This is a genomic window from Pseudarthrobacter sp. DSP2-3-2b1 (assembly GCF_049895945.1).
In the GTDB taxonomy this organism is placed as follows: domain Bacteria; phylum Actinomycetota; class Actinomycetes; order Actinomycetales; family Micrococcaceae; genus Arthrobacter.
In genome coordinates this window covers 54817-111300 of record NZ_JAFCTI010000006.1, presented here as the reverse complement: position 1 = coordinate 111300, position 56484 = coordinate 54817, and the positions used below count along the sequence as shown (strand labels likewise).

At 66.0% G+C, this 56484-nt stretch carries 51 protein-coding genes (2 of these 51 cut by a window edge); 15 read left to right on the top strand and 36 right to left on the bottom strand.

Translation table 11 applies throughout. From position 1 onward, the window contains the following. Together ACP7AX_RS09450 and ACP7AX_RS09445 are read left to right on the top strand one after the other, a co-directional pair. Positions 1-147: the end of a Fur family transcriptional regulator gene (locus ACP7AX_RS09450; RefSeq protein WP_426226243.1), read on the top strand. It extends 339 nt beyond the left edge of the window; only the last 147 of its 486 coding nucleotides appear in the window; the start codon falls outside the window, past its left edge; its stop codon occupies positions 145-147. Positions 148-155: 8 nt separating this feature from the next. Further along, complete coding sequence (locus ACP7AX_RS09445) at positions 156-1643, top strand: catalase (protein ID WP_131683631.1); 1488 nt, start codon at positions 156-158, stop codon at positions 1641-1643. A gap of 76 nt (positions 1644-1719) precedes the next feature. Here the strand turns inward: ACP7AX_RS09445 and ACP7AX_RS09440 are convergent, their stop codons facing one another. The 4 genes from ACP7AX_RS09440 to ACP7AX_RS09425 are packed head-to-tail and all read right to left on the bottom strand — an operon-like array spanning position 1720 to position 5213. After that, on the bottom strand, positions 1720-2625 hold the full coding sequence (locus tag ACP7AX_RS09440; RefSeq protein ID WP_426226242.1) for an ABC transporter ATP-binding protein: 906 nt from the start codon (positions 2623-2625) through the stop codon (positions 1720-1722). Continuing rightward, the gene (locus ACP7AX_RS09435) at positions 2615-3388 is read right to left on the bottom strand and encodes an ABC transporter permease subunit (protein WP_131683632.1); all 774 of its coding nucleotides are present in this window, start codon (positions 3386-3388) and stop codon (positions 2615-2617) included. Before ACP7AX_RS09435 ends, ACP7AX_RS09440 begins: the two co-directional genes overlap by 11 nt. After that, positions 3385-4185, bottom strand: coding sequence for an ABC transporter permease (locus ACP7AX_RS09430; RefSeq protein WP_426226336.1), 801 nt, complete (start codon positions 4183-4185; stop codon positions 3385-3387). Before ACP7AX_RS09430 ends, ACP7AX_RS09435 begins: the two co-directional genes overlap by 4 nt. A 38-nt stretch (positions 4186-4223) precedes the next feature. Further along, on the bottom strand, positions 4224-5213 hold the full coding sequence (locus tag ACP7AX_RS09425) for an ABC transporter substrate-binding protein (protein WP_426226241.1): 990 nt from the start codon (positions 5211-5213) through the stop codon (positions 4224-4226). Between the two features lie 264 nt (positions 5214-5477). On the opposite strand from ACP7AX_RS09425, the gene ACP7AX_RS09420 reads away from it, so the two are divergent. Beyond that, positions 5478-6113, top strand: a complete 636-nt coding sequence (locus tag ACP7AX_RS09420) for a DUF2461 domain-containing protein (protein WP_426226240.1) — start codon at positions 5478-5480, stop codon at positions 6111-6113. A gap of 125 nt (positions 6114-6238) precedes the next feature. Here the strand turns inward: ACP7AX_RS09420 and ACP7AX_RS09415 are convergent, their stop codons facing one another. From ACP7AX_RS09415 to ACP7AX_RS09395, 5 genes are all read right to left on the bottom strand, one after another. Further along, on the bottom strand, positions 6239-7786 hold the full coding sequence (locus ACP7AX_RS09415) for an APC family permease (protein WP_426226335.1): 1548 nt from the start codon (positions 7784-7786) through the stop codon (positions 6239-6241). A 175-nt stretch (positions 7787-7961) separates the two neighbouring features. Then, the gene (locus tag ACP7AX_RS09410) at positions 7962-8369 is read right to left on the bottom strand and encodes a DUF779 domain-containing protein (RefSeq protein WP_131683636.1); all 408 of its coding nucleotides are present in this window, start codon (positions 8367-8369) and stop codon (positions 7962-7964) included. After that, positions 8369-9391: an alcohol dehydrogenase AdhP gene (adhP, locus tag ACP7AX_RS09405; protein WP_426226239.1), complete on the bottom strand. Its 1023-nt coding sequence runs from the start codon at positions 9389-9391 to the stop codon at positions 8369-8371. The genes ACP7AX_RS09410 and adhP overlap by 1 nt, the downstream gene beginning before the upstream one ends. Before the next feature lie 75 nt (positions 9392-9466). After that, positions 9467-10993, bottom strand: a complete 1527-nt coding sequence (gene exaC / locus ACP7AX_RS09400; protein ID WP_426226238.1) for an acetaldehyde dehydrogenase ExaC — start codon at positions 10991-10993, stop codon at positions 9467-9469. Positions 10994-11158: 165 nt separating this feature from the next. Next, positions 11159-12574, bottom strand: a complete 1416-nt coding sequence (locus ACP7AX_RS09395) for a GAF domain-containing protein (RefSeq protein WP_426226237.1) — start codon at positions 12572-12574, stop codon at positions 11159-11161. A 121-nt stretch (positions 12575-12695) separates the two neighbouring features. Here ACP7AX_RS09395 and galE point away from each other — a divergent pair, with 121 nt between their 5' ends. Further along, positions 12696-13709 carry a UDP-glucose 4-epimerase GalE gene (galE, locus tag ACP7AX_RS09390; RefSeq protein WP_426226236.1) on the top strand — a complete coding sequence of 338 codons (1014 nt, stop codon included), beginning with the start codon at positions 12696-12698 and terminating at the stop codon, positions 13707-13709. Between the two features lie 37 nt (positions 13710-13746). Here galE and ACP7AX_RS09385 read toward each other — a convergent pair whose 3' ends face one another. Beyond that, positions 13747-15180 (bottom strand): FAD-dependent oxidoreductase, encoded by a 1434-nt coding sequence (locus ACP7AX_RS09385; protein WP_131683640.1) that lies wholly within the window; start codon positions 15178-15180, stop codon positions 13747-13749. Between the two features lie 113 nt (positions 15181-15293). After that, the gene (locus ACP7AX_RS09380) at positions 15294-16292 is read right to left on the bottom strand and encodes a DNA topoisomerase IB (RefSeq protein WP_131683641.1); all 999 of its coding nucleotides are present in this window, start codon (positions 16290-16292) and stop codon (positions 15294-15296) included. Positions 16293-16370: 78 nt separating this feature from the next. On the opposite strand from ACP7AX_RS09380, the gene rarD reads away from it, so the two are divergent. Next, positions 16371-17432, top strand: a complete 1062-nt coding sequence (rarD, locus tag ACP7AX_RS09375) for an EamA family transporter RarD (RefSeq protein ID WP_131683642.1) — start codon at positions 16371-16373, stop codon at positions 17430-17432. Positions 17433-17438: 6 nt separating this feature from the next. Here rarD and ACP7AX_RS09370 read toward each other — a convergent pair whose 3' ends face one another. The 8 genes from ACP7AX_RS09370 to ACP7AX_RS09335 all read right to left on the bottom strand — a co-directional run bounded on the left by ACP7AX_RS09370 (position 17439) and on the right by ACP7AX_RS09335 (position 26888). Then, complete coding sequence (locus tag ACP7AX_RS09370; protein WP_426226235.1) at positions 17439-18212, bottom strand: spherulation-specific family 4 protein; 774 nt, start codon at positions 18210-18212, stop codon at positions 17439-17441. 23 nt (positions 18213-18235) lie between these two features. Continuing rightward, positions 18236-19078 carry a hypothetical protein gene (locus ACP7AX_RS09365; RefSeq protein ID WP_426226234.1) on the bottom strand — a complete coding sequence of 281 codons (843 nt, stop codon included), beginning with the start codon at positions 19076-19078 and terminating at the stop codon, positions 18236-18238. Continuing rightward, entirely contained in the window at positions 19075-20085 is a 1011-nt protein-coding gene (locus ACP7AX_RS09360; protein ID WP_426226233.1) for a hypothetical protein, read from the bottom strand. Before ACP7AX_RS09360 ends, ACP7AX_RS09365 begins: the two co-directional genes overlap by 4 nt. A gap of 5 nt (positions 20086-20090) precedes the next feature. Continuing rightward, positions 20091-21749 carry a hypothetical protein gene (locus tag ACP7AX_RS09355; RefSeq protein ID WP_131683646.1) on the bottom strand — a complete coding sequence of 553 codons (1659 nt, stop codon included), beginning with the start codon at positions 21747-21749 and terminating at the stop codon, positions 20091-20093. Continuing rightward, a complete protein-coding gene (pelF, locus tag ACP7AX_RS09350; protein ID WP_426226232.1) occupies positions 21733-23184 on the bottom strand; it encodes a GT4 family glycosyltransferase PelF in 1452 nt (483 codons plus the stop codon). The genes ACP7AX_RS09355 and pelF overlap by 17 nt, the downstream gene beginning before the upstream one ends. After that, positions 23181-23741, bottom strand: a complete 561-nt coding sequence (locus ACP7AX_RS09345) for a hypothetical protein (protein ID WP_426226231.1) — start codon at positions 23739-23741, stop codon at positions 23181-23183. The genes pelF and ACP7AX_RS09345 overlap by 4 nt, the downstream gene beginning before the upstream one ends. A gap of 295 nt (positions 23742-24036) precedes the next feature. Next, entirely contained in the window at positions 24037-25419 is a 1383-nt protein-coding gene (gene gabT, locus ACP7AX_RS09340; RefSeq protein WP_426226230.1) for a 4-aminobutyrate--2-oxoglutarate transaminase, read from the bottom strand. Between the two features lie 38 nt (positions 25420-25457). Further along, complete coding sequence (locus ACP7AX_RS09335; protein WP_426226229.1) at positions 25458-26888, bottom strand: gamma-aminobutyraldehyde dehydrogenase; 1431 nt, start codon at positions 26886-26888, stop codon at positions 25458-25460. Positions 26889-27043: 155 nt separating this feature from the next. Here ACP7AX_RS09335 and ACP7AX_RS09330 point away from each other — a divergent pair, with 155 nt between their 5' ends. Further along, the gene (locus ACP7AX_RS09330; protein ID WP_426226228.1) at positions 27044-28477 is read left to right on the top strand and encodes a PucR family transcriptional regulator; all 1434 of its coding nucleotides are present in this window, start codon (positions 27044-27046) and stop codon (positions 28475-28477) included. Between the two features lie 9 nt (positions 28478-28486). On the opposite strand, the gene ACP7AX_RS09325 is transcribed toward ACP7AX_RS09330, so the two are convergent. After that, complete coding sequence (locus ACP7AX_RS09325; protein ID WP_426226227.1) at positions 28487-30094, bottom strand: CHAD domain-containing protein; 1608 nt, start codon at positions 30092-30094, stop codon at positions 28487-28489. A 189-nt stretch (positions 30095-30283) separates the two neighbouring features. Between ACP7AX_RS09325 and ACP7AX_RS09320 the strand changes: the two genes are divergently transcribed. The 3 genes from ACP7AX_RS09320 to ACP7AX_RS09310 all read left to right on the top strand — a co-directional run bounded on the left by ACP7AX_RS09320 (position 30284) and on the right by ACP7AX_RS09310 (position 33583). Further along, positions 30284-31651: an MFS transporter gene (locus tag ACP7AX_RS09320; RefSeq protein WP_131683651.1), complete on the top strand. Its 1368-nt coding sequence runs from the start codon at positions 30284-30286 to the stop codon at positions 31649-31651. A 6-nt stretch (positions 31652-31657) separates the two neighbouring features. Then, positions 31658-32338, top strand: coding sequence for an FCD domain-containing protein (locus ACP7AX_RS09315; RefSeq protein ID WP_131683652.1), 681 nt, complete (start codon positions 31658-31660; stop codon positions 32336-32338). Between the two features lie 105 nt (positions 32339-32443). After that, on the top strand, positions 32444-33583 hold the full coding sequence (locus tag ACP7AX_RS09310; protein WP_131683653.1) for an AI-2E family transporter: 1140 nt from the start codon (positions 32444-32446) through the stop codon (positions 33581-33583). A gap of 75 nt (positions 33584-33658) precedes the next feature. Here ACP7AX_RS09310 and ACP7AX_RS09305 read toward each other — a convergent pair whose 3' ends face one another. Next, the gene (locus ACP7AX_RS09305; RefSeq protein WP_131683654.1) at positions 33659-34195 is read right to left on the bottom strand and encodes a hypothetical protein; all 537 of its coding nucleotides are present in this window, start codon (positions 34193-34195) and stop codon (positions 33659-33661) included. A gap of 153 nt (positions 34196-34348) precedes the next feature. On the opposite strand from ACP7AX_RS09305, the gene ACP7AX_RS09300 reads away from it, so the two are divergent. Genes ACP7AX_RS09300 through ACP7AX_RS09290 form a run of 3 tightly spaced genes read left to right on the top strand, consistent with a single transcriptional unit; the run spans position 34349 to position 36721 of the window. Next, on the top strand, positions 34349-34639 hold the full coding sequence (locus tag ACP7AX_RS09300) for a hypothetical protein (RefSeq protein WP_131683655.1): 291 nt from the start codon (positions 34349-34351) through the stop codon (positions 34637-34639). A gap of 2 nt (positions 34640-34641) precedes the next feature. Next, positions 34642-35469 carry a DUF1206 domain-containing protein gene (locus tag ACP7AX_RS09295; protein WP_131683656.1) on the top strand — a complete coding sequence of 276 codons (828 nt, stop codon included), beginning with the start codon at positions 34642-34644 and terminating at the stop codon, positions 35467-35469. A gap of 28 nt (positions 35470-35497) precedes the next feature. Then, positions 35498-36721, top strand: a complete 1224-nt coding sequence (locus tag ACP7AX_RS09290; RefSeq protein WP_426226226.1) for an SRPBCC family protein — start codon at positions 35498-35500, stop codon at positions 36719-36721. Between the two features lie 54 nt (positions 36722-36775). On the opposite strand, the gene ACP7AX_RS09285 is transcribed toward ACP7AX_RS09290, so the two are convergent. The 11 genes from ACP7AX_RS09285 to ACP7AX_RS09235 all read right to left on the bottom strand — a co-directional run bounded on the left by ACP7AX_RS09285 (position 36776) and on the right by ACP7AX_RS09235 (position 49815). After that, positions 36776-38242, bottom strand: a complete 1467-nt coding sequence (locus tag ACP7AX_RS09285) for an FAD-dependent oxidoreductase (RefSeq protein WP_426226225.1) — start codon at positions 38240-38242, stop codon at positions 36776-36778. 23 nt (positions 38243-38265) lie between these two features. Beyond that, entirely contained in the window at positions 38266-39522 is a 1257-nt protein-coding gene (cobA, locus tag ACP7AX_RS09280; protein WP_426226224.1) for a uroporphyrinogen-III C-methyltransferase, read from the bottom strand. Positions 39523-39723: 201 nt separating this feature from the next. Next, entirely contained in the window at positions 39724-40674 is a 951-nt protein-coding gene (locus ACP7AX_RS09275; protein WP_426226223.1) for an ABC transporter permease, read from the bottom strand. Next, entirely contained in the window at positions 40664-41389 is a 726-nt protein-coding gene (locus tag ACP7AX_RS09270) for an ATP-binding cassette domain-containing protein (RefSeq protein ID WP_131683660.1), read from the bottom strand. Before ACP7AX_RS09270 ends, ACP7AX_RS09275 begins: the two co-directional genes overlap by 11 nt. Before the next feature lie 57 nt (positions 41390-41446). Then, a complete protein-coding gene (locus ACP7AX_RS09265) occupies positions 41447-42589 on the bottom strand; it encodes an ABC transporter substrate-binding protein (RefSeq protein WP_426226334.1) in 1143 nt (380 codons plus the stop codon). A gap of 130 nt (positions 42590-42719) precedes the next feature. Further along, complete coding sequence (locus tag ACP7AX_RS09260) at positions 42720-43886, bottom strand: RtcB family protein (RefSeq protein ID WP_426226222.1); 1167 nt, start codon at positions 43884-43886, stop codon at positions 42720-42722. Between the two features lie 134 nt (positions 43887-44020). Beyond that, positions 44021-45445, bottom strand: coding sequence for a sulfate adenylyltransferase subunit 1 (locus ACP7AX_RS09255; protein WP_426226221.1), 1425 nt, complete (start codon positions 45443-45445; stop codon positions 44021-44023). Continuing rightward, entirely contained in the window at positions 45446-46393 is a 948-nt protein-coding gene (cysD, locus tag ACP7AX_RS09250) for a sulfate adenylyltransferase subunit CysD (RefSeq protein ID WP_426226220.1), read from the bottom strand. Continuing rightward, entirely contained in the window at positions 46390-47181 is a 792-nt protein-coding gene (locus tag ACP7AX_RS09245; protein ID WP_426226219.1) for a phosphoadenylyl-sulfate reductase, read from the bottom strand. The genes cysD and ACP7AX_RS09245 overlap by 4 nt, the downstream gene beginning before the upstream one ends. Continuing rightward, entirely contained in the window at positions 47178-48923 is a 1746-nt protein-coding gene (locus ACP7AX_RS09240) for a nitrite/sulfite reductase (RefSeq protein ID WP_426226218.1), read from the bottom strand. Before ACP7AX_RS09240 ends, ACP7AX_RS09245 begins: the two co-directional genes overlap by 4 nt. 157 nt (positions 48924-49080) lie before the next feature. Then, on the bottom strand, positions 49081-49815 hold the full coding sequence (locus tag ACP7AX_RS09235; RefSeq protein WP_426226217.1) for a sirohydrochlorin chelatase: 735 nt from the start codon (positions 49813-49815) through the stop codon (positions 49081-49083). Positions 49816-49876: 61 nt separating this feature from the next. Between ACP7AX_RS09235 and ACP7AX_RS09230 the strand changes: the two genes are divergently transcribed. Then, on the top strand, positions 49877-50533 hold the full coding sequence (locus ACP7AX_RS09230; RefSeq protein ID WP_426226216.1) for a trimeric intracellular cation channel family protein: 657 nt from the start codon (positions 49877-49879) through the stop codon (positions 50531-50533). 136 nt (positions 50534-50669) lie between these two features. Further along, the gene (locus tag ACP7AX_RS09225; protein ID WP_426226215.1) at positions 50670-51095 is read left to right on the top strand and encodes a hypothetical protein; all 426 of its coding nucleotides are present in this window, start codon (positions 50670-50672) and stop codon (positions 51093-51095) included. 99 nt (positions 51096-51194) lie between these two features. Here the strand turns inward: ACP7AX_RS09225 and ACP7AX_RS09220 are convergent, their stop codons facing one another. The 4 genes from ACP7AX_RS09220 to ACP7AX_RS09205 all read right to left on the bottom strand — a co-directional run bounded on the left by ACP7AX_RS09220 (position 51195) and on the right by ACP7AX_RS09205 (position 55635). Further along, on the bottom strand, positions 51195-52034 hold the full coding sequence (locus tag ACP7AX_RS09220; RefSeq protein WP_426226214.1) for a type IV toxin-antitoxin system AbiEi family antitoxin domain-containing protein: 840 nt from the start codon (positions 52032-52034) through the stop codon (positions 51195-51197). 406 nt (positions 52035-52440) lie between these two features. After that, the gene (locus ACP7AX_RS09215; RefSeq protein WP_426226213.1) at positions 52441-53541 is read right to left on the bottom strand and encodes a polyprenyl synthetase family protein; all 1101 of its coding nucleotides are present in this window, start codon (positions 53539-53541) and stop codon (positions 52441-52443) included. Further along, positions 53538-54854 carry a geranylgeranyl reductase family protein gene (locus ACP7AX_RS09210; RefSeq protein WP_131683669.1) on the bottom strand — a complete coding sequence of 439 codons (1317 nt, stop codon included), beginning with the start codon at positions 54852-54854 and terminating at the stop codon, positions 53538-53540. The genes ACP7AX_RS09215 and ACP7AX_RS09210 overlap by 4 nt, the downstream gene beginning before the upstream one ends. 4 nt (positions 54855-54858) lie before the next feature. Continuing rightward, positions 54859-55635, bottom strand: coding sequence for a demethylmenaquinone methyltransferase (locus ACP7AX_RS09205; RefSeq protein ID WP_426226212.1), 777 nt, complete (start codon positions 55633-55635; stop codon positions 54859-54861). Positions 55636-55739: 104 nt separating this feature from the next. On the opposite strand from ACP7AX_RS09205, the gene ACP7AX_RS09200 reads away from it, so the two are divergent. Beyond that, positions 55740-56484, top strand: partial view of an isochorismate synthase gene (locus ACP7AX_RS09200; protein WP_426226211.1) — the 5' portion only. It continues 659 nt past the right edge of the window; 745 of the gene's 1404 nt are visible here — the first part of the coding sequence; its start codon is at positions 55740-55742; its stop codon lies beyond the right edge, outside the window.

Genomic DNA, 56484 nt, shown 5'->3' with positions numbered 1-56484 from the left:
GCCCCCTGCCTCACCCCGCACTGGGATGAGAACGCCAAGCCGATGACCATCCAGATCGCAGATGTCATGTACCAGGGCATCTGCCAGGACTGCCAGCAGTCCCAACAACTTCCTTCTGAACGTCCTTCCCAAGTAACCGAGAAATAGGAGAACAATTGACTGCCATTTCAACCACCCAGTCAGGTGCGCCCGTCACGTCCGACGCACATTCCCAGGCCGTCGGTGCCGACGGCGCCATCATCCTCACTGACCACTACCTGATCGAGAAGCTGGCCCAGTTCAACCGCGAGCGTGTGCCGGAGCGTGTAGTGCACGCCAAGGGCGGCGGCGCTTTCGGCACGTTCAAGACCACCACGGACGTCTCCAAGTACACCAAGGCCGCGTTCCTGCAGCCGGGTGTTGAGACCGAGATGCTGATCCGCTTCTCCTCCGTCGCCGGCGAGGCCGGTTCCCCAGACACCTGGCGCGATCCCCGCGGTTTCGCCGTCAAGTTCTACACCTCCGAGGGCAACTACGACCTCGTGGGCAACAACACCCCCGTCTTCTTCATCCGCGACGGCATCAAGTTCCCGGACTTCATCCACTCCCAGAAGCGGCTCCCGGGCACGCACCTGCGCGACGCCGACATGCAGTGGGACTTCTGGACCCTGTCCCCCGAGTCCGCGCACCAGGTCACCTGGCTCATGGGCGACCGCGGCCTGCCGGCTTCCTGGCGTGAAATGCAGGGCTACGGCTCGCACACCTACCAGTGGATCAACGCCGAGGGCGAGCGTTTCTGGGTCAAGTACCACTTCAAGTCCAACCAGGGCGTCAAGTCCATCACCGGCGACCAGGCTGAAGAGCTCGCCGGCTCGGACGCTGACTTCTACATCCGCGACCTCTCCGAAAACATCGCGGCCGGCAACTTCCCGTCCTGGGAGCTGCACGTCCAGGTCATGCCCTACGAGGATGCCAAGACGTACCGCTTCAACCCGTTCGATCTGACCAAGGTCTGGCCGCACGCTGATTACCCGCTGATCCACGTGGGCACCATGGAGCTGACCAAGAACCCGGAAAACTACTTCGCGCAGATCGAGCAGGCCACCTTCGCGCCCTCGAACTTCGTGCCGGGCATCGCTGCTTCGCCGGACAAGATGCTGCAGGCCCGCATCTTCTCCTACGCCGACGCACACCGTTACCGCGTGGGCACCAACCACGCCCAGATCCCCGTGAACCTGCCCAAGAACCAGGTCAACAACTACAGCCAGGACGGCGCCGGGCGCTACCACTTCAACGCCCCGTCCGTTCCGGTCTACGCCCCCAACTCCGTGGGTGGCCCCGCCGCCCTGGAGCCGGCCTCCCCCGCCGGCGGCTGGGAGAACGACGGCGAGCTCACGCTCTCCGCGCACTCGCTGCACGCTGAGGACGGCGACTTCGGCCAGGCCGGCACGCTGTACCGCGAGGTGTTCGACGACGGCGCCAAGGCCCGTCTGCTGGACACCATCACCGGTGCGGTGGGCGGCGTGAAGACCGCCGAGATCAAGGAACGCGCCATCCAGTACTGGACCAACGTTGACGCCGAGCTCGGCGCCAAGCTGCGCGCCAACCTGGGCACCGCTGCTGCTGCCGATTCCGACGCCGAGGCAGCCAACAAGATCGGCTGACTCGCTCTTCCGGATAAAACCGAAACACCCCGCCACGGATTCTTCGTGGCGGGGTGTTTCGCTGAGTGCCGGATTCCTATGCGGTTGCCGAACCCGCCGACGCCGGGCGGTGGCCCTTCTTGGCGATCTGGATCTGTTCGTAGACGTGGTGCCGGAGTTCGGTGAAGCGCGGCAGGGCCCGGGTGTTGAGCTGGTCGCGTTCTTCCGGAAGGTCAATGACGATGTCTTCCTGAATCACTGTGGGTGAGGACGAGAGAATGATGACGCGTTCCCCGAGGTAGACGGATTCGTCGATGTCGTGCGTCACGAAAAGAACCGTGATCCCAAGCTTCTTCCACACGGCGCGAATCAGGTCCTCGAGGTCCGCACGGGTCTGGGCGTCCACGGCGGCAAACGGCTCGTCCATCAGGAGCACTTCAGGCTGGTAGGCGATGGCACGGGCGATTGCCACGCGCTGCTGCATGCCGCCGGAAAGCTGCCAGGGGTAGGAGCGCGGGACGTGGGACAGTCCCACGGCTTCGAGGGCCTCGTCCACCAGCCGGTCACGTTCGGCTTTCGGCACACCTTGGTTCTTGAGCGGCAGCTCCACATTTTCCCTGACACGCATCCAGGGAAACAGGGACCTGCCGTACTCCTGAAAGACCACGGCCATCTTCTTTGGCGGCCCGGATACGCGTTTTCCGTCCAACAGCACCTCGCCGTCGGTAGGGGTCATCAGTCCTGAGATGCACTTCAGCAGCGTTGTCTTGCCGGAACCGGACGGGCCCACCAGGCAGGCCATTTCGCCGGCGCGCAGATCGAAGGTCAGGTTGCGCACTGCCTCAACGTCGCCGCCGTCGGTCTGGTACACCTTCTTCAGGCCGCGGACGGAGAGCATGGCCTCCGGCAGGGTCTTCCCGGACGGCGGTGTCTTCCCGGCTGGCGGTGTCTTCCCGGCTGGCGGTGTCTTCCCGGCTGGCGCCGGGGTTGCGTCAGGCTGCATTTTCTACCTCTTTCTGGCCGTGGTACCAGCGCAGGATATTCCGCTCGGCCCACTGGAAGATGAACGACATCGCCACGCCCAGCAGGCCAAGCACCACAATGCCGGACCACATTTCCGGGATGGCGAATGACCGCTGGAACTGGACAATGGTGAAGCCAAGCCCCGAGGACGAGGCGAACATTTCGGAGATGACCATCAGGATCAGCCCCAGGGATAAGGACTGACGCACGCCTGCCATGATCTGCGGACTGGCCGAAGGCAACACGAGATACCGGATCCGGGCCCAGCCGTCGATGCCGTAGGTGTGGGCTGAATCCGAAAGCACACCGTCCACGGCGCGGACCCCTTCGATGGTGTTCAGCAGGACCGGCCAGACGCAGCCGGAGATGATGACCGCGATCTTCATGCCGTCGGTGATGCCCATCAGCAGGATCAGGACCGGGACCAGGACGGGCGGCGGGATGGCGCGGAAGAATTCAAGTGTCGGTTCCAGCAGGGCACGGAGCCACTTCACTGATCCGATGAGGACGCCGCCGACAACGCCGATGATGATGGCCGCGACAACGCCGATCAGGAGCCTGCCGATGCTGGGCAGCACATCAGAGAAGAAGCGGGGACCGAACCAGACCTCCCCGAACTTACCGGCCAGCGTGGCCGGAGTGGGGACGAAGAAGTTGACCGCCCCGAGGGTTGAGGCCCACCAGAGCAGGACCAGCAGGACGGGCAGGGCAAGGACGTAGCCGAAGGTTTTCAGGGTTTTCACACGATCACCTCGGAACGGACGGAGGCGTGCCAGGACAGCGTCTTCTTCTCGATGAGGCGCATCAGGGCATTAATCAGCACGCCGATCAGGCCGGTGGCAAGCACCAGGGCATACATGCCCGAGATGGCGCCGCCCGACTGGGCGAGGGCGATTTCGCGGCCGAGGCCGGGTGACCCGATCACCAGTTCGGCCGTGATGGCCAGCACCAGCGCCACCGTGGCAGCCAGCCGGACACCGGTCATCAGGAAGGGAAGCGCGGTGGGAAATACAACGTAGCGGATCCTCGCCATCCGGCCCAGGCCGTAGGATTTGGCGGTGTTGTTGGCCACCATGTCAACATCGGCCACCCCGTAGAGGACCTGGATCAGGACCTGCCAGAAGGCTGCATAGGTGATGAGCATGAGGGACGATTCAATCTTCACACCAAAGAGCAGCACCGCGAGCGGAATCAGCGCCACCGAAGGGATGGGCCGCAGGAACTCCACGGTGGAGTTGGTGGCCTTGCGCAGGAAGCCGCTGGAGCCGATGACGAATCCCAGGAGCACGGCAAGTACGACAGCAATGATCAGGCCAAGGAACCAGGCCATCATGGTTTCGCCGACCGCGACCCAGAACAACGTCAGGCCGAAGTCCTGAACCAGCGCCACAATGACCTCGCTGGCCGGCGGGAGGAAGCGTTCATTGATGATTCCCAGCCGCGGAATGAGTTCCCAGGTGCCCAGGAATCCCACGATCCCGGCGAGGCCGAGCAGTTGTTTTACCGGTAGCCCGCGGACGGACCGGCGGTCCCGCCCCACACTGGGGACCGGACCGCCGGAGGTTGGAGCGTCTGCACTCACGGAAGGAGGTCGCCTGCGCTCGGTGCCTTAGTCAGCGTGCCGTACTTGGCGGCAGCGTCGCCGAGGGTTTTGAAGGCGTTCTGGTCGAACTCCACGCGGTAGCGCGGCAGGAGCATCTTGGCGCGGGTGGCTTCGTCGATCTTGGTGTAGGTGCCCACGATGTCGCGGACCTCCTGCGGGTGCTCCTGGGCGTACTCAAGGGACTTGTTCATGGCGCGGGTGAACTTCGCGGTCAGCTCGGCCTTGCTCTTGATGGTGTCTGCCTTGGTGAAGTATCCAGCGATATCCAGTTCCGGGCTCATTTCGACAAAGTTCGAAGAAACGATCGTGCCGCCTTCGGACACAGCTTTGGAAAGGAAGGGTTCCAGGATCCACGCAGCATCCACCTGCTTGTTGGCCAGGGCCGCCGGTGCATCCGGGAAGGCCACCTCAACAAATTTCACGCTGCCGGGATCGCCTCCGTCCTTTTCGATGACCGACTTGATGGTGGTGTCACCGATGTTGGAGAGGTTGTTCACCGATACGGTCTTGCCTGCTAGGTCCTTTGCGGACTTGATACTCGACCCTGCCGGGGCGACAACACCCCCAATATCCTTGCCCTTTTCACCCGTGGTGGATGCACCGTTGGCGACAAACTTCAGGTCCAGGCCCTTGTCCTTTGCAACCATGATCGAAATCAGGTTGGAAAACGCAAAGTCGAAGCTGCCACTGACAACGCCCGGGACGATTGCGGCGCCGCCGGTGGCCGTCTGGATGTCCAGCTGCAGGCCCTCATCCTTGAAGAATCCCTGCTTGTCGCCCAGGTAGATCGGTGCGCAGTCCACGATCGGGATCACACCCACGCTGACTTTGGTCAGTTCAGTGCTGCCGGTGGCCCCTGCGGTGGACGTGCCGCCTCCGGGGGAACTCGGTGAACCGGATCCACAGGCGGACAGGCCCAGGACGGATGCTGCAGCGAGCGCAGCGATAACAGTACGACGATTCATGTCACTCCTTTGTGCACTGGCTGGGAGCAACGGTGCCCCCAAGCCGACTTCTGTTCGCAGTCCGAACAGACGTTCACATAAAAGCTTCTGTCACTGGACGTTGAAGCGTCAACGAGATCCGCCCATTGTTACCCTCATGATACGTAAGCGATCACATGGTGGACAGGGGTCCAATTTGTACGGGTCCGGGGATTGAAAACTGCGCTATCCACATACGCGCCATGGGCACTGGCTGGAGCTCCCGGCGGTCCCTAGGATCACACCATGACTACTTTCCAAGGCATTCCCCCAGGGGCTTTCACGTTCTACGCGGAGCTTGAGGACAACAACAACCGCGAATGGTGGCTGGAGCACAAGGACAGCTACGTCAGCCTGGTCCGGGACCCGCTGACCGCGCTCCTGGCGGATCTGGAACCGCGGTTCGGACCGGCGAAGATCTTCCGGCCCAACCGGGACGTCAGGTTCTCGCAGGACAAATCGCCCTACAAGACGGCCCAGGGTGCCTTTGCTTCGTCGCAGGAGGGGGTGGGGTACTACCTTCAGGTCAGTGCGGACGGGCTGTTGGTGGGCGGCGGATACCATTCCCACACTCCTGCGCAGCTGGCCCGGTTCCGGAACTCTGTTGATGCGTCCGGGACCGGCGAAACCCTTCGGCAGATTGTGGACGGCGTAGCGGCTGCCGGCTTCACGGTGGAGGGCGAGAAGCTCAAGACCGTGCCGCGCGGTTATGAGCGGGACCATCCGCGGGCGGAACTGCTCAAGCACAAATCGCTGTCCGCGGGCGTCGAGCTGGGGCTGCCGGAGTGGGCATCCTCGCCGGCCGCGGTTGGGGAGGTTGCGGCGCTTTGGGACAAACTGCGGCCGCTCGTGGACTGGGTGGGCCGGCACGCGGCACCGTGAAAGCAAAAGGCAACGCGGGGTCATTCCCGGCCCAATTCCGGGGATGGAATGAGCGCGGAATGACCCCGCGTTGCCTTATGGCATGCGGATGTCCGGGTACCAGACCCTGGTGTCACACACGGATGTTAGACGCGGGTGAGCTCGTCGTCGGCGGAGTCCGGCGTGGTTTGAACGCCGGAGCGGTTTACTGCATCATTCGCCTCGGCGAACTTCTCGTTCAGGCGGGAATGCCGCTGGCCGTAAGCAAAGTAGATTGCGATTCCGATCACCAGCCAGCCGGAGAAGAAGATCCAGGTCTCCACGGCGAGGTTCGTCATCAGGTACAGGCACAGCAGTGCCGAAACCACGGGGAGGACCTTGCCGAAAGGAACCCGGAAGGAGGGCTTCAGGTCCGGACGCTTCTTGCGGAGCACCAGGATGCCCAGGCTCACCACCACAAACGCGGAGAGTGTGCCGATGTTGATCATTTCCTCCAGCAGGTCCACGTTGGTCAGGCCGGCCACCAGGGCCACCAGCGCACAGCAGATGATCTGGAGGCGGACCGGCGTCGAACGCTTTTCGCTGGTCTTGGACAGGGCCCGCGGCAGGAGTCCGTCGCGGCTCATGGCGAGCACCACACGGGAGAGTCCCATCAGGAGCACCATGATCACGGTGGTGAGGCCAATGAGTGAGCCGAAGGCGATCACCTTGGCGGCGGTGGTGTTGCCCACGGCTTCGAAGGCTGTGGTGAGGGTGGGGTTCTCTGCTGCGGCGAGGTCGGTGTAGGACACCATGCCGGTCAGCGCGAGGGAGACCAGGATGTAGAGCACTGTCACCACTGCGAGGCCGCCGAAGATGCCGCGGGGCAGGGTCTTCTGCGGGTTCTTAACTTCCTCGGCGGACGTGGCCACGACGTCGAAGCCGATGAACGCGAAGAAGACAAGGGCCGCACCGGCGAAGATGCCAAGGGTGCCGTACTGGGCGGGGGCTGCGCCGGTGAGGAAGCCGAAGAACGACTGCTTGAGGACATCAGCGGTGCCGCCGGCGGTCGGTTCAGCCGTCGGGATGAAGGGGCTGTAGTTCTCGAACTTCACGTAGGTGAAGCCCACCACGATCACGAACAGCACAACGCCGATCTTGACCAGCGTGAAGATGTTTCCCACCCGGGCGGAGAGCTTGGTGCCGAGCACCAGGAGCACGGTGAAGATGGCAACGATCAGGAACGCGCCCCAGTACAGGTCCACGCCGCCGATGGACAGTGCCGGCGGGACGTCCGCCCCCATCAGTGCGAACACCTTGCTGAGGTAGATTCCCCAGTATTTGGCGATCACGGCCGCGGCGGTGAACAGCTCCAGGATGAGGTTCCAGCCGATGATCCAGGCGAGGAGCTCGCCCATGGTGGCGTACGTGAAGACGTAGGCGGACCCGGCCACCGGGATGGCGGTAGCGAATTCGGCGTAGCACATGATGGCCAGCGCACACGTGACGGCGGCGATCGCGAAGGAGAGGGTCACCGCCGGGCCGGAGAAGTTGGCAGCGGCCTTGGCGCCGACCGAGAAGATTCCGGCGCCAACAGCAACGGCGACGCCCATGATCATCAGGTCCCAGGTGCTGAGGGAGCGCTTGAGCTTGCGTCCGGGTTCGTCGGCGTCGGCGATGGACTGCTCGATGGATTTTGTCCGGAGAAGGTTCATAAGAAGTTCCACAATCCTGATTGTGTTGGAAACAGACTTATCAACTTTACGGTCCATCCACTGGACGGTCCCAATTGTCCCGCATGGTGAGACAGCCCTTATGCCGAAGATAATTGTGGGAAACGCCTTGGGGCCCTCCATATCGGAGGGCCCCAAGGTCAATGCACCGAACCGGCTAGACGGGCCAGTCCATCAGTGTGGACCGGATGAGGAAGCGTTTGCCTTCCGGCGCCTCGACCGAAAACCCGCTCCCCCGCCCCGGAACCACGTCAACTGCAAGGTGGGTGTGGCTCCAGTAGTTGAACTGCTCCCGCGACATCCAGAACTCGAGCGGTTGCGGCTCGATACCCTCCGAAATATCGAACAGTCCCAGCAGTACGTCCGAATCCCCGGTAATGAACTCCCCCGCGGGGTAGCACATGGGCGAGGATCCATCGCAGCAGCCGCCTGACTGGTGGAACATCAGAGGGCCGTGCTGGAGCCACAGTTTCCGCAGCAGGTCCACGGACTGCGCGGTGAGCGCCACCCGGGAAAAGTCCTCCCCGGGGAGCGTCACAGCGGCGTCGAGCCTTTGCTGGGGCATCAGAACCTCAGCACCACACGGCCGTCGATCTTGGCGTGCTTCATCTCGTCCAGGACGGCGTTGACTTCGCCCAGTTCGCGGACCGAGACCGTGGGGTGGATCTTGCCCTGGGCGTAAAAGTCCAGGGCTTCCTCAAGGTCCTGCCGGGTGCCCACGATTGAGCCTCGGACGGTCAGGCCCTTGAGCACAATCTCGAAGATGGGCGCCGGGAAGTCGCCCGGCGGCAGGCCGTTGAACACAATCGTCCCGCCCCGGCGTGCCATGCAGATGGCCTGGCCAAAGGCTGACGGGTGCACTGCTGTGACCAGGACGCCATGGCAACCTCCGGTTTCGCGCTGGATGACTTCTGCTGGATCTTCATGCAGGGCATTGACCGTCAGTTCGGCGCCGTGCGCTTTGGCAAGGGCCAGCTTGTCGTCGGCAATGTCCACGGCGGCAACCCGGAGGCCCATGGCTACGGCGTACTGCACCGCGATATGCCCCAGCCCGCCGATACCGGAGATGGTGACCCACTGTCCCGGCTTGGCTTCGGTCATTTTCAGGCCCTTGTAGACCGTGACGCCGGCGCACAGCACAGGGGCGATCTCCACCGGATCCGAGCCGGCCGGGATCCTGGCCGCAAACCGGGAATCCACCAGCATGTACTCGCCGAACGACCCGTCTACGCTGTAGCCGGCATTCTTCTGCACCTCGCAGAGCGTCTCCCAGCCGGTGCGGCAGTACTGGCAGTCGCCGCAGGCGGACCAGAGCCAGGCATTGCCCACCAGAGCACCGACGGCGAGGTCGGTGACGCCTTCGCCGAGGGCAACCACTTCGCCCACTCCCTCGTGGCCGGGGATGAAGGGCGGCGACGGCTTGACGGGCCAGTCACCCGCGGCCGCGTGCAGATCGGTGTGGCAGACGCCGGTGGTGATGACCTTGACCAGCGCCTCCCCTGGCCCCGGGGTGGGGATGGCGAGTTCCTGGATCTGGAGGTCCTTGCCGAATTCGGTTACTACTGCTGCTTGCATTGTCGTCGTCATTGGCGAAATCCTTGCGTTGGTGTAGTGATCGTGAAGGGGGGGCGGCCATGAGACCGCCCCCACCCGAAGCAGGGCCTAGAAGAATCCGAGCTTGTTTTCGTTGTAGCTGACCAGCAGGTTCTTGGTCTGCTGGTAGTGGTCCAGCATCATGGAGTGGTTCTCACGTCCGATGCCTGAGGACTTGTAGCCGCCGAACGCGGCGCCGGCCGGGTAGGCGTGGTAGTTATTGACCCAGACGCGGCCGGCCTGGATTTCGCGGCCCGCGCGGTAGGCCACGTTGCCGTTGCGGGACCAGACGCCGGCACCGAGGCCGTACAGGGTGTCGTTGGCGATGCCCATGGCGTCGCTGTAGTCGCTGAACTTTGTCACCGAAACCACGGGGCCGAAGATCTCCTCCTGGAAGATCCGCATCTTATTGTGGCCCTCGAAGATGGTGGGCTGGACGTAGTAGCCGCCTGCCAGGTCGCCAGGCAGTTCTGCTCGGGCACCGCCGGTGAGCAGTTTGGCGCCTTCCTGCTTGCCGATGTCGATGTAGGAGAGGATCTTTTCCAGCTGGTCGTTCGAGGCCTGGGCACCCACCTGGGTTTCGGTGTCGAGCGGGTTGCCCTGGATCATCTTTTCCACCCGGGCCACGGCGTCCGCCATGAAGGACTCGTAGATGTCCTCCTGGACCAGGGCGCGTGACGGGCAGGTGCACACCTCGCCCTGGTTGAAGGCGAACAGCGCGAAGCCTTCCTGGGCCTTGTCGTAGAAGGCATCGGACGTGTCAGCAGCAACATCGTTGAAGAAGATGTTCGGGCTCTTGCCGCCCAGTTCGAGCGTGACGGGAATGAGGTTCTGGCTGGCGTACTGGCTGATCAGCCGGCCGGTGGTGGTTTCACCGGTGAAGGCGATCTTGCGGATCCGCGGGCTGGACGCGAGGGGCTTGCCGGCCTCGACGCCGAAGCCGTTGACCACGTTCAGGACACCGGCGGGGAGCAGGTCGCCGATGAGTTCCATCAGGACCAGGATGGACGACGGCGTCTGCTCGGCCGGCTTGAGGACCACGGCGTTGCCGGCTGCGAGCGCCGGGGCGAGCTTCCAGACGGCCATCAGGATGGGGAAGTTCCACGGGATGATCTGGCCCACGACGCCGAGCGGCTCGTGGTAGTGGTAGGCGGTGGTGTCGTCGTCGAGCTGCGACAGCCGGCCTTCCTGGGCACGGACAGCGGAGGCGAAGTAGCGGAAGTGGTCCGCGGCGAGCGGCATGTCCGCGTTCAGGGTTTCGCGGATGGGCTTGCCGTTGTCCCAGGATTCGGCGACGGCCAGCATTTCGAGGTTCTCGTCGATCCGGTCTGCGATCTTGTTCAGGATGGCTGCGCGCTCGGCCACTGAGGTCTTGCCCCAGGACGGTGCAATCTTGTGCGCGGCGTCCAGGGCCAGTTCAATGTCCTCCGCTGTTCCCCGGGCAACTTCACAGAAAGCCTTGCCGGTAACGGGGGTGATGTTCTCGAAGTACTGCCCCTTGACGGGGGCAACCCATTCGCCGCCGATGTAATTTTCGTAGCGGTCCTTAAACGTGACCTTCGAACCCTCGGTACCGGGCTGGGCGTAAACAGTCATTGCTAGCTCCTTTGCTGTGCATGAGGCGGCGCCTGATACAGCGGCCGCCGTTGCATTCAGCGTAGGAGTGGGAAGGTTGCAATCAGGTTGCGCCGGAGTGAGCCAGCTCACAGACGATACAGCATGGGGCCACGCCTGCCGGGTTCCCTGGCCGAGCTTGCGAGGTTAGGGAGCAGGTGGGGAGCTCAGTTCAGCTTCCAGCCGCTCGAGATCGGCGACGACGGCGGCCCGTTTGGGTGAGCGCTGCGGCAGGAGTTTCAGGGCGGCAAGCCGCACCCCGACGTCGTCCCGTGCCTCCGGGAGTTCCGCATACTTGAGCAGGGTCTCGGCGCTGCCGTCGGTCAGCACGGCCTCACGCATCAGCGATGACACACGGCCGCGGAGGTCGATGACGCCGGGCGCCTCGGACTTGGGCAGCAGGGCGCCGCGGTAGATCTCGAGGGCGATGCGGTGGGCGCCGCGCTGCAGGCAGCTGAGCACCTGGCCGCTGTCCGGGACCAGGTCCATGCTGAGCTTGTAGGGCCGGGATCCGGGGACGGCGGCCGGGTTGAGCTGCTGGAGGACTTTGCGGAGCCTGACCATTTCGGCCCGGAGGGTCATGGTGGAGCCGTCGCCGGGATAGAGCAGGACGCAGAGCTCCTCGGCGCTCAATCCGTCCTGGTGGGCGCTGAGCAGAGCCAGGATTTCGCTGTGCCGGGCCGAGAGTGCCACGGTTTTGCCCTCGATGCTGAGCAGGGCCTGGTCGCGGCCCAGCAGCTGGAGGCTGTTGCGGTAGAGGCTGCCTTCCTTCGCACCCGAACCGGCCCGGGCGGAGCCGGCACGCGCAGAACCCGTACCCAAAGCGGTGCCGCTGTTCCGCCGTCGTGTTGGCCCGCTGGCGAGGGTCGCCGCGAGCTGGAGCCGTTCGACGCGGAGCTGCGCCTGGGCGGCGGCAACGGTTGCTTCGACAAGGGACAGGGTGTGCGGCGCCACCGCAGTGGCCGTTCCGGTAATGTCCACCACTCCGAGCAGCGCCCCGGAATCCGGATCATGGAACGGTACCGCTGTGCAGCTCCAGGGGTGCACGGAGCGCTGGTAGTGCTCCGCCCCGGAGATCTGGATGCCGCGGCCCAGCGCAAGGGCCGTTCCGGGGGCGCTGGTGCCCACGGTGGCCTCGGACCAGTCGGCACCTGGGACGAACATCATCCCTTCGGCGCGGCGCTGCATGCCGGGATCGCCTTCCACCCAGAGCAACCTGCCCACCTCATCGCCCACGGCCACCAGGAGCCCGCTGTCATGGCTGGGCTGGACCAGCAGTTTATGGATTACCGGCATGATGCTGGCGAGCGGGTGCTGCCGCCGGTACTCCTCAAGCTCGTCCTTGTCCATGGCAAGCGGTGCCTCGGTATTGTCCGGATTGGCCTTGAGGCTGGCGGACCGTTGCCAGGATTCCCTGATCAGTTTCCGCAGGCCGGGTATTTCCTGGGCGGCCGGGAACAGCATGCCGCCGGCGTCCAGGTGCTCATGGCCGGCCAGGGCGGCGGACTGCAGCCGCCGCTGGGCCTCGACGCCAAGGGCCGCAGAATCGATCAGGTTCGTCATCGAACTCCCACTTTGTACTGCCCGCCGGCACGTACTTGCTCAGGTGTGGAGGACAGTCTATCCGGCCGGCCTCGGACTCGCCTCCGTGCCCGCCGCCGCCGATTCTCCTAAGCTGTCTTATATGAAGGTATTGGTTACCGGCGGCGCCGGCTACATCGGATCGCACACTACGCTCTGTCTCCTCGAAGAAGGGCATGAGGTGGTGGTGCTCGACAACTTGATGAATTCGAATCGTGAATCCCTCCGCAGGGTGGAGCAACTGACCGGAAGGACTGTCGATTTCCGCAACCTGGACCTCCTTGATGCACAGGCAGTCGATCAGCTTTTCCAGGAGGGTGGCTTCGAAGCGGTTATCCACTTCGCCGGGCTGAAGGCCGTGGGGGAATCTGTCGAAAAACCGCTCTGGTACTACAAGAACAACATCGTGGGCACCCTGAACCTTCTGCACAGCATGGACGCCCACGGGGTCCGCCAGCTGGTTTTCAGCTCATCAGCCACCGTCTACGGGGCGTCCGAGGACGTGCCCCTGACCGAAAAGGCTCCGCTGGATGCCACCAACCCGTACGGCAGGACCAAGGAACAGATCGAGGACATCCTGACCGATCTGGGCGCAGCTGACCCGAGCTGGAGCATCGCCCTGCTCCGCTACTTCAACCCGGTGGGCGCCCACGAATCCGGCCTCATCGGCGAAGACCCCAGCGGCGTCCCCAACAACCTGCTGCCGTTTGTGGCCCAGGTGGCTGTGGGCCGCCGGGAGAAGGTCATGGTGTTCGGCAATGACTACTCCACCGCCGACGGTACCGGCGTCCGCGACTACATCCATGTCATGGACCTGGCTGCCGGCCACCTCGCCGCACTGGGGTACCTCGCGAACACCAAGGGTGTGTTCCGGTGGAACCTCGGCACCGGCAAGGGTTCATCTGTCCTGGAGGTTATCGAGGCGTTCGGTGCCGTGGTTGGCCGTCCCATCCCCTACGAAATCACCGGCCGGCGCCCTGGCGACGCAGCCGTCAGCTACGCTGACCCGTCTGCTGCGCTGGCCGATCTGAGCTGGTCCGCGCACCGGGATCTCCACCAGATGTGCCAGGACCATTGGCGTTGGCAGGAGGGCAACCCCCTCGGCTACGGCGGTTAGCTGCAGCGGTTAGCTACGGCAGCGCCGCCAGGTGAGGCTAGCCCCGGGAGATCCTGATCATGTCTTCCCGGGGCACAACCTTGATGCGTTCCCGGACCACTGCTTCCTCGGCGTCCTGCGCCACCCATTCGGCGCCGAGGGCAGCCTCATGGGCGTCGAGCTTGATCCAGCCTTCCCACGTGGTGTATTCGATCCCGCGGTCTTCGAGGAGATTAATGATGGCCTGCGGATCCGGGTTCTCGGCAGGCGGCAGCTGAAGGCGGTCCTCGAGCAGGAACCCGATGGTCTCCAGCGCATCGCCCTTGGTATGGCCGATCAGTCCTACCGGTCCGCGCTTGATCCAGCCGGTGGCGTAGATGCCGGGAACGGGATTGCCCGCGGCGTCCAGGACCCGCCCGCCTTCATTGGGGATCACCCCGCGCCTGGCGTCGTATTCCAGCTCGTCCAGCGGTGAGCCGTGGTAGCCGATGGCGCGGTACACGGCCTGAACCGGGTAGTCCACAAACTCGCCGGTCCCCTTGACGTTGCCGGTGCCGTCCAGTTCCATGCGCTCGAACTTGATGCCGGCCACCTGGCCGGACCCGCCGTCGTCGTATATTTCCACGGGGCTGTGCAGGAAGTGCAGGTGCAGGCGCCGGCTGGAGGGCTGCTCGGCCTCGGTGTGTTCCTCCACCAGCCAGTTGGTGAGGGTGTTCACCATGGTCTTGATCTGGTTGTTGCTGCGGATGGCGTCATCGGAGGCTTCGTCGAATTCGAAGTCCTCCGGGTACAGGACGATGTCCACGTCCTTCATATGGCTCAGCTCGCGCAGCTCCAGCGGGGTGAACTTCACCTGCGCGGGGCCGCGGCGGCCGAAGACGTGGACGTCGGTGACCGGGGAGTTTTTCAGGCCCTGGTAGACGTTGTCCGGGATTTCGGTGCTGAGCAGTTCATCGGCGTGCTTAACCAGCATCCGCGCAACATCGAGGGCCACGTTCCCGTTGCCGATCACGGCGATTTCCTTGGCGTCCAGCGGCCAGTCGCGGGGCACGTCCGGGTGGCCGTCATACCACGAGACGAAGTCCGCTCCGCCGAAGGAACCCTGCAGCTCGATGCCCGGGATGGGCAGGTCCGCGTCCTTGATGGCCCCGGTGGAGAAGATCACGGCGTCGTAGAAGGCCCGGAAATCGTGCAGCGTGAGGTCCCGGCCGTAGGTGACATTGCCCAGGAAGCGGATGTCGCCGCGGTCCAGGACCTTGTGCAGGGCGTTCACGATGCCCTTGATCCGGGGATGGTCCGGGGCAACACCGTAACGGATCAGGCCATACGGCGCGGGGTATGCCTCAAACAGGTCAATGCTGACCTCGAAGTCACCGTCTTTGACACCGTTGGATTTGGTGAGGATGTCCGCCGCATAAACTCCCGCCGGGCCCGCGCCCACAATGGCAACGCGGAGCGGACGCTTGGAGGTGGATTCGCCTGGGTTGGACACCGGGAGCCCTTCATCGTGGGGAGGTTGCGCCGGGGAGCGCACAGTGCGGGGTGCGCACAATGTCCCATTCTAATTGTCCGCAGGCCGTACAGGGTGAGCCGTGACGCCAGGGCTCAGCCGCTTTTCTCCAGCGGGACCACGTCACCTTCGCGGTACAGCAGAGCCCGGAGTTCGGACTCTGCGGAGTCCACCCTCTTGGGGTCAATGGTCTCTCCGGAGGAGAAGTGGTCCAGCACGCGGGGGTCCACGTAGCTTTTGCGGGCAATGGTGGGGGTGTTCCCCAGGACCTCGGCGGCGTCCTGCATGGCCCGGCTGATGGCCCTCTTCCGCTTGGCGGTGGTCCGCTGGGTGCCGGTCTGTGCCAGGCTGGCCGCGGCGGAGACTGTTCCGTGCAGGGTGCGGAAATCCTTCGCCGTGAAGTCCGAGCCCGTCTGCTCCTTGACGTAGGCGTTGATGTCCGCGCTGGTGACGGGACGCCAGTTCCGGCCCTCCTTGTAGGCCAGGAGCCGGGCATTGCCACCCCTCCGTTTGAGCCCGCGCACCAGGGCGGCGAGATCGGCGTCGCGGATTTCCGATTCCCAGTCCTTGCCGCTTTTGGCCGGGAACCTCAGCAGGATGCTGTCCTTGCGCACCTGGACGTGGGCACACAGCAGGGTGGCCAGCCCATGGCTGCCGTTTTCGTTGGTGTACCGCTCAGAACCCACACGGAGTGATCCGCTGTCCAGCATCCGGAACGCCCCGGCCAGCACCCGCTCCCGGGAGAATCCCTCGCCGCGCAGGTCAATGGTGACCTTTCGGCGGGCGGCCGGCAGGGATTCCGCCAGCTGGAGGGACCTGTCGAACTTCAGCCGGTCCTTCCGCTCACGCCATTCAGGATGGTAGATGTACTGGCGCCGGCCGACGGCGTCCAGCCCCGTGGCCTGGATGTGGCCGTTCTCAAACGGGGCAATCCACACGTCCGTCCAGGCAGGCGGGATGCCAATGCTTTCCAACCGCTCCCGGATGGGGCCCGGCGGCAGCGTGGAGCCGTCCAGGTCCCGGTAGCTGAAGCCCTTGCCGGCAGGCACCCGGCGGTAGCCCCGGCCGGAGGCGTTGCTGCGCCGCAGTCTCATGGTGCGGCCATGGTCAGACGTGTCATAAAAGCAAGCCTACTGACTATCCGGCGGAATAGGCCCCTGGAGCATGATGTTATGGAAGACGTGCCTACTCCCCACGGACCCGACTCCCCCACAGCGGCCACCGCTGCCACCGCGCCGCCGGCAACGGCCGGGCAGGCGGGGACCGGGGCATCCGGCGCCGGCGCCCCCGGACTGAAGGCCGGCGCCCCCGGACTGAAGGCCGTGGATAAAGAGACGACGGCGGGAATCATCTTCGGCTTCGGAGCGTACGGCCTGTGGGGGCTGCTTCCGTTGTACTTCTTTGCGCTGATGCCGGCCGGGGCGGTGGAGATAGTGGCCAACCGTGTGGTGTGGTCGCTGGTCTTCTGCGCTGTCCTGATCACTGTCACCCGGTCCTGGCGGGCGCTGGCCGCGGCGTTCCGCGACCGGTCCGTGTTTTGGACCCTGACCCTGGCGGCAGCCCTCATCGCCGTCAACTGGCTGACCTACACGTACAGCGTGACCACCGGCCAGGCCGTCGAAGCGTCGCTGGGCTATTTCATCAACCCCCTGGTGTCCGTCCTCTTGGGCGTGTTCATCCTGAAGGAGAGGCTGCGGCTGCTCCAGTGGGCCGCCGTCGGCATCGGCTTTATTGCCGTGGGGGTGCTCGCGGTCAGCTATGGCAAGGTGCCGTGGATCGCCCTGACGCTGGCAGTCAGTTTCGGGCTGTACGGGTTCGTGAAGAAGCGGGTGGGGCCGAAGGCGGACGCGGTGACCAGCCTGAGCGTGGAGACCATGGTGCTTGCCCCGCTCGCAGCGGCCACCATGGTGTTCCTTGGCCTCACCGGTACGGCCACGCTGACCACGCAGGGTGCCGGGCATTTCTGGCTGTTGCTGGCCTCGGGTGTGCTTACGGCCGTGCCCCTGCTGTTCTTCGGCGCCTCCGCACGGCGCCTGCCGCTGACCACCATCGGCCTGCTGCAGTACGTGGCACCGGTGCTGCAGTTCATCGTGGCTTTGACGGTCTTCCAGGAAGCCATGACCACGGTGCGCTGGATCGGCTTCGGAGTTGTTTGGCTGGCGCTGCTGGTCCTCACGGTGGACATGCTCCGCGCCGCACGGAAGAACTCGCTGGCCAAACGGCAGGCGGGCTAGGGACGGCTATTCCCCCGTGACTTCCAGTTTGGCCGGCCAGTAGGACGGAAGGCTGTCATAGGGATTCGGCTCAACGTCGTCAGTCACGTAGATCTCGTTTGCCCCGGCCTGCCTGGCCCGGTCCACCACCTCATCGAGCCGGTCCTGGGGAACATCGCTGACAATGTGCCAGACCTCGGCGCTCGTCTGCGTGCGGAGCCACTCAGGGGGCTCCTTTGAGTCGAAGTAGTTCTCCATGGGATCCTCGTACGTCACAATGGCATCGGCGAATTCAAAGTAGCCCTGATCAGGGATGAGCCCAGGGTTAAGTACCGCGATCCCCCCGGATTCGTGGACCATGCCTACGTAGTCCGCATAGGTGCCGAGCTCCTCCGGAACCGCTGCAGCCTCGTCCAAAAAGATGTTGTCGACGCCGTACCACTCCCGCCAGCGATCGATGTCCTGGCTGACCTCCGCCGCGTCCCGCTCGCCCCACCCCGTCATGACGTAGCCCACCACCCGGACTCCCGCTTCACGCAGGGCCCCGATCAGCTGGACATGCCGCTCGGACGCCGCCGTCCCGGGGCCGTTGTGGGGGTTAACGATCACATCGCGGACCCGTGGCGCGGCCTCACCCACAGCGTTCCAAAAATCCGAATTCTTCGGGTCAACGTAGGCGGGAATGGCGACGTACAGCTCGCCTTCCGCGGCCGGCGGGAACCGGGTGGGGGGAGCGGTGTCGCCCAGCCAGCAACCGGCCAGGACGCACAGCATGGCGGTCGCCAGTACGGCGACCGCCATGCGAAGACGAAGTGCAGCCGGTCTCACTGTCCGTCCGCCAGCACAGTAGGCGGCCTGATCAGGACGTTGTCCTTGCAGCTGTAGACGGGGTCAGTGAGGTGGAAGGCATCGATCGGATAGCCCCGAAGGGCGGCCAGAACCTGTGCCGTCAGAGCGTCTGCCTGCCGAAGGTCCCGGCTCGTGGCTGTCTCGTAGAGGGTGATTCCCAGACGCGCTTTGTGCTCCGCCATCTTCGCCAGCTTCGGCTTGTATGTTGCCGGGGACAGGAACCGGCCGTCGGACAGCACGTCGTTCTCGCCAAGATAGCCGTCCCCCGGGCCCATGGTGGCCGAGCGGGCCAGGACGTCGTCAGGACTCCAGGCGTTAGCCAGCACGCTCAACCCCAGCGAGTGCGCGTACCGCACCACGGCATCAAACCTGGCCCGGGTCACCCCGTAGTCAGCGCCGGCACAATCGAGCAGCACGCCCTGGCTGCCAAGCCGGTGCCACGCGTCGAGCCGCCCGCGGATTTCCTGGAGGGAAAGGTTCGGCTCCCCGTCGCCCACACCGACGCTGACGTACCCGTACGGGACTCCCCCGCGCGCAGCAACCCCCGCCATGATCGGGACGGCCAGGGGATCTCCTTCTTCGGTAACGGTGTCGTCACCGAACACCACCATCCCGTAGCCATCGAACGCGGCGACGGCACGGGCCACTTTTCCGTGCGCGCCGTTCACGTAGCTTGGCCAGCCGTAGTAGATCGCAAAGGGCCGGACCGCCGGGGCGTTCGCCGTGGCGGCCCCGGCGCCCAGGCCGTGCGCCTGGCCCTGCGCCTGGGACGGCTCGTGGGCCGGCGGTTGACGCGCGCCGAACTTCCAGAGCTTCATTTCGAGACCAGCTGCAGTTCGTCGCCGCCGGCGTAGTCGAAGGCGCCCAAACGGACCGTTTCCTGGCCGGTGGGGGTGATTTCCAGGGTCCCGGTGCCCTTGGCCGCGTAAGGGGGCAGTTCCAGCGTGGCTGTGCCGCCGGTGGGGGCCGCCGTCGTTTCACCCAGCACCACGCCCTGCCCGTTGACCAGCCTCACGCCGGCGCCGTCCGGCAGACCGCTCAGCCGCAAGTGGTCGTCCTTGGCCACCCAGAAGTCCTGGAAGGAGGACATGAAGGGCGTCTGTACTGCCTGGACTTCCAGGTATGGCTGGAACGGTGCCTGGATTTGCAGCTTGAGCTCCTCGGAATGGAAGACCTGTTCCTCGCCGAACCAGACCGTCAGCGTGTTCCGCCCGTCTGTGCGGAGCGTGACGTCCAGGGTGTCCGGCTCATCCAACGAAGGTTGGGTGCCCCAGTAGTAGATAAACTCGGCATTCCGTACGTGCCCGTGCATGTACCCCACCCGCCAGGACGTCATCCCGGCCGTGCTGTCTGCGGAAATCACGATGAAGTTGATCAGCCCGGTGATCTTGGTGGACGCCGTTTGGACAGCAAAGACCGCTTGCCCCACCTTCGTGGGCTCCTGGACCTGCCCCGGCTGCTTCGACATCCGCACATGGAAGATGCTGGTCTCCGGATAGGCATCATGGGTGACCGCAAAGTACCCCTTGTGGCGCTCGGATTCCGGGGCCGGGTTGGCCCCCACTTCGAGGCCGTTATCAGTGGCGCGCACGAACGCCCGGCCAGGATCGCTGTCCCCATTGAACTCGTACGTGTCCTGCAGGTCACGGCTGGAGATGGCTTTATTGAAGGGATCGTGGATGAGGGTGCCTTCGGTGATCCGCAGCAGTTGCCACTGCCCGGACGAGGCGATGGGCGCAGGGTCCTCCCCTGCGCGGACGACGGCGATCCCGCCGCCGGCGGTCAGCACGAGGGCGGCGGCGGCCGCCAGCAAGGTTGTGGACATCTTCATCAGAATGCCCTGAAGTAACTGAGGTCGAACCGGCGGAACATACGGTGCGCGGCCACCGTTGTGGCGATGGCGAAGATCGCGGAACCTGCGATCAGCCCGGTGATTGAACCAAACATGTCATCCCATTCCCATGCGAGTATGAGCCCCAAAGACAAGGACACTGCTGCTCCAAGCCACACGAGGGTAGCTGGCAGGCGCGCGCGGCCAAGACTGAACAACTGCCCGGTGTTGAAGGCTCCAATGCCCAACAACAGGTAGCCGATCAAGGATCCGGCGTACACTTCGCGGGCCTGTTGCAGGTGCACGGTGAGCAGGCTCACGGTGGCCAGCCAGTCTGTGGCGAACCACAGCAGGCCACCGCTCCCCAGCCCCACCAGCAGTGTGATCACGAGGTGCTTGCGGTAGAAGTGGAGCAGGGCCCGGTTGATCCCTGCGCTGCCCGAGACCCGGTGCCGTTTCATCTCACGCCGCACGGTAGCGGGCAGCAGGTAGCCTGCGGCGATCGCGTACGTGAGGGTGGGGACGAGGATCAGCAGACCGGTCCCGACACCAACCTGGTAGAGCCCGTTGTAGTTGAACACCCCCATCCACAAGCCTCCCGCGATCAGCTGATCGACCACCAGGAGCACAAAGAAGCCCGTACCGTAGGCCCAGTAGGGACGTACCGAACGGGCCACCGGGACGAGCCGTGGCGGAAGGACGTGCAGGTTGTCCGTGGACGGGTCCTCGGCCCCGGCCGGGGGTGCGGCCAACCTCCGCAGGACACCGACATCGAACAGCACTGCCACAACCACCGCGGTCCACAAGGCAGCGAACTGCACCCATTGGGCCGTGTAAAGGTTGATGTAGTCCCCGTTGATGATCCACAACCCGCCGACGATGGCAACCAGCCCGCCGGCGCCGGCAGAGATCACAATTTCACGCAGCGCCTTGGCGAGGTACAGGGGCGAGAAGGCCAGCAACAGGCTCCCGATGGAAATCCCGAAGAACAGGAACGAGAGGTTCGAGGCGGGCGTGTATGCCTGCAGCACATACTCCAGGATCAGGTAGCCGCCGCCAATGACCACCAGCAGTGCCAGCAGCCCCCCGCCCAGCGCCCACCGCAGTGCCCAGCGCAGCAGGAGTGAGTTGTGCTGCAGGGAATAGAACAGCCCCCTGCGTGCGAACGCCTGCATGAACCCGCCGGTCACAATCAGCGCAGCGAACAACGCCAGGCTGACGGTGGTGGAAAACATTTGCGGGGTGATGGTGGACCAGAAGGACACCCGGGCAATGACCAGGGCAAGGACTGCGATAATCCAGGGTGCCGAGTAAAGCAGCGACTTCGCAAGCAGTGACAGGCTCATCCGGTGGGGCCCGGGCGGTGGTTCCGCGACGTGGTCAATAGTGCCGACCGGCGGCTCATCCACGGGCCCGCCGAAAAGCGGCAGGAGCAGCATCACTTTTTCGGCGAGTTCGAAGACGTCACGGCAGCCCAGCTCCCGGGCCCGCTCGTCACTGTAGCCCAGGGTGGCGAGGATCACGGCCACTTCGAAGGCGTCCTGCGCCTGGCGGGTCCGGCCTGCTACGGACCGCGCCTCGGCCTGGAGGTCCGGGCCCAGCTCGTCCTGCTCAAGGGTGAAATCGGCGAGGACCGCGTCCTCAGGCAACGTAGTCACGGACAACTCCTTGGTAGAGGGCCCCGTACGCCTCAAGGAAGCGCTCCTGGGAGAACAGACTGACAGCGCGCTCCCGGAACTCCTTGCCAATGGCCTCGCGTTCTTCGTGGGACTTCCGGAAGAGGGAGATCACTGCACCCGCCAGCGCCGGCGCATTCTGCGGCTCCACCAGCAGTTCCGGACGGTTCAGTGCTTCAGGAACGCCGCCCACCGCCGTCGCCACCACCGGACGGCCGGTGCACATCGCCTCCACCACGGTGTAGGGGAAGCCCTCGGAGACCGAGCAGAGCACCACAACGTCCGATTCCTGATAGGCGCGGACCGGGTCATTGGTGGGCCCCTCGAACACAACGTTATCCTCGAGCTTCATCGCTGCCACGGCCAGCCTGCAGCGCTCGGCGTAGCGGCGGTCGTCGTCCGGACCATAGATGCGCAGGAGAATATCCGGAACCTCCCTGCGGATGATGTTCAGCGCGGTGATGAGCCCCAGCACGTCCTTGAGCGGCTCGATCCGCCCCACGTACGCGATGGTCGGCCTGCTCAGCTCAACCGCCCGCGGGGCAAAGTCCTCTGGGTTGACGCCGTTGTAGACCACCCGCAGCCTGTCCGGATCAGCACCCAGCTGGTATTCCCACCTGGTGTTGTATTCGCAGACCGGCAGGACGACGTCCGCGTGCATGTAGGCGCAGCGGGCTATGGCCCGGTAAAGATTGCCGAGCAGAACCTTCCGCAGGAGCGGTGTATCGTCCCGGACCAGGGCAAGAACGCGTTCGCGCACGTAGACCCCGTGCTCGGTCAGGAGCAACGGAACGCCGTTGTGCAGTTTGGCGGCGAGCGCGGGCAGTGCGCAGAGTGCCGCACCCGAGGAATGCGCCAGGTCCACTTCGGGGAGGGGAACTGCCAGGGGCGTGAGGTAGCGGTAGAGCGAACGTGCAAAGTCGATGGCGTCGGCCATCGAGATGTCGCTGAGGAGCGGATGTTCGCCCAGCCGGGTCCGGACCAGTTGCCAGCACCGGGGATCGCGCAGCGCCTCATGCAGATCGTTGTTTTCGCAGAACTCTGCGATATCGGCGATTGCAGCCCCAAGATCCCGGGGGTCCCGGGATTCCAACAGGTTCCGGACCACTTCCTCGTAGGCCGGCAGGAGCAGGTCTGTGAGGGCCCGCTTCCGTGACCGTCCCCGCAGCACGCTCCGTCGCCGGATGTCCGCTGACGGCCGGATGTACTCCTGGACCTTCTCCGTCCCCCATAAGGGAATGGGTACCACGCGGGTGTTGGCCGGCACGTTGAAGGCGGGAGCGACGGCGGGGTTCCCGATGACCGCTGCCACCACAAACTCGTGGTCGGGCAAGCCGGTGACCAGCTCATGCGCCCACGTGGACACGCCTCCCTGGAAATAGGGATAGGTCCCCTCGGTTGTCAGCAAAATCCTCATGTCGCAGCCGTCACGCTTGCGTCGAATCGGCGTGTGGGGTCCACCTTCCGGGCCTGCTCGATGCACCATGCTGCCCGGTCCAGCTGCTGCAGCTGGAGGAAGCACTTTGCCGCTGAAATCCATGCCTGGTTGGTCGCGTCCGCGGTGAGCCCGCTGCGCTTGGCTGCCTGCATGTAGGACGCGGCGGCCTGGGCCAGCAGTTGGTCGCCCTGCTCCGCCAGTCCTTGGAGCCGGGCCTGCTCGGCGGCCGTCCGGAACGCGATGGCGGCGCGTCCGTGGCTACTTTGCCTTGACCGTGCCTCTGCTTCGCGCACGAAGCAGGCGATGGCCCGCTCGTGGTTACCGGAACGGGCAGCCGTCCGGCCCTCGTCCCACATGTCCGCTCCGGGGCTGAAAACCAGATCGTCCGGTTCGAGGACGGTATCCGGCGGCGACGCCGGCATTTCGCCGGCCTGGGAAGCGCGACGGCCGGAGTAGCGGTGCCTGTCCGCAGAAGAAGTCCTCGCAGCGATGGCGCCGCCCCTCCCATCCTCAGCTTCTGTGGACAACTGAGTCATGGTTTCTCTCCTCGGATTGGAGGTGGTTCGGAGCCTATTCATAGCCGCCGGTGTCATCACCGTACGTGCCGCCTGTATTGGCCAACACGAGTATCCAGTACTCTAAAAAGTTCTTTGGGAGTACTTACGCATTGGGCCCAAAATCGACTAGGGGGTTAGGTAGCCCCTAGTCCAAGTTAGGTAGCCCTGTCAATCCCTTGAACTGACCGCTTTAGGGCAAAAAAGGGCAGCACCCCTGATAAGGTGCTGCCCTCAATTTTGTTGCCTGGATTGGCGCCTATGCCGCACCTGAGCGCTAGGCGTGCGCCTTGATGGCGTTGGCGAGGACGTCCAGGCCGTCGTTCAGCAGCTCGTCAGTGATCACCAGCGGCGGCAACAGCCGGATGACGTTGCCGTACGTGCCGCAGGTGAGGATGATGACGCCCTCGTTGAGGCAGGCAGCAACCACGTTCTTGGTGAGCTCCGGGTTGGGTTCCTTGGTACCGGCGTGCACCAGTTCGATGGCCAGCATGGCGCCTCGGCCGCGGATATCGCCCACCACGGCTGTTCCGGCACCGGCCAGTTTGGCCTGGAGTTCCCTGAGCCGGCCAATGGCCAGTTCCTCGATGTGGCGGGCGCGGCCGGCCAGATCGTATTCCTCCATGGAGCCGATCGCGGCAAGGGCGGCAGCGCAGGCCACCGGGTTGCCGCCGTAGGTGCCGCCCAGGCCGCCCGGGTGAACGGCGTCGAGCAGGTCTGCGCGGCCGGTGATCGCGGAAAGCGGCATGCCGCCGGCGATCCCCTTGGCCATGGCGATGATGTCCGGGACCACGCCTTCGTGGTTCACGGCGAACCATTCGCCGGTGCGGCAGAAGCCGGACTGGACCTCGTCGGCGATGAAGACGATGCCCTTCTCCTTGGCCCACTCGGCGAGAGCGGGCAGGAAGCCTTCGGCGGGGACGATGAATCCGCCTTCGCCCTGGATCGGCTCGATGATGATGGCGGCAACGGATTCGCCGCCGATCTGCTTTTCGATCATGGTGATGGCGCGTTTGGCCGCTTCCGTGCCGGTGATGGCGGGGTTTTCCTCGCGGTACGGGTAGCTCATGGGCACGCGGTAGACCTCGGGTGCGAACGGGCCGAAGCTGCCGGCAGGGCCTGCCTTGTACGGCATGGCCTTGGCAGTGAGCGCCATGGTCAGGTTGGTGCGGCCGTGGTAGGCGTGGTCGAACGCGACGACGGCGTCCCGGCCGGTTGCGAGGCGTGCCACCTTGATGGCGTTCTCCACTGCTTCGGCGCCGGAGTTGAACAGCACGGTGCGCTTCTCGTGCGTGCCGGGGGTTAGGCGGTTGAGCTGTTCGGCGAGGGCCACGTAGCTTTCGTACGGCGTGATCATGAAGCAGGTGTGGGTGAAGTGTTCCACCGCTTCCTTAACGGCTCCGACGACGGCGGGATCGGACGCGCCGACGCTCGTCACCGCGATTCCCGAGCCGAGGTCGATGAAGGAGTTGCCGTCGACGTCGTGGATGATGCCGCCGTCGGCGTCCGCAACATAGACAGGAACGCTGGACGCGACGCCTGCGGCGACAACAGCCCTGCGGCGTTCGGTCAGGGCGATGGACTTAGGGCCCGGGAAGTCGGCCTGGACGCGGCGCTTCTGCTCCAGCCGGTAGGTGATTTCATTGGCGGTGGTGGTCATGGAGTGCCTTTCTTTGCTGAGTGGGGAGCCGGCGGGGACTACGCGTCGAGTGCGGACATGACGTGCTTGATCCGGGTGTAGTCCTCCACGCCGTACATGGAGAGGTCCTTGCCGTAGCCGGACTGCTTGAAACCGCCGTGCGGCATCTCGGCGGTGAGGAGGATGTGCGTGTTGATCCAGACAGCGCCGAAGTCCAGGTCGCGGCTCATCCGCATGGCCGTGCCGTGGTCCGACGTCCAGACGCTGGAGGCCAGGGCGTAATCGACGTCGTTGGCCAGTTCGAGTGCCTCAGCCTCGGAAGTGAACTTCTGCACCGTGATGACCGGGCCGAACGTTTCCTGCTGCACGATGTTGTCAGTCTGCTTGGCGCCGGTGACGATGGTGGGTTCGAAGAAGAAGCCCTGGTCCCCTGCCCGGTGCCCGCCGGTGACAATCTGGCAGTTCTCCGGGAGATGCTCCACCACCGAGGTCACGGCGTTGAAGTGGTTCACGTTGTTCAGCGGGCCGAAGTAGTTCTCGGCATCGTTCTGGGAGCCCGTGTGCAGGGTCTTGGTGTGTTCCACCATGGCGGCCACGACGTCGTCGTGAACGGAGTCCTCCACCAGCACGCGGGTGATGGCGGTGCAGTCCTGGCCGGCGTTGAAGAAGGCAAACTCGGCGATGGCTGCGGCGCTCTTTTTGATGTCCGCGTCCTTGAACACGATGGCCGGGGCCTTGCCGCCGAGCTCCAGGTGCGCGCGCTTCAGGCCCTTCGCGGCGCCGGAGGCCACGGCTATGCCGGCCCGGACCGAGCCGGTGATGGAGACCAAACCGGGAATCTTGTGCTCCACCATCAGGGCGCCGGTTTCGCCGGTGCCCAGCACCACGTTCAGCACGCCCGCCGGCAGGATGTCGCCGGCCAGGCGGGCCAGCACCAGGGTGGATTCCGGCGTGGTGTCGGAGGGCTTGAGGACCACCGTATTGCCGGCGGCCAGGGCCGGGCCGATCTTCCAGATGGCCATCAGGAACGGGTAGTTCCACGGCGCCACCTGCGCCACCACCCCGATGGGTTCGCGGCGCACATAGGAGGTGTGGCCCTCGAAGTATTCGCCGGCGGACTTGCCTTCGAGGATGCGGGCAGCACCGGCGAAGAAGCGGAGCTGATCGGCGCCGGCGGCCACTTCCTCGGAGGCGATGAGCGAGCGCACCTGGCCGGTGTTGCGGTGCTGGGCCTGGACAAGTTCGTCACTGTTGGCCTCAATGGCGTCCGCGAGCTTAAGGAGCATCAGCTGGCGCTGGCTGGGCGTAACGTGCTTCCACGATTTGAAGGCGTCCTTGGCGGCGGTCATGGCGGCATCAACGTCGGCCTGGACGGAGACCGGCGATTTGGCAACCACCTCGCCGTTGGTGGGATTGACGATCTCCAGCACGGCGGTGCCGGCCGGCGTGACGAACTCACCGTTGATGAAATTCTGCAAGGTCTGGACCACGGCGTACAACCTCTTTCATAAGGAACATCAGCCGTCAGGCGGATGGATGGGGCTGCTTTGAGCCTATTCCAGCAACCCCACCCAAGGAATAGCCACCTGCACACCCTCAACGGAAATGTTTAGTGCGTTTGCCCAGCCTTGGATATCCTGTGCAGATGGCCATTTCCCTTGCCGCCCTGGTGGGTGTGCATTCCCTCCACCTGACCAAGGCAGGCCTCGCTGAAACCACCTGGCACCACGACATCAACTGGGTTGCCGTCACCGAGCTCGAGGACCCGCAGCGTTTCCTCAATGGTGGCGAACTCGTACTGACCACGGGCATGCGGCTGCGGTCCGCGTTCGAGCAGCGGCGGTTCGTCCGCCAGGTCCAGCGTGCCGGTGCGGTGGGCATCGGCTTCGGGATCGGGCTCACCCACGACGCCATCCCGCCGGCCCTGCTTGCCGAGGCAAACCGGTGGGGGCTGCCCATCGTCGAGGTCCCGTACGAGACGCCCTTCATCGCGATCGGCAAGCTGGTGGCGGACGCGCAGTCGGCTGACCACTTCGCCAAACTGGAGCGACTGATCGCCGGCCACCAGATCCTGGCGCGCGCACTGCTCACCGGCGGCGGCCTTGCCGAGCTCCTCAAACACCTGGGAGGCATGCTGCGGACCGATATTGCCCTGACCCAGTTCACCGCCCAGCTGTACAACAGCACCAAGGACCACCCCACCGCCGACAAGTGGGCTTCCTACCCCGTCCCCACGGGCCGGCGGGATGCCTGCACCCTGTGGGTACGCCATCCCTTCGAGGACTCGGGCATTATCGGGTACGCGCAGAACCTGATCAGCGTTGAACTGAACAACATGGTCAAGCAGCGCCAGGCACAGCGTGCCCTCTGCGGCCAGGTCATTGAGGACGTCATCCAGGGCGCCCTGGAAACGAGCGAAGCCCAGCGAAGGCTGGCCGGCGTGGGCGTCAACAGCACCCGCAAGAACGTGGTCCTCCTGGCCGTATCGGCCGCCCACCACAAGGCACTGGTGAGCACCTCGGTGCCGCAGCTGCTGGAGCACGAGGTGGCCGCCGCCGTCGGGAAGGATCTGGTGGTGGTGATTAACGACGACGGCGCCGGGGCACCTGCGCTGGCCCGGAGCCTGAGCGACCACCTGGCGGAGGCGGGGATCCATGCGACGATCGGCATCGGCGGTGCGTACACCAAGCCGAACGGCCTGCGCTGGAGCTACTTCGAGGCCCGGGACGCAGCCAGGCACGGCCTGCCGGTAAACGAACCCGAACGCCTGAGCCTGACCTCGCTGCTGCTGGCCAGCGAGGACGTGCCGCTGGCCGACATGGCCCATGAGTCCCTAGACCCGCTGCGCGCCTTTGATGCCGCCCACGGCGCGGAACTGCTGACCACGCTGGAAAGCTACCTGAACAACAACGGTTCAGTGGCCGCCGTTGCCGAAGCGCTGACCCTGCACCGGAACACCGTGCGCTACCGGCTGGCGCAGATCACCGAGCTGACCGGCTTCGATCCGGCGGTCACCGCGGACCGGGTGCAGCTGTGGCTCGCGTTGGCCGTGGCCCGGCTTGGTGCCCGGCAGGGTTAACAGACCCTCCTACTGCAGGCCCCGCCGGAACAGCTTGCGTGACTTCCTGCGCGCCTTCCGGTACTTGGCTTCGGCGTCGGCAGCGAGCTGGACCTGCCGGGTATGCAGCGTGATGTAGGCGGACGCGGCGGCCTCCGGCAGGTCCGGCGCCGCCACCAGTTTGGCCAACAGGTTCCGTGCCACCACACTGTCCTGGAAATCGCCCAGGATCTTCTGCTGGCCGTGCGCTGCCTTGGCCACTTTCGCGGCGCGTTTGCCGTGGACCGGACCCACCGATTCGGCCACGTGCCGCAGCCGTTTGGCGTCCTTGCGCACCTGGTGGAGGGAGGTCTCGTGCTTCGCTCCCCCGCGGGATGCCTTCGCCGTTTTGGCGGCGCCGCGGAGCCGCTTGGCCGCCTTTGCCACAAGTTTCACGGCCGCCTTCCGGGCCGGGGCTGACCCGTCCGGCCGGACCGGAGGATGGTCCCTGAACGCTTCGAGGCTGTCCAGGAGCCCAAAATACCGCTCGGACAGCATGGCCTTCTGCAGTCTCCGGTAAGCCGTATCCAGGGTGTTGCCCAGTTCCTCCTCGAGCCGCGCGTTTACGGATGCCAGTTCGGGAGCGGCTGGAAGCTCGGCCGCGTGGCTGCGCAGCCGGTCCAGCATCACCTCCGCGTCACGCGGTTCGCCGAGCACCTGGCCCAGCCATTTGAGTTCGTCGCGGAGGTGCCGCACGGGCGCGTCGTCGTAGAGCCGCCGGTAGGCTGCGAGCGCCGAACGGGACCGGCGCGTTGCGGAGCGGAGATCGTGCACGGCCTCGGGCTCCTCCAGCCTCACACCCGGGTCATTGGCGGTGATTTCGCGGATTTGCGCTGCCAGGTAGGCGGTCAGGAGATCCGCTACGGGGCCTTTTTTGCCGGGGGGCTCGGCATCAGGAGTTGGGCCGGGTTGGGGGCCTGTTCCTCCTGCCCCCAAGGCTTTGGCCAGCTTGGAGGTGTGCTGGGCGGGGTGTGCCCCGGCGGCGGCGAGGAGCTCCGCCGCGGCCGGGAAGAGGTCAGGGGTTCCGTGGACCAGTTCCAGCTCCCATTCACGCCACTGTTGCTGCTCCGGGCTTCCGCCGCGACTTTGGACCTTTGCGGTGACGCGGTCATCGGCGAGATCGGCCAGGTGTGCGCCGTCGCCGCCATACAACGGGTAGGTGGTGCGCTGGGTCTCCAGCCGGACCACCGGCAGTACCTTTTCCCCGCGGAGGTATACATGCAGTTGGGCCTGCAGGCTGTCGGGGACGACGGCGGCCTGGCCAAGTGGGGCGTGCAGCTCGCGGCGGCGCTGGGGTTCCGTGCCTGACCCGGAGCCTTCGGAACCGGGTTCGGGACCATCCACCGCGGAGCCTTCGGGTGCGGGACCTTCGGGCGGCAGCTTCAGGTGCCAGCCGGCGTCGGCCCCGCCGGTACGGCGCCGCAGGGTGATGCCGCGGGAGGCGAGTGCAAGATCAGGGGTGTCGAAGTACACGGCTTTCAGCGTGTCCACGTGGGGCTCCCCCACCCGCGCAACCCCGGGCAGCTCCGCGAGGGCGGGCACCTCCGTGTCAGCGCCGACGTCGTACTTCTTTTCGACTTCTACTCCCTGCGAATCCACACTGCCGACCTTCCACATTGATGGGGCATGCGGCCCGCACAGCAGGCCCGGACCTTCGTCAGGGCTCGATTCTATGCCGCGAATCTTAACTGCACCTTCACCGGACGCGCCTGTGCCGCAGACCCGGTGCCGCGAGAGCTTCCCCACAAAGAGAGGAAACATCAAACGTCCAACGTCTAACCTTGAAGGATGCCCGTTACCCGTTCCGCTCCCCATGGACAGTCCGCCCCACCCAAGGCTGTCCAGCCGGATGCACCCAAAGCCCCGGACGCGGCCGCCGCGCCGCTTCCAGCGGCGTTGCCCACTGGGGCGCCTACCCCGCGCTCCGCCGTCGTCCTCGGCGTGATTGCGCTGGTGCTCATCGGACTGAACCTGCGGGCCGGGATTGCGGGCGCGTCCCCCCTCCTCCACGATCTGCAGCTGGTCCTCGGCTACGGGCCGCTGGTGGCCGCGATCATCCCGTCCATCCCCACGCTCTGTTTTGCCGTGGCCGGCGCGGCGACTTCCTGGCTGACCGGACGGCTGGGCGTGGAGAAAGCGATCGTGCTTTCGCTGGCCATGCTGGCTGCCGGGCTGCTGCTGCGCGGGATCCCGTCCACGGGCATGCTGATGGCGGGCACGGTGGTGGGGATGTCCGGGCTGGCGGTGTGCAACGTGGCGATGCCATCGTTCATCCGGGAGCATTTTGCCCACCGGACCTCGCTGATGACGGCCCTCTACACGGTGACCATGACCACCGGCGCCACGGTTGCTTCCGTGACGGCGGTCCCGCTGGCCCTGGCGATGGGATCGCCGTCCGCCGCGGTGGGCGCCATTGGCTTCCTCGCCGTTGCCGCGCTGCTGGGCTTCCTCCCCATAACATTTCATGCCCACCGCCACAGTGTCCGCCGAACCTCCGCCCGGGTTTCCCCGTGGCCCCTGCTGCGCACCCGGAAAGGCCAGCTGCTGACGGCCATCTTCGCGCTCCAGGCCTTGCTCGCCTATTCGCTGATCAGCTGGTTCCCGTCCATGCTGATCAGCCGCGGTATCAGCGCCGCGGACAGCGGCCTCCTCTACGGGCTGATGCAGCTGGTTTCCGTGCCGGCAGGCATGGTGCTGATCGCCATCGGTGCCCGGCCCAGGATGCTCCGGCCGGCGCTCTATTCGGTCAGCATGATCATGGTGGCGGGCCTCGCAGCGCTGCTCTTCCTGCCGTCCGGACTGGTGATTCTTCCGGCCGTTCTGCTGGGCTTCGGCCTGGGAATTTTCCCCCTGGTGATGGTGATGATCAGCCGGAGCGGGACCTCCACCGCTGAGACCACTGCGCTGTCCACACTCGCCCAGTCCACCGGCTACCTGCTCGCCACGGCGGGCCCTTTCGGCGCCGGCCTGCTGAACAGCGCCACCGGCGGCTGGACCCTCCCGCTGGCATTGCTGCTGGGCCTCGCCCTGGTCCAGGTTGCTGTTGCCCACCTGATCACGCGCGGCGCTGGAGCCGGAACTGCGGCTGCTGCCGGTGCCGCCGGTGCTGTTGTTTCCGGTGCTGCCGCTGGTACGCCCGCCGGCCGGAAGAAGTAGGACGCCATGACCCTGAGCACCTCCCACCGCCAGCCCCTCGCTGACGAAATCACCGCCAAGCTGCGGCAAATGATCCACTCCGGTGAGTGGCCCCTGCACCAGCGGATCCCCGCCGAGCCCGAGCTGATGGCCGGACTCGGCGTCTCCCGCGGCACGCTCCGCGAAGCCATCAAGGCGCTGGCCCACGGCGGGATGCTGGAAGTCCGGCGCGGCGACGGCACCTACGTCCGGGCCACCAGCGAAATGTCCGGCGCCGCCCGGCGGATGTACCAGGACCACACGGAGGAACACATCCTCGAAGTCAGGCTGGGGCTGGACACCACCGCAGCGCGCCTCGCCGCCCGCAACGCAACTGCCGACGGCGTCACCTCCCTGCGTGCCGCACTCACCGCCCGTGAAATTGCCTGGAACGCGGAGGACTACGAGGGCTGGGCCCGGGCGGACTGGGAATTCCACGAGCGCGTGGCCCAGGCCTCCGGGAATCCCCTGCTGCATGAGCTGTACGTCAGTTTCGGCGGCGTTTTCCATCAGGAACTGTTGAAGCAACAGCGCCGGGGCCGGCTTGACGGCCTCACGCACGAGGGCCACGGCGAGCTGGTGGAGGCGATCGAGGCCCGCGACGCCGACGCAGCCGTGGCCAGTGTCAACCGGAACCTGAATTCCTGTGCGGAGTGGCTGCGCGCCTGATCCCCGCTGGGCCGCGGACCATCAGTAAACTTACGATCTGACGTAGGTAATTGAGCCAGGGATGCCCCCAGCAGCCCGGCCACCCGCCGAAGACCGGGAGTTTGCATGCCAGCCGACCAAGCCTCAACAGCAGCAACACAGCCTGAACGGAAGCCGCCGGGCGCCCTGTGGGCCGATGGCCTGGGCCGGGTGGGTATCCGCTCCGCCCAGGTCCTGCTCATCCTGACAGTGGCGGTGGTGTCCGTCTACGCACTGATGCAGATCAAGCTGCTGGTCATCCCCATCCTGATTTCGCTGATTCTCGCCGCGGCCATCGGGCCCTTTGTGAACATGCTCCGGCGCCGCGGGCTGCCAGGCGGCGCAGCGACCGCGGTGGCGTTTGTTGCCCTTCTCGTTGTCCTCGGCGCCGTGGGCACGGTCATCTACCTGTCCATCCGGAACCAGTGGGGTGAACTGGCCCAGCAGGCATCCGCCGGACTGGACGAGCTCGAGCAGTTCCTGGTCAACGGCCCCATCCCGATCGATCCGGCCCAGCTGGAGCAGGCCAGGCAGGGGATCATCCAGTTCGCCACCAGCAGCCAGGCCCGCTCCGGGGCCATCACCGGACTGTCCGTGGTGACAGAGTTCCTGGCCGGGGCCGGCCTGATGGTGGTCATCCTGTTCTTCTTCCTCAAGGACGGCGCCAAAATCTGGAACTTCCTGCTCCGGCCCTTCAAGGGTGAGCGGGAGGCGAAGCTGCGCCGCGTGGGCAGCCGCACGCTGGAGGTCCTGGGCGGCTACGTCCGCGGCACTGCGATCGTCGCGCTGGTGGATGCCGTGGCCATCGGTGCCGCGCTGCTGATCCTTCAGGTCCCCCTGGCCATCCCGCTGGCCATCATTGTGTTCATCACCGCGTTCATCCCGCTGGTGGGCGCCACGGTTGCGGGTATCCTGGCCGCCCTGGTGGCGCTGGTGGCCAACGGTCCGGTGGTGGCCCTGATTGTGGTGGCGGTGGTGGTGGCCGTCAACCAGCTCGAGGGCGACCTGCTCCAGCCGATCGTGATGGGCAAGTCCCTGCAGCTGCACGCCCTGGTGATCCTCATGGCCCTGACCGCCGGAACCATCCTGGCCGGGATCATCGGCGCTGTGCTGTCTGTCCCGCTTGCCGCCGTGGCCTGGGCCATCATCCAAGTCTGGACGGCAGAGGACCCGAACCTGCAGGACATGAACCCGGACCTGCCGCCGGCGAACACGCAGCCCATCTGACGCCTTAACGGCAGAACGCACGACGACGGGCAGGCACCTGGGTGCCCACCCGACGTCGTACGTTTGTCAGTTTGGTTAGGAGCGGAGGCCGGCGAAGACGTTCTTGGGCCGCTGCATTTCGCCGTGCTTTGCGCCGAGGATGATGACAGCACCGGCGAAGGCGGGGATGGCCCACTGCAGGATCTTCAGCTGCTGCTGCGCGGCCTTCAGTTCATCCGAGGCCGCGGGACTGGGCTCGGTTGCGCCCACAGCACCCTGGTCCGCGAGCTTCTCCACTTTCTGGCCGAGGATCCCTGCGTACAGCGTCACCGCTGCGCCGGCCACCGTCACTGCCGTTTTGATCACGGTGTCCCGGGCGACGCCGTCCTGCTTGGCGATCCGCTCCTTGTTCTCCCAGGCGATGGCGAGATCCGCCGCCAGGTGCGAGACGAAGGCCGCCGTCTGGATGGGGGCCCACTTCATCCAGCCGGAGCTGGAGAGCCTGGTGCGCTCCGCCGGGTCCTTGGCTTCCGCCGCCGCCCCGTTGAGCCCGATGGCTCCCATCAGCGAGCCGCCAAACCACGCGCCGGCCGTCAGATCATGAATAGACCGGGCCAGAAGATTTCCTGCCATGATGTGTTTCCTTACGTTGTTTCGGTTCCGAGATGCCGCGGGAGCGGTCTTGACTGCCGTGTCCTACAAAGGTCATGGTCAAGCCATGGTAAGCACACTTACTAATATTACGAAACCCCGCCTTCCGCTGCGCTTACGCGTAATATCGTGGCCATGGAAGACACAGGGACTTTGTTCGGCTGGGCATTCGGAGACCCCGCACGCCAGCGTGACGATTCGTACATGGCAGGGCTCCAGAAGGAAGCGCTGAATAACGCCACGGAAACCGCCCGGGCCAAGGGTGTTTTGGTGATTGAAGGCTCAGAAGTCTTCACCGCCCTGAGCGCCGAAGACACGCTGGTGGAGCTGGATCATGCGCCGGGCAAGCTGGTGGTCCGCTGCACGGTCCGCGTTGAGGGCCCGGGAGCCGCCAAGCTGCACGCCGAAGGACCCATGAACGGCTGACCATGTCCGATGCAGAGTCCACCATCAGCGAGGCGGCGGATGCCGTCGAGGAAGCGTCGGACACCAGGGCGCTGGATGTTGTGGCGCGCTCCGGGTTTGCCGTGATGGCCCTGCTGCACATGATTGTGGGAGCCATCGCCATTGCGCTGGCCTTTGGGCAGCCGGGCCAGGCTGAAGCCACCGGCGCCATCGAGCAGCTCGCCGCCAACCCGTGGGGCCCGGCCGTGCTGTGGTCCTGCGTGGTGGCCTGCACCGGCCTGGCGCTCTGGCAGCTGAGCGAGGCCACGCTCCGGGCCCGGCCGCTTCCCCGGGCCAAACGGCTGGGAAAGCTGATTTCGTCCGGCTTCCTGTTCCTCGCCTACGGCAGCGTGGGGCTCAGCTTTGCCGGCTTCGCCGTTGGACTCCGCGGTGACTCCGGAGACACCACGCGGGACTTCAGTACCGCCGTCCTCAATACTCCCGCGGGACTGCCGCTGCTGGTGGCCGTGGGCCTGACCGTCATGGGCGTGGGGGTCTACTTCGTGGTGAAGGGGCTGCGGCGCGGGTTCAAGGAGGAGCTGTCCCGCTTTGAGGGCAGGCGCCGCGGGAAGCTTGTGGACTCACTGGGCGTCACCGGGCATGTGGCCAAGGGAATCGCGCTGAACCTGGCGGGGATGTTGTTCGTCATCGCCGCCGCCAAGCGGACGCCCCAGGAGTCCACCGGCCTGGACGGCAGCCTCAAGGCACTCCGGGACCACCCCTTCGGCCCGTACCTGCTGGTCGCGATCGGGGCCGGCTTCATCTGCTACGGAATTTTCGCACTGGTCCGCGCCCGGTTCGGCCGGATGTGATTCAGCTGTTCTGGACAGGAAGGAAGCCATGACCCAGCACGTAGTCACGCACCCGGAGAGGGCACCAAACCGTGGACAGGGTGACCCCGCCCCCGGCGCCACCGAAACGGCAGGGCGGGCCTTCGCCGCAGTCTTCCGCGCCATCAAGGTGGGCCGTCCTGACCGCCCCATTCATCCGCAGGGCCTCGGCCTCCAGGGCGAGCTCATCAGAACCGGGAACGTTACCGGGTCAAGCGGACTGGACTGGCTGGACGCTGCCGGAGCGGACACGGTGGAGGCCCGCTTCTCCCGGTCAATAGGGCTCCCGCAGGGCCTTCCCGACATCCTGGGGCTCGCGCTCCGCGTCACCCCTTCAAACGGCGGCATTGCCGATGTGCTGTTTGCCTCCACCGGGTGGCGGCTTCCAGGCAGGTTTCTTCTCGTGCCCAAACTCGACGTTGGCAGCGCCACCCTGACAACCCTCATGCCGTACCGCGGAACCAAGGGACCCGTGCTGCTGGGGCTCCGGACCGTAAGCCTGCCCGAGGGCTCCCTCGCAGACGGGGAATGGGTGCTCAGTCTCCACTGGGCGAAACCCACGGGCGGCTGGCACCAGTGCGGCGAGCTTCGGCTGCGGACGTCGCCTTCACCAGCAGACACTCCCCTCCGCTTCAATCCACTCGAGAACCAGCCGCCCGGAGCACAGACATATGCCTGGACCCGCCGGCTCCGGGAGCGCTCCTACCGGGCGGCACAGCGGCCCGCACCTGCCGCCGTCGACCGTTCCATGGCGGGGAACCCCGCCCCCGCCGCCACCACCGGAAGGAAAGTCATGTCAACCGTGAGCAAACTGTTCAATTCCCCAGCGGAGGACGTCTGGAAGGTGATCGCTGACGGCTGGCTGTACTCCGGCTGGGTGGTGGGTGCCTCCCGGATCCGCGCGGTGGACGCGCACTGGCCGGAGGTCGGCTCGAGGCTCCACCACTCGGTGGGCATCTGGCCGCTGGTGATCAACGACAGCAGCCGGGTATCCGCCGTCGAACCCGGCCGCTCCCTGGAGCTGGTGGCCCGGGGCTGGCCGCTGGGCGAAGCCAAAGTGATCATCACCCTGGAGGACCGGGGAATGCAGTGCCTGGTGACCATTTCCGAGGACGCAACCCGCGGACCGGGCAAGCTGGTACCGAAAATGTTGCGCAGCCCGGCCATTGATGTGCGGAACCGGGAAACCCTGCACCGGCTCGAGCTCATGGCCGCCGGCGGGGCGAAGAGGTAGCACGTTAAACAATGCAGCGCGGAGCCAAGGGCCCCGCGCTGCATTGTAACGGAACTAGACGCTCGCGGCCACGCCGTCGCGGGAGATGGCCACCATGTCCTCGCGCGGCACCACCTTGATGCGCTCACGCTTGACCTCAACACCGTGGGATCCGCCGGCCTCGGTGGCCGCGGCGCCCAGGGCGAGTTCGTGGGCGTCCAGCGCCAGCCAGCCTTCCCAGCTGGTGAACTTCACGCCGCGGGCATCGAGCAGCTCGACGACGGCGTCCGCCTCGGGAACGGCGGCAACCGGCAGGTTTTCGCGGTCTTCCAGGAGGTAGGTCACGGTCTCCAGGGCGTCGCCCTTGGTGTGGCCGATCAGGCCGACGGGTCCGCGCTTGATCCAGCCGGTGGCGTAGATGCCCGGCACGTGGGTGCCGGCGGCATCCAGGACGCGGCCGCCGTCGTTCGGTACCACGCCCTTCTTGTGGTCGAATTCGATCTCCGGCAGGGCCGAGCCGAAGTAGCCGATGGCGCGGTACACGGCCTGGACCGGGTAGTCCACGAACTCGCCGGTGCCGCGGGCGTTGCCCGTGCCGTCCAGCTCGGTGCGCTCGAACTTCATGCCGGCCACCTGGCCCGGGGTTTCCGGGGAATCAAAGATTTCCACCGGGCTGTGCAGGAAGTGCAGGTGCAGGCGGCGGGAAGCCGTGAGCTCGGAGAGGTCCTCGGGCTGCTCGGCGATCCAGTTGGTGAGCGTGCCCACCATGGTCTTGACCTGGTTGTTGCTCTGGATGAGCCGGTCCGATTCCTCGTCGAACTCGAAGTCCTCGGCGTAGAGGATGATGTCCACATCCTTGGAGTGGGACAGTTCGCGCAGCTCCAGCGGGGTGAACTTCACCTGGGCGGGGCCGCGGCGCCCGAAGACGTGAACGTCCGTGACCGGGGAGTCCTTCAGGCCGGCGTAGACGTTGTCCGGGATCTCGGAGACCAGCAGGTCATCGGCGTGCTTGGACAGGACGCGGGCCACGTCCAGGGCAACGTTTCCGTTGCCGATCACGGCGATTTCCTTGGCATCCAGCGGCCATTCGCGGGAAACGTCCGGGTGGCCGTCGTACCAGGAGACAAAGTCCGCGCCGCCGAAGGAGCCATCCAGTTCGATGCCGGGGATGTTCAGGTCCGCGTCCTTGATGGCGCCGGTGGCGAAGATGACGGCGTCGTAGTGGGTGCGGAGGTCCTCGATGGAGATGTCCGTGCCGTAGTCCACGTTGCCGAAGAAACGGATGTCGCCGCGGTCCAGGACCTTGTGCAGGGCGTTGACGATGCCCTTGATGCGCGGGTGGTCCGGGGCCACGCCGTAGCGGATCAGGCCGTAGGGTGCCGGGTAGCGGTCAAAGAGGTCGATGCTCACGGTCAGCTCGCCGCTCTTGACGGCTTCGCTCTTGGTGAGGATGTCCGCGGCGTAGACGCCGGCCGGGCCGGAGCCCACCACGGCAACGCGCAGCGGACGGTCGGCAGATCCTACGGAGGTGCTTGATGACACGGCTGTGTTCCTTTTCTTCGAAGCTAAAGGGTGAGGACTCGGGGCTTGTTCGGGCTGGTGGTGCTGTAATCGGCTGTCTTGAAGTGCGCGGGCGCGAAGGGGCTCACGCGCACCACGTCACCGATCACAATCACGGCGGGATTTGCGACGCCGGTGGCTTCCGCTTGATCGGCGATGGAACCGAGCGTGCCGATGGTCACGCGCTGATTCGGCAGATAGCCGTTCTCAACGATGCCAACTGGCGTGTCCTGAGGCAAACCGGCTTTGCCCAGGGCCGATGCCGAGTCACGCAGTGCGGCGACGCCCATGAGCAGGACGATGGTGTGGTCAGCACGGGCGGGAACCTCGGAGAGCTCCTCGTGGCCCGTGACCACGCTGAAGCCCTTGGCCAGACCGCGGTGCGTCACAGGGATGCCGGCGGCGGCGGGAACGGAGATCGCGGAGGTGACGCCGGAGACCACTTCAACCTCGACGCCGTGCTGCCGGCAGTATTCGGCTTCCTCGCCGCCGCGGCCGAGGACGTAGGGATCGCCACCCTTGAGACGGACCACGCGGTGGCCGTTGCGGGCTTCCTCGACGAGGATCCGGTTGATCTCTGCCTGCGGCACGGGATGGTGGCCGGGGGTCTTGCCCACTTCGATGACGCGGACGTCCGGGGCGAGTTCGTTGAGCAGTTCGCGGGGGCCGAGGCGGTCTGCCACCACAACGTCGGCCTGGCCCAGGAGCCGGCGGCCGCGGACCGTGATGAGGCCGGTGTCGCCGGGACCACCGCCCACCAGGGCGACACTTCCCGCGGAAGCACGGCGGCGGCGCAGCGGGAGGTCGCCGGTTTCCAAGGCGGTGGCGACGGCGTTGCGCAGGGCCATGGCGCGGCGCGGGTCTCCCCCGGCGTTTACGGCGATCTGCACGTCATCCACAACCGCGACGGCGGGGGTCCAGGCAGCTGAGGCCTCGTGGTCGGAGGCGTTGACGCACCAGATGCGCTGCGCCTCGGCGTCGGCCGAAACCTGGGTGTCCACGGCGGGGTCCCCGGTGGCGGTCTGGACGAACCAGACGCCGTCGACGTCTTCCGGGCGATAGGGGCGCTGCTCCCAGGTGAGGAGGCCGGCGTCGGCCAGTTCGCGGAGCGCGGCGGAGGCAACGGGAGCGACCACGGTGACCCGGGCACCGGCGTCGAGCAGGCCCTTGGCGCGGCGCGCAGCCACGGGGCCGCCGCCCACCACCAGCACCGGGCGGCCGAGCAGCCGCAGCGCTGTGGGGTAAATATCCTGAATTGCCATGGATCAACGGTAGGTTGCCGTCACATTCACCAACAACGGCGCGGAAACACCAGTTCACGTAAGGTAACGCTGCGTCACATAGGCCGCGCCGCCGGATCTGCAGCTCTCAGACACAACAGAGCCCGACGGCGGGACTCGCCGTCGGGCTCTGCTGACAGTTTGGGCTGTGGCTGGGTGGGCTGTGGCTCGGACAGCCGGTGGTTAGCGGGTGCTGCCGGACAGGAGGCCGCGGCTGCGCAGGAGGCGCTTCTCGATCGGCGCGAACACCAGGAGCTCGATCAAGATGCCCACGGCCAGGATCAGCAGGATCGCGGCCATCACCACGGTCATGTCGGACAGGACTCGGCCCTGGTCCAGCAGCGAGCCCAGGCCGAAGCCGATGGTGCCGCCCACGGCGATGATTTCGGCAGCCATCAGGGAGCGCCACGAGAACGCCCAGCCCTGCTTCAGCCCGCCGAGGTAGCCGGGCAGCGCGGCGGGCAGGACAATCTGCAGCGCCATTTGAAGCCGGTTCGCGCCCAGGACGGTGCCCACGCGGCGGTACTGCGGCGGGATCTGGTCCACACCGGAAATCAGTCCGTTGATGATGGACGGGATGGCGCCCATGAACACCACGAAGTAAACGGTGGCATCGGTGAGGCCGAACCAGATGATGGCGGCCGGCACCCAGGCCACCGACGGCAGGACCTGCAGCCCGGAAATCAGCGGCCCGAACGCCCGGCGCAGCGGTGCCACCTGAGCCAGCAGCAGCCCCACCGGGGTAGCAATCGCCACGGAGATCAGGAAGCCCACGATGCCGCGCTGGAGCGAGGTCCACACAGCTTCCTGCAGCTTGCCCTCGCCCCACAGGACCCCGATCTGACCCAGGACGTCCAGCGGACCGGGCACCAGGTCGCGGCGCTTCACCCCGAGCGAGACGTAGAACTGCCAGATCAGGAGCAGGACCACCAAGGCTGCGATCGGCAAGAGGATGCGGCTCCAGTCGATCCGGTGCTTCCGGGCAGCATCGGACTGCAGCGAATCCAGGCCGGACTCCAGCTCACGCAGATCCTCGTTCCCGGTGGAGGACCGGGTGAGAGCGGCGTGGACCTTGTGGGTTTCGGGCTCCGTCGCCAGCTTTTCTTCGGTCAAAGGGATGGGGTTATTTGGCATGGCGGCGGATCTCCTCGCGCAGCCGGGCGGTGATGACCCCGGTCAGCTGGCCGGCCAGGCCGGCGTCGGTTCGGTGTTCCTCGGAGACGGCCCATTCCTGGACCACCCGGCCGGGGCGGGATGAGAGCAGCAGCACGCGCTGGCCCAGCCGCACAGCCTCGCGGACGTTGTGCGTGACAAAAACGATGGTGCGCCCGGTTTCCTTCCAGATGCGTTCCAGCTCATCGTGGAGGAGGTCGCGGGTGATGGCATCGAGCGCGGCGAACGGCTCGTCCATCAGCAGCAGCTGCCGGTCCTGCGCGAGCGAGCGGGCCAGTGCCACGCGCTGGCGCATGCCGCCGGAGAGCTCGTGGGGGCGCTTGTCCCCGGCCTCGCCGAGGTGCACCAGCTCAAGGAGTTCATCTGCCTTCACACGGCGCTGGGACTTGCCGACGCCGCGCAGCTTCAGTGCCAGTTCGATGTTCTCCCGCGCCGTGAGCCACGGGAACAGCGCGGCGTCCTGGAACATAAAAGCGGCACCGTCGCTGGGCACTTCGAGAGCGCCCGACGTCGGGACTTCCAGTCCCGCCATGATGTTCAGCAGGGTGGATTTGCCGCAGCCGGAGGCACCGAGGAGGGCGACGAACTCGCCCGCGCCGATGGTGGCGTTGACGTCGTCCAGCACCGGGGCGCCGTCGCCGAAGCGCTTGCCCAGGTTTTCCAGTACGACTGGCATGGTCCCGTCCTTAAGTTGGTGGATTGCTTGTAATGCGGTGGTGCTTATAACGCGGGGTCAGTCCTGGCCGAGGCCGGCGGCTGAGACGGGCTGTCCGGTCTTTCCGGCGGCGATGACGTCGTTCAGAGCGCGGAGGTCGAACAGGCCGGTGATGTCGGCCTGCTTGGTGGTGCCGGCCTCCACTCCGTCTTTGAGCAGCCTGGGGTAGGTCCCGGCGAGCGGGTCCACGGTGAACACAATGTTCTGCAGGGACCGGTCCAGGACGTCGGTGGGCAGCGCGGCACCGGCGGCTTCCTGCAGCGCGGCATTGACCACGGCCGATTTTTCGGCCCCGGGAGTCTCATTGAGCCAGGCCACGGATTCGGCATGGCCCTTGAGCAGCGCCTTCACGGTCTCCGGGTGGGCGGCGGCAAAGTCCTTGTTGACGATCAGGATGGTGGTGGGAAACTCGCCCGGCTTGCCGGACGCGGAGCCGTCCCACAGGTCCTTTTCGTCCACCAGCACCTTGGCACCGGCCTCAAGCACCAAACGGGACGCCCACGGCTCGGGCAACCACGCGCCGTCGAGCTTTCCATCCTGGAAAAGCTTCAGCGTCTGGGCGTTCTCGGTGGGGTTGATGGCCACATCGCCGCTGCCGTCCACGTTGGTTTTATAGCCCTGGTCGGATAGCCAGGCGCGCAGCGCCACGTCCTGCGTGCCGCCCAGTTGCGGGGAGGCCAGGGTTTTTCCGCGGAGATCGGCGGCGGAGTTGATGTCCGGCTTCACCACTAACTGGGCGCCACCAGCGGCAGCACCCGCAATAACGTTTACCGACTCCCCGCCGCTCTTAACGAACGAATTGATGGCCGGGTTGGGGCCGATGTAGGTGGCGTCGATGGCCCCGGCGTTCAGCGCCTCGATGGCAGCGGGACCGGCGTTGAAGGTCTCGGTGCTGAGTTTCGTGGTGCCGAGGTTGCGGGCCAGGATTCCTTGCTTCAGGCCCACCAGCGCGGGGGCGTGGGTCAGGTTTCCGAAGTAGCCCAGCTTCAGCTCGTCAGCGGCCGTTGGGGCGGGCGCGGCCTGGGCGTCTGTGTTACGCGAAATGCTGGATGCCACCACGGCGCCGAAAGCGATCAGAAGGACCAGTCCGATCGCCAGGAAGGCCTCGATGGCACGCTTGCGCTGGGGTGCTGCGCTTTCGCCTGCCACGATGCGGATCATCCCGGGCTTGGAACTAGTCATTGTTTCACCATAGGGAGTGTCATAAACCCGTTCAATGACGCGGAAACGGGGGGTCACGCGGGTTCATCTAGCGTCACATTGAGTGGCTACGGGACGGCTTCGGGCTGTTTCAGTCGCCCTTAACGTTGACGAGCTGCCGCAGCTTGTGCCGTACCTTCACGAGGTCCTGCGCGTCCCGCATCACCACGTCGATGGGCTTGTACGCGGCGGGGATTTCATCGATGAACGCCTCGCTGGCCCGGAACTCGATCCCCTGCATGGCCTGCTTCAGCTCCGGCAGCGAGAAGGTTTTGCGGGCCGCGTTGCGGGAGTATTCGCGGCCGGCGCCGTGCGGGGAGGAGTTCAGCGAGACCGGGTTCCCCAGTCCTTCAACAACGTACGACGCCGTCCCCATGGACCCCGGAATAAGTCCCGGATCGCCCCGCTCGGCTTTGATGGCACCCTTCCGCGACACCCACACCGATTTTCCGTAGTGCGTCTCGAGCTGAGTGAAGTTGTGGTGGCAGTTAATGCGCTCCCGCTCCGTGACCGGCCCGCCCACCCAGTTGCGGAACTGCGTAACAACCCGGTCCATCATTTCCTCGCGGTTCAGCAGGGCAAAGTGCTGGGCCCAGCGGAGCTCCTCGATATACCGCCGGAACTCGGGGGTGCCCTCCTCCAGGTACGCGAGGTCCGGATCGGGAACGTGGGTGCCGCGTTTGTGGGTGACCTGCCGGGCGACACCGATGTGGTGTTGGGCGATCTTGTTGCCGACGCCGCGTGAGCCGGAATGCAGGAACAGCCAGACGTGGTCGTTCTCATCCGCGGAGACCTCGATGAAGTGGTTCCCCGATCCCAGCGAGCCCAGCTGGAGGTCCCATTTCTCCACGTACTGGCCCGGGTTGAAGCCTGCTTTGACAGCCAGCTTTCTCAGTTCGGCGATGCGGGGTGCGGCGGTGGCTTGGACTGTCCGGTTGTTATGTCCGGCAGACAGCGGGATGGCCTGCTCGATGGCCTCACGCAGGGGTTTCCTGTTTTTTGGCAGGTCCTTCACCAGATACTGGGTCCGCACGGCGATCATTCCGCAGCCGATGTCCACCCCCACCGCGGCCGGAATGATGGCGCGCAGGGTGGGAATGACCGAGCCCACGGTGGCGCCCTTGCCCAAGTGCGCGTCCGGCATCAGGGCCAGGTGCGGGTAGATGATGGGCAGCGTGGCCGTGGCGAGGGCCTGTTCGCGGGTCTTTTCGTCCAGGATCGAGGCCCAGTTGATGAGCCTGCTGTTGATGGTTTCCACCGCGCCGCCTCCCTCCCTTTGCCCTCCTCCATCAAGGATACGAAACGGCAAAACCGCGGCCTGTTCGCGGAACCGGACCGTGAAGGTCAGGATCTGCGAACAAGCCGCGGTCTCGATGGAAACTCGGGTAAAACTCAGATCGAGTAGCGCTCGTCCTCGTGGTCGCCCGGGTGGTCCTTGACCAGGCCCGCGGCCAGCGTGTTGCCGTCCAGCGGGTCGATCACAAGGAACGCGCCCGTGCGGCGGTGGTGCGTGTAGTTCTCCAGCGGCAGCGGTGCGGCGAGCCGGAGCTGCGCGTGGCCGATGTCGTTGAGCTCCAGGCTTGAGGTGGCTTCGAGCTTGAAGGAGGCCAGGTCGAGCTTGCCGCTGACGTTGCGGACCAGCGCCTGGACGGTGCGGGTGCCGTGCTTGACCAGCACCTTGGCACCCTCGCGCAGCGGCTTGGGCGACAGCCAGCACAGGGCGGCGTACAGGTCGGCGGTTGATTCGCGGACGGTCCCGGCGGCGGCGATGGTGTCACCGCGGGCGACGTCGAATTCCTCAGCCAGGCGGATCGCCACGGACTGCGGGGCGAACGCTTCCTGCAGGGATTCACCGGCGAAGTCGATGCCCACCACGGTGGTGGTGCGGGCGGCCTGGCCCGGCGTCAGCACGGAAACCTTGTCCCCCACCTTCACGGAACCTTCGGTGATCTGGCCGGCGTAGGCGCGGTAGTCGCGGTAGGCCTCAACGTCCAGGCCGCCGGCAACGGCGTCCGGGGCCAGCGCACCCTGCGGCCGGATGACCAGCTGCACGGGGAACCGGAAACTCTCCAGCTGCGTGTCGATCTCGTCGGCGGCGGGCAGGGTCTCGAGGACCTCCAGCAGGGCCGGGCCGTCGTACCAGGGGGTGCGCTCCGAACGGTCCACCACGTTGTCGCCGTCGAGGGCGGACACCGGGATGACCAGCAGGTCGTCGATATGGTCGGCGGTCCCCAGCTCGGCGGAACCGATGCCCAGCTCGCGGGCCACCCGCTGCACGTCGGCCTGGATTTCGCGGAACACTGACTCGCTGAAGTCCACGAGGTCGATCTTATTCACGGCCACAATCACGTGGGCCACGCGCAGCAGCTGCAGCACGGACAGGTGCCTGCGGGTCTGCTCCAGGACACCCTTGCGGGCGTCAATGAGTACGACGACGGCATCCGCCGTGGACGCGCCGGTCACCGTGTTCTTGGTGTACTGAACGTGTCCGGGGCAGTCTGCCAGGATGAAGCTGCGCTGGTCCGTGGCGAAGTAGCGGTAGGCGACGTCGATGGTGATGCCCTGCTCACGCTCGGCGCGCAGGCCGTCGGTCAGGAGGGCGAGGTCGATCCCGCCCTTCTCGCCGCCGAAGCCGCGGTCCGAGGAGGTACGGGCCACGGCATCGAGCGTGTCAGCAAGGATCGCCTTGGAATCGTGAAGGAGGCGGCCCACCAAAGTGGACTTCCCGTCGTCGACCGATCCGGCGGTGGCAAAGCGGAACAGCGTGGTGGGCAGGGCTGTTTCCAGCCCGGCCAGCGGCAAAGTTTCGGTGCTCATTTAGAAGTAACCATCCTTCTTGCGGTCTTCCATGGCTGCCTCGGAGATGCGGTCATCTGCACGGGTGGCACCACGTTCGGTGATGGTGGAGGCGGCAACTTCAATCACGACGTCGCTCACGGTGGCTGCGTCCGATTCAACGGCGCCTGTGCAGGACATGTCGCCCACGGTGCGGTAGCGGACCGTCTTGGTGATGACTTCCTCGTGGGGCAGCGGCTGGGAAACCTCGCCGACTGCGCGCCACATGCCGTCGCGTGCAAACACTTCGCGGTCATGGGCGTAGTACAGGCCCGGCAGTTCGATGTTCTCGCGTTCGATATAGCGCCAGATGTCCAGCTCGGTCCAGTTGCTGATGGGGAACGCGCGGACGTGCTGGCCCACGGTGTGGCGGCCGTTGTACAGGTTCCACAGTTCGGGGCGCTGGTTGCGCGGGTCCCACTGGCCGAACTCGTCGCGGAGGCTCAGGATGCGCTCCTTGGCGCGGGCCTTGTCCTCGTCACGGCGGCCGCCGCCGAACACGGCGTCGAACTTGTTCTGCACGATGGCGTCCAGCAGCGGGACGGTCTGCAGCGGGTTGCGGGTGCCGTCGGCACGCTCGGCCAGCTCGCCGCGGTCGATGAACTCCTGGACGGAGCCGACCACGAGCTTCAGTCCCAGCCTTTCGACCGTGCGGTCGCGGAAGTCGATGACCTCGGGGAAGTTGTGGCCCGTGTCGACGTGCAGGACGGGGAACGGGACCTTGCCCGGCCAGAAGGCCTTGGTGGCCAGGTGCAGCATCACCACGGAGTCCTTGCCGCCGGAGAACAGCAGCGCGGGCTTCTCGAACTCGGCAACCACCTCGCGGATGATGTGGATCGCTTCGGACTCGAGGGCGTCCAGGCTGGAAAGGCGCGTGGAAACGGCAGCTTCAGTCACCTGGCTGGACTCCTCAGTTAGGAAAGTGCTCATACGTGTAGTCCGCATTCTGTCTTGTCGGTGCCTGCCCAGCGGCCGGCGCGGGGGTCATCGCCCGGCGCCACCTTCCGCGTGCAGGGCTGGCAGCCGATCGAGGGGTAACCCTGGGAAAGCAGCGGGTTGACGGGCAGGAGGTTGTCATCGGAGTACTGGACCAGCTGGTCGAACGTCCACGCGGCCACCGGGTTGACCTTGACCAGGCCGTTGACCTCGTCCCAGGTCACCAGCGGTGTGTTGGTCCGGGTGGGGGCCTCGTCGCGGCGGACACCGGTGAACCAGAGTTCGTAGCCGGCCAGGGTGCGGCGCAGCGGGGCTACCTTGCGGAGGGCGCAGCACTGGGCGGCGTCGCGGGCAAAGAGGTCCTTGCCCAGGAGCCGGTCCTGCTGCTCCACGGTGTTCTCCGGGAGCACGTCCACCACGTTGACGCGGAGGTTCGCGGCCACCTCGTCACGCGTGGCGTAGGTTTCCGGGAAGTGGTAGCCGGTCTCCAGGAACAGGACGTCGACGCCGGGCAGCTGGTCAGCGACCAACGCGGGCAGGACGGCGTCGGCCATGGAGCACGCGACGGCGACCGCGGGCAGCTCGAAGTTGCGCTCCACCCACGCGATCACATCGCGGGCCGGGGCGTCCCAACCGAGCTCGGCGGCACCGGACTCGGCGATGGCCTTCAGTTCGTCGTGCGTGCGGAGGGTGGGGGCCGCTGCTGCGACTGTTTCCTCAACCTGTTCAGAGGCGGCGGCATCGCCTGCCACTGGGTCTATCCCGAGCGCGTGCTTGCTCACTGGAGGGCCTCCTCGTCTGCTGCGTGGGCCCACTCGGCGAAGGTCTGGCCTTCGGCGCGCTGGGCAACAAAGGTGCGGACCACGCGCTCTACGTAGTCGGGCAGATCCTCAACGTAGACCTTGAGGCCGCGGACGGTGCGTCCCAGGCCTGCTTCCTCGCGCTCGTTGGATGCCAGCCCGCCGCCCAGGTGGACCTGGAAACCCGGGGTGGGGTCGCCGTCGGGCGTTGGCAGCATCATGCCCTTGAGGCCGATGTCCGCGGTCTGGATGCGGGCGCAGGAGTTGGGGCAGCCGTTGATGTGCAGGGACAGTGCGTGCGGCAGTTCGCCGGATTCGGTGAGGTCCGCGAGGCGGCGTTCCAGTTCGGCGACTGCCGTGGCTGCGGTGACCTTCGTTTCCACGATGGCGAGCTTGCAGTACTCGATGCCGGTGCAGGCGATGGTGCCGCGGCGGAACACGGACGGGCGGGCGGACAGGCCCAGGGTGTCCAGCTCGGCCACGAGGGGCTCCACCTGCTCCTTGGGAACGTCCAGGACGACCAGCTTTTGGTGCGGGGTGGTGCGCAGGCGGTAGGAGCCGCGGGCTTCGAGGGTGTCCGCGAGCTTGACCAGCTGCGCGCCGGAGAGCCGGCCGGCAAGCGGGGTGGCGCCGATGAAGAACTTGCCGTCCTTCTGCTCGTGCACGCCGATGTGGTCGCCCGGGGAGGTGGGCTTAAGCGCGGCGGGACCGTCGGCCAGCTTGTAGCCGAGGTATTCGTCCTCCAGGATCTGGCGGAACTTCTCCGGGCCCCAGTCGGCCATGAGGAACTTCAGGCGGGCCTTGGTGCGCATGCGGCGGTAACCGTAGTCGCGGAAGATGCTGGTGACGCCGAGCCACACTTCGGCAGCTTCCTCGGGGCGAACGAACGCGCCCAGGCGCTTGCCCAGCATCGGGTTCGTGGAGAGCGCGCCGCCGGCCCAGAGGTCGTAGCCGACGCCCAGCTCGGGGTGCCTGACGCCCACCAAAGCGAAGTCGTTGATCTCGTGGACCACGTCCTGGCTGGGGTGGCCGGTGATTGCGGTCTTGTATTTGCGCGGCAGGTTGGAGAGCAGCGGGTTGCCGATGAAGCGTTCGCCCAGCTCGGCAATCAGCGGCGTGGGATCGATGATCTCGTCCTTGGCGATGCCGGCAACCGGGGAGCCCAGAATGACGCGCGGGACGTCGCCGCAGGCCTCGGTGGTGGACAGGCCAACACCTTCCAGGCGGGTCCAGATCTCGGGGATGTCCTCCACGCGGATCCAGTGCAGCTGGATGTTCTGGCGGTCGGTGAGGTCGGCCGAATCCCGGGCAAAATCAACCGAGATCTGCCCGATGACGCGCAGCTGCTCGGTGGTGAGCGCGCCGCCGTCGATCCTTACCCGGAGCATGAAGTACTTGTCCTCAAGCTCGTGCGGCTCAAGCGTTGCGGTCTTGCCGCCGTCGATCCCGGGCTTGCGCTGGGTGTACAGGCCCCACCAGCGGAAGCGGCCGTGGAGGTCCTGGCCGGGGATGGAGTCGAAGCCCTCTTTGGAGTAGATGGACTCGATACGCTCGCGGACGTTCAGGCCGTCGTCTTCCTGTTTCCAGGTTTCGTTGGCGTTCAGCGGGGTTTTGCCGTCTACTTTCCACTGCCCGTGCGGTTTTGCGGCGGGGCGGTTGGTGCGCGCGGGGCGCTTGGCGGCTGCGGAGTCCGCGGACGCTCCGGCTAGAGCTGTATCAGTCATGCATCGACTGTAGGGGCCCGTCGAAGGGCGTCACAAAGGCCCGGAAACGTTGAGTCACCTAGGGAAACATTTCGTCACGAAACGCCGAACAGCCTTGAAGATGCCCCTCCGCTGTGCTTCCCAGGGGCCCGCCTCCGCAACGCCGGAGGGCCCTTTGCTAGTGGCCGCTGGCGACGGCGTCGTCGTACCTGTCCATCGCGATTTCGGCGAGCACGGGCGAGGGCAGCAATGGCTCGGTGACGAGATCGGCACCCGCTTTTGCCAGTTGGTCGTGGAAGAAGCCCGGTGCCAGGAGATAGGACGCGATGACCACGCGGCCACCCAGGTCCACGGCCCCCGCGGACTCCCCCGCCCCGGCACCCCCGGCGGCTTCCTCGCGGAGCATGGCAACGGCGTCGGGCACTGACGGCTTCGCCGAGGCGCCATAGGCGGCCACGATCCGGTTGCTCCGCAGCTCCCGGAGCTGGCCCAGGAGCTCCTCCACGCTGATGGCGGCGTTGGGGTTGGACGAGCCCGCGGCGGCAAGGACAATCAGGTCGCGGTCGGTGACGCCGGCCTCGCGGAGCCGCTGGTCCAGCAGCGCGGCGAGCCTCGGATCGGGGCCCAGCGGCGCCGCGGCCAGGCTGCCCGGCCGGCTCTTCACGGCCCGCGCGATGTCCACTTTGACGTGGTACCCCACGCTCAGAAGCAAGGGCACGACGACGGCTTCCGCACCTTCGGGCAGGCCCGCCACCACGTCCACGAGGTCAGGCTGCTGGACGTCCACATACGCTTCCCGAACGTCAAGGCCGGGGCGCAGGGCTGCGATGCCGGCCCGCAGGGCGTTGACCTCGGCGGCACCCTGGGCGCTGGACGTCCCGTGGGCACAGGCGATCATGATCGGGTTATTCATAGGGGCTAGCGTAACGTTGGAGCCGCCCTGTCCGCCCAACTTTCACCTAGCCGGGACGCCGATGACCTTCGCCTTTGACAACGCTCCCGTCTGGCTGGACCTGCTGGGCGTCTTCTTCTTCGCGGTGTCCGGCTCGCTCCTGGCAGCGCGGAAGAATATCGACATTGTGGGCTCGCTGCTCCTTGCCTCCCTGGTGGGCCTGGGCGGAGGAGTGATCCGCGATCTCATCCTCAACAGCGGCCCACCCGCCGCCTTCACCAACCCCGCCTACCTGTTCCCGCCGCTGCTGGCCACGGTCCTGGTTTACTTCCTGTATTCCAGTGTCCAGCGGGTCACGTCGCTGTTGACCCTGTTCGACGCCGGCGGGCTGGCCCTGTTCTGCATGACCGGCACCGTTAAAGCCCTGGCTGTGGGCATGCATCCCGTGGCCGCGGTACTGCTGGGCGTAATGACGGCGGTGGGCGGCGGCCTGCTGCGTGACGTCACAGCCAACGAAGTGCCGGAACTCTTCAACCCCAAGGACATCTACGCGCTGCCCGCATTCCTGGGTGCTGCGCTGACGGCCATCCTGTGGGTAACCGGCGCGTTCAACGTTTTCACCGCGGCTGCGATTGCCGCCGTCGTCTTCACCTTCCGGGTCCTGGCCTGGCGCCGGCACTGGCAGGCGCCGCTTGCCGTGCACGGCTGGCACCGGCGGAGTGAACCCCGGGACTCCTAGAGCGGGTCCGGCTGCGGGTCTGAGAGCGGGTCCGGCAGCGGGTCTGGCTGCGGCTCCGGCTGCGGTGCTTAGGGTGTGCTCCCGGCGGTTCTTCGGGCGGCTTTTAGGGGCCCTGCAGTTAGCTAGGATTAGAGCCATGACTGACATGTTCCTCGAGAAATTCCGCGCGCTCGTTCCGAAGTATCTCGAAGATGAATGGCAGGAAGAGGACGGCCTCACCACCGAAGAGCTGGATACCGCCCTCGCCGAACACCAGTTCCAGGTTCCGCTGGTGCTGAAGGAGTTCTACCAGGCCGTCGGCGGCTGCGAGGACCTCATGGAGGCCTACCACTACTTCTGGGATCCGGAAGAGCTGGAAGTTGACGACGAAGGCTTCCTGATGTTCCTTGAGGACGAGGAAGAACAGTTCACCTGGGGCATCCGCGTGGGCGATCTCAGCGTCCCGGACCCCATCGTCTACCGCCGCAACAACGCCCGCGGCCAGTGGAAATCCGAGGAAGGCACCTTCTCCGAGTTCGTCTTCGACATGTTCGAGTGGGCCTTCAACGACGAAGAGGACTGACCTCCTCCCCGCCAAAACGGGGCACATTGGCGCGGACACGCCGCTCCGTGAGCCTGGTTCCGCGTTTACGTCAGCCAAAGTGCCCCACGACGGCGGGACTTACCTCCCGCTGAAAGCTCCCTGCCGGCACAAGTCGATTACCTCCATCACCTGGGCCACCATCCGCTCAGGGTGATAGACGACGTCGTCGTAGCCAAATCTGAGGCCGAGGTGCCCGCCCATCAAGGTGGCATTGTTGCGTTTCCGGTCCTTTTTCACTTGGTGTGGTTCCAAGTGGGTGTCTCCGTCAGTCTCCACCACCAGGCAGTCCTCAATAAGGAAATCCACCTCTCCCACTCCTGGGATCTCCACATGCCGCCGCACCTGTAGACCAGCACTGCGGAAGTGGTAGTTGGCCAGCACCTCCAGCAGGGAGTCCGCCCGCGGGATCACATTGCCGAGGAGGGCCCTGGCGCGGGCGTTTCGGTTCCCGGGGAGCTTGCGCCGCAGGAACTCCAGGGTGATATCGCCACGTTGGGCTGCACACTGGAGCATGACAAGCGACTCCACCGTGGGCAGGCACCGCAGGGAATGAATCAGGACGTCTGCCAAACCTGCCACCGGCAACCATGGGTGGGTGGGATGAGGGCACCGGCCATGAACCAGGGTCCCCCGTGGAGCCGTCTTATGTCCCGGACTCAAATGCACGGAAGACGCTTCGTGGAGAGTCCATAGCCGGTAGATCGGGGCGGCCGACAGGCACGTGACCAGGGCGTTGTGCTGCAGCGCCAGGCCGAGCACGCCTGCTTCACGGGGCGTGCTGTAGACACCTCGCCGAATCCTGACAATGCGCCCGGCGGCCAGCGCCTTCTCGAGGTGGGTCCGGGAGAATCCTGCCCCACGGAGGGTCGAGGCCCGGGCTACGCCGGCCCTTGCGCCCAAGAATGTCTCAATATCCATGGCTCCACGGTGGCTCCGCACCACGGCGAATGGCAGATCGACCATGCGCCATGTGGAAAAGCCAGCCGCCGCGGGGCACTTCGACACGGACACGCCGCCTTTAGACCGAGGATTAGGTCCCACCGGCCGCAAAGTGCCCCGCGAAGGCCGCAAAAAAGTCTGTGACACGGTCAATAACAAGGGGCTTGCGCTTTATGACAAAGCTGTCATAGACTATTCACGGATCCGCTAAACGCCTCCGGCGGATCTGATGCGAACGGAGAAATAGCCCCGGTTCGACGCAACGTAGGACTCGTACGTTGCAGAGAACCGGGGCTATTCCGTTTTAAACACCATCGATTGCCCCGAAAAGGCCGTTTTGATGGCTCAAAAGGGCGGTTACGGAGCAATCGATGAAGAAAGTGGATCAGCTGGCGCGGTCCACCACAGCCAGCGCGAAGTTGGACAGCGAATCCTTCACAACACCCTCGGGCAGCGGGGCCAGGGCGGCAATGGCTTCATCGGCCCAGCCGCGGGCTACGACCCAGGACTCGGCCGTCACGGGGTGCTCGCGCAGCCCGGCCACCGCGGAGGCCAGCGCCTCGTCCGAGGTCAGGTCCCCGTCGATGAGCTTCAAGAGTTCGACGGCGGACTGGTCGCCGGCCGCGGCGTCGCGCCGGAGGAACAGCACCGGCAGCGTCGGGACGCCTTCGCGAAGGTCGGTGCCCGGGGACTTGCCGGACTTGACCTTGACGCCCGTGACATCAATGACGTCGTCGGCCAGCTGGAAGGCCACGCCTACCTTCTCGCCGTACTCCACCAGCAGGTCCTCATAGGCCGGATCGGCGCCGGCGAAGATCGCGCCAAGCTGGCCGGATGCAGCCACCAGGGATCCGGTCTTGTCCGCGATGACCGAGAGGTAGTGCTCCACCGGATCCTCGTCCGGACGCGGGCCCACGGTTTCGTGCAGCTGGCCCAGGCACAGGCGTTCGAAGGTGCGGGCCTGGATGCCCAGCGCGCGCGAACCGAGCTCGGATACCAGGATGGACGCGCGGGCAAAAATGAGGTCGCCGGTGAGGACGGCAACCGAGTTACCCCAGACCTCGTGGGCCGTCGGGGCGCCGCGGCGGAACGGGGCGGAGTCCATGACGTCGTCGTGGTACAGGGTTGCGAGGTGGGTCAGTTCAACCACCACGGCAGCCTGCACAACAGCCGGCAGCGACGCGTCACCGAGGTGCGCGCACAGCAGGGTCAGGAGGGGGCGGATGCGCTTGCCGCCGGCCTCCACCAGGTGGCGCGACGTCGCGTCAGCCAGCGGATCGGAGTTGGCGATTGCCTCGCGCAGCTTCTTCTCCACCCGGGCCAGGTTGTTGGTGATGGCGGGGCCCAGCTCGGCGTCCTCCGCGATCGCCGCGAAGCCGGCGGGCAGCTGGAGGCCCGTGGCAATGGCGGTGGTGTTGAGGCTGGGTTCGGAGTCCGGCAGGCCGTGCCCGGCGTGCGTCCAGCTGTGGTCTGCGGAGTTAGTCACGGGTTAACCCTAACTTTTTGTTGTGGATACCGCTGATTCGTAGCCGGGGAGGTGTTGGATGTAGCCGGGACGAGGAATTCCAGGACCCGGATGGCGCGGTCCTCGAAGCCCTTCGCGGCAGGGTCTGTGAGGTTGGCGAGGAGCCGCACCACAAAGCGCATCAGGACTGGGATCGGCATGCCGGTGCGCAGGGCGAGCTTCATGACCGCCGGCTTTCCGATCAGCGCCGCAAAGGCCCGGCCCAGCGTGAAGTGCGAGCCCCACTGGCCCCGCACATAGTCCGCGTAGCCCGAAAGGTGGGCGTCGGCGTCGTGCGTTGAAGAGGAAGGCGAGTCAATAATGAACTCCGCAGCGAAGCGTGCGGACTCCATCGCGTAGGAGATTCCCTCGCCGTTGAACGGGGACACCATGCCGCCGGCGTCGCCCAGGAGCATCAGGCCCGGCGAGTAGTGCGGCGTGCGGTTGAAGCCCATGGGCAGCGCAGCGCCGCGGATTTCGCCCACCTGGTTCTCGGGCGCGAAGCCCCACTCGGCGGGCATCGCGGCGGTCCATTCGCGCAGGACCTGCTTGTAGTCGAGCTTGCCGAATTCCTTGGAGGAGTTCAGGATGCCCAGGCCCACGTTGGACGTGCCGTCGCCGACGCCGAACACCCAGCCGTAGCCGGGGAGCAGCTTGCCGTCGCGGCCGGGGAGCTCCAGCCAGCCTTCCATCCAGTCGTCATCGTGGCGCGGCGACGTGAAGTAGGTGCGTACCGCCACCCCCAAAGGGCGGTCGTCGCGCTTCTGGATGCCCAGCGACACGGCGGTTCGCGTCGAGTTTCCGTCTGCGGCAAGTACGACGTCGGCGCTGAACTCGCGCGTCTCCCCCGTCTTGCGTCCGGACTCGTCAAGGAGCGCTGCGCGGACTCCGGTCACGCGGCCGTCCTCGGACCGGAGGGCTTCGGTGACGCTGTGCCGCTCCAAAACCACCGCACCGGCGGCCTGGGCATGCCGTGCCAGTTCCTCGTCAAAGCCGAGCCGGGTGCGGATCAGGCCGTACTGCGGGAAGTCAGAAACCTCGGGCCAGGGCAGCTCGATGGTCCGGCCGCCGGCCAGCAGCCGCAGTCCCTTGTTACGGCGCCAGCCGTCAGACTCAGGGTGCGGCAGGCCGAGCTTCTGGATTTCGCGGACCGCCCGCGGAGTCAGGCCGTCACCGCAGACCTTTTCGCGCGGGAAGCTAGTTTTCTCCAGGACGGTCACATCAATGCCCGCCCGGGCAAGGTAATACGCGGCGGTGGACCCGGCCGGCCCGGCGCCGACAATCAGAACTTTCACGCCGTCAGCGGGTGATGTTGCGGCGAAGCTTGGCCACGGGGCCCTTGTGAGCGGCGATGGCGGAAGCGGCCCCATCCGGAGTGGATTCCAGCGGCTTGGCGGCCCGGTGGATGGCCACGATCCCGCCGGTCAGGTTGCGGTAGCTGACGCCTTCCCAGCCCGATTCCTGCAGCCACGCGGCCAGGTGGTCCTGGTCCGGCCAGGCGCGGATGGACTCGGCGAGGTAAACGTAGGCGTCCGGGTTGGAGGCGACCTTCACGGCGATGGCAGGCAGGGCGCGCATAAGGTATTCCGTATACATGGTGCGCCAGAGCGGGACCACGGGCTGGGAGAACTCGGCGATGACCAGTTTGCCGCCGGGCTTGGTGACCCGGAGCATCTCGGCCAGGGCCTTCTTGGGCTCGTTGACGTTGCGCAGGCCGAACGAGATGGTGCTGGCGTCAAAGGAGTTGTCCGCAAAGGGCAGGTTGGTGGCGTCACCGGCGACGAAGTTGATGTCCGGGCGGCGGCGCTTGCCTACTTTGAGCATCCCGAGGGAGAAATCGCAGGCGATCACATCTATGCCTGCATCGGCATATGGCTCGCTGGACGTGCCGGTGCCGGCGGCCAGGTCGAGCACGCGCTGGCCGGGCTTCGCATCCATGGCGTCCACCACAACCTTGCGCCAGCGGCGGGTCTGTCCCATGGAGAGGACATCGTTGACGACGTCGTACTTAGGGGCGACGTCGTCAAACATCGTGGCTACTTCGTCTGGACGCTTATCCAAGGATGCTCGGTTCACCATGCCATTGTCGCAAATGTTCCGCGGGGCCACGAACCAACGGCGGATCTTGGGCTGTGGGCTGAAAGCTAAGTGAACTTTGCGCAGAGTAGTGTTGTCTCATCATGACGAGCACGTTCCGCACCCTGACGGTCCCCCTGGATGGAAAAGCATCTCCGGAGGGGCTGCCCCAGTTTCTGGTCCGGGACGACGTCCTCTGCTGGACCCGCCGCGAGGCCGGCCTGGTGGGCTTCGGCGAAATCGCCCGCTTCACTGCCAGCGGCCCGGAGCGTTTCCTCGAGGCAGACATCTGGTGGCGGCACCTCGTCCTCGAAGCCGACATCACCGATTCCGTGGAGCTGCCCGGGACCGGCCCTGTGGCATTCGGCTCGTTCGCCTTTTCCAAGAAATCCCCGTTTGAATCACGGCTGATTGTGCCCGAGATCGTGGTGGGCGTGCGTGACGGCAGGTACTGGCTCACCCAGTTAACGGTCGACGACGGCGAACTCACCAGAGAGGGCGCCCTCGCCGCCCTTGACGGCTGGCTCAGCGGTGGCAGCACGAGTGAGACGCTGCAGATGCTCCCGACGCCGGCAGCTCCCTCTGCCGGGGACGGCACCTCCCCCACCGGTTCCGCAACGGCGCGCACCGCCGTCGTCGTACGTCCTGTTCCGCTGGCTGCCGGCGCAACGCTGCACACCGGTTCACTCAGCGAAAAAGATTGGATGGCCGCCGTTGCCGCCGGGGTGGAGGAGATCCGGACCGGGGCGCTGGAGAAGCTGGTGCTGGCGCGGGACATCGTTGCTACCCTCCCGGCCGGCGTGAGCACGGCGAAGGTACTGCGCGAACTGGCCCAGCGGTACCGCGAAT

What these genes read in the sequence shown, in the direction of transcription:
- ACP7AX_RS09440 (WP_426226242.1), bottom strand. Translation starts at nt 2,625, where the DNA reads ATGCAGCCTGACGCAACCCCGGCGCCAGCCGGGAAGACACCGCCAGCC.
- ACP7AX_RS09425 (WP_426226241.1), bottom strand. Translation starts at nt 5,213, where the DNA reads ATGAATCGTCGTACTGTTATCGCTGCGCTCGCTGCAGCATCCGTCCTG.
- ACP7AX_RS09420 (WP_426226240.1), top strand. Translation starts at nt 5,478, where the DNA reads ATGACTACTTTCCAAGGCATTCCCCCAGGGGCTTTCACGTTCTACGCG.
- ACP7AX_RS09415 (WP_426226335.1), bottom strand. Translation starts at nt 7,786, where the DNA reads ATGAACCTTCTCCGGACAAAATCCATCGAGCAGTCCATCGCCGACGCC.
- ACP7AX_RS09410 (WP_131683636.1), bottom strand. Translation starts at nt 8,369, where the DNA reads ATGCCCCAGCAAAGGCTCGACGCCGCTGTGACGCTCCCCGGGGAGGAC.
- adhP (WP_426226239.1), bottom strand. Translation starts at nt 9,391, where the DNA reads ATGACGACGACAATGCAAGCAGCAGTAGTAACCGAATTCGGCAAGGAC.
- exaC (WP_426226238.1), bottom strand. Translation starts at nt 10,993, where the DNA reads ATGACTGTTTACGCCCAGCCCGGTACCGAGGGTTCGAAGGTCACGTTT.
- ACP7AX_RS09395 (WP_426226237.1), bottom strand. Translation starts at nt 12,574, where the DNA reads ATGACGAACCTGATCGATTCTGCGGCCCTTGGCGTCGAGGCCCAGCGG.
- galE (WP_426226236.1), top strand. Translation starts at nt 12,696, where the DNA reads ATGAAGGTATTGGTTACCGGCGGCGCCGGCTACATCGGATCGCACACT.
- ACP7AX_RS09380 (WP_131683641.1), bottom strand. Translation starts at nt 16,292, where the DNA reads ATGAGACTGCGGCGCAGCAACGCCTCCGGCCGGGGCTACCGCCGGGTG.
- rarD (WP_131683642.1), top strand. Translation starts at nt 16,371, where the DNA reads ATGGAAGACGTGCCTACTCCCCACGGACCCGACTCCCCCACAGCGGCC.
- ACP7AX_RS09370 (WP_426226235.1), bottom strand. Translation starts at nt 18,212, where the DNA reads ATGGCGGTCGCCGTACTGGCGACCGCCATGCTGTGCGTCCTGGCCGGT.
- ACP7AX_RS09365 (WP_426226234.1), bottom strand. Translation starts at nt 19,078, where the DNA reads ATGAAGCTCTGGAAGTTCGGCGCGCGTCAACCGCCGGCCCACGAGCCG.
- ACP7AX_RS09360 (WP_426226233.1), bottom strand. Translation starts at nt 20,085, where the DNA reads ATGTCCACAACCTTGCTGGCGGCCGCCGCCGCCCTCGTGCTGACCGCC.
- pelF (WP_426226232.1), bottom strand. Translation starts at nt 23,184, where the DNA reads ATGAGGATTTTGCTGACAACCGAGGGGACCTATCCCTATTTCCAGGGA.
- ACP7AX_RS09345 (WP_426226231.1), bottom strand. Translation starts at nt 23,741, where the DNA reads ATGACTCAGTTGTCCACAGAAGCTGAGGATGGGAGGGGCGGCGCCATC.
- gabT (WP_426226230.1), bottom strand. Translation starts at nt 25,419, where the DNA reads ATGACCACCACCGCCAATGAAATCACCTACCGGCTGGAGCAGAAGCGC.
- ACP7AX_RS09330 (WP_426226228.1), top strand. Translation starts at nt 27,044, where the DNA reads ATGGCCATTTCCCTTGCCGCCCTGGTGGGTGTGCATTCCCTCCACCTG.
- ACP7AX_RS09320 (WP_131683651.1), top strand. Translation starts at nt 30,284, where the DNA reads ATGCCCGTTACCCGTTCCGCTCCCCATGGACAGTCCGCCCCACCCAAG.
- ACP7AX_RS09315 (WP_131683652.1), top strand. Translation starts at nt 31,658, where the DNA reads ATGACCCTGAGCACCTCCCACCGCCAGCCCCTCGCTGACGAAATCACC.
- ACP7AX_RS09310 (WP_131683653.1), top strand. Translation starts at nt 32,444, where the DNA reads ATGCCAGCCGACCAAGCCTCAACAGCAGCAACACAGCCTGAACGGAAG.
- ACP7AX_RS09305 (WP_131683654.1), bottom strand. Translation starts at nt 34,195, where the DNA reads ATGGCAGGAAATCTTCTGGCCCGGTCTATTCATGATCTGACGGCCGGC.
- ACP7AX_RS09300 (WP_131683655.1), top strand. Translation starts at nt 34,349, where the DNA reads ATGGAAGACACAGGGACTTTGTTCGGCTGGGCATTCGGAGACCCCGCA.
- ACP7AX_RS09295 (WP_131683656.1), top strand. Translation starts at nt 34,642, where the DNA reads ATGTCCGATGCAGAGTCCACCATCAGCGAGGCGGCGGATGCCGTCGAG.
- ACP7AX_RS09290 (WP_426226226.1), top strand. Translation starts at nt 35,498, where the DNA reads ATGACCCAGCACGTAGTCACGCACCCGGAGAGGGCACCAAACCGTGGA.
- cobA (WP_426226224.1), bottom strand. Translation starts at nt 39,522, where the DNA reads ATGGCAATTCAGGATATTTACCCCACAGCGCTGCGGCTGCTCGGCCGC.
- ACP7AX_RS09275 (WP_426226223.1), bottom strand. Translation starts at nt 40,674, where the DNA reads ATGCCAAATAACCCCATCCCTTTGACCGAAGAAAAGCTGGCGACGGAG.
- ACP7AX_RS09270 (WP_131683660.1), bottom strand. Translation starts at nt 41,389, where the DNA reads ATGCCAGTCGTACTGGAAAACCTGGGCAAGCGCTTCGGCGACGGCGCC.
- ACP7AX_RS09265 (WP_426226334.1), bottom strand. Translation starts at nt 42,589, where the DNA reads ATGATCCGCATCGTGGCAGGCGAAAGCGCAGCACCCCAGCGCAAGCGT.
- ACP7AX_RS09255 (WP_426226221.1), bottom strand. Translation starts at nt 45,445, where the DNA reads ATGAGCACCGAAACTTTGCCGCTGGCCGGGCTGGAAACAGCCCTGCCC.
- cysD (WP_426226220.1), bottom strand. Translation starts at nt 46,393, where the DNA reads ATGAGCACTTTCCTAACTGAGGAGTCCAGCCAGGTGACTGAAGCTGCC.
- ACP7AX_RS09240 (WP_426226218.1), bottom strand. Translation starts at nt 48,923, where the DNA reads ATGACTGATACAGCTCTAGCCGGAGCGTCCGCGGACTCCGCAGCCGCC.
- ACP7AX_RS09235 (WP_426226217.1), bottom strand. Translation starts at nt 49,815, where the DNA reads ATGAATAACCCGATCATGATCGCCTGTGCCCACGGGACGTCCAGCGCC.
- ACP7AX_RS09230 (WP_426226216.1), top strand. Translation starts at nt 49,877, where the DNA reads ATGACCTTCGCCTTTGACAACGCTCCCGTCTGGCTGGACCTGCTGGGC.
- ACP7AX_RS09225 (WP_426226215.1), top strand. Translation starts at nt 50,670, where the DNA reads ATGACTGACATGTTCCTCGAGAAATTCCGCGCGCTCGTTCCGAAGTAT.
- ACP7AX_RS09220 (WP_426226214.1), bottom strand. Translation starts at nt 52,034, where the DNA reads ATGGATATTGAGACATTCTTGGGCGCAAGGGCCGGCGTAGCCCGGGCC.